Source organism: Streptomyces sp. ADMS, assembly GCF_033441795.1.
In the GTDB taxonomy this organism is placed as follows: Bacteria; Actinomycetota; Actinomycetes; order Streptomycetales; family Streptomycetaceae; genus Streptomyces.
In genome coordinates this window covers 1-49,620 of sequence record NZ_JAVFVX010000058.1, presented here as the reverse complement: position 1 = coordinate 49,620, position 49,620 = coordinate 1, and the positions used below count along the sequence as shown (strand labels likewise).

At 67.4% G+C, this 49,620-nt stretch carries 41 protein-coding genes and 2 pseudogenes; 23 read left to right on the top strand and 20 right to left on the bottom strand.

Going from position 1 to position 49,620, the window contains the following annotated elements:
• A partial coding sequence (locus RB628_RS24275; RefSeq protein ID WP_318322633.1) for a YibE/F family protein occupies positions 1 to 1,454 on the top strand: 1,454 nt, incomplete at its 5' end.
• 147 nt (positions 1,455 to 1,601) lie between these two features.
• On the opposite strand, the gene RB628_RS24270 is transcribed toward RB628_RS24275, so the two are convergent.
• From RB628_RS24270 to RB628_RS24255, 4 genes are all read right to left on the bottom strand, one after another.
• Positions 1,602 to 2,039: an SsgA family sporulation/cell division regulator gene (locus RB628_RS24270; protein ID WP_318322632.1), complete on the bottom strand. Its 438-nt coding sequence runs from the start codon at positions 2,037 to 2,039 to the stop codon at positions 1,602 to 1,604.
• A gap of 100 nt (positions 2,040 to 2,139) precedes the next feature.
• The gene (locus RB628_RS24265; RefSeq protein WP_318322631.1) at positions 2,140 to 3,024 is read right to left on the bottom strand and encodes an IclR family transcriptional regulator; all 885 of its coding nucleotides are present in this window, start codon (positions 3,022 to 3,024) and stop codon (positions 2,140 to 2,142) included.
• A gap of 233 nt (positions 3,025 to 3,257) precedes the next feature.
• A complete protein-coding gene (locus tag RB628_RS24260; protein WP_318322630.1) occupies positions 3,258 to 3,470 on the bottom strand; it encodes a DUF5326 family protein in 213 nt (70 codons plus the stop codon).
• A 171-nt stretch (positions 3,471 to 3,641) separates the two neighbouring features.
• On the bottom strand, positions 3,642 to 3,959 hold the full coding sequence (locus RB628_RS24255; RefSeq protein ID WP_318322629.1) for a cupin domain-containing protein: 318 nt from the start codon (positions 3,957 to 3,959) through the stop codon (positions 3,642 to 3,644).
• A 48-nt stretch (positions 3,960 to 4,007) separates the two neighbouring features.
• On the opposite strand from RB628_RS24255, the gene RB628_RS24250 reads away from it, so the two are divergent.
• The 5 genes and pseudogenes from RB628_RS24250 (at position 4,008) to RB628_RS24230 (ending at position 7,823) form a co-directional block, all read left to right on the top strand.
• Positions 4,008 to 4,385, top strand: a complete 378-nt coding sequence (locus tag RB628_RS24250; protein ID WP_318322628.1) for a phage holin family protein — start codon at positions 4,008 to 4,010, stop codon at positions 4,383 to 4,385.
• 9 nt (positions 4,386 to 4,394) lie between these two features.
• Complete coding sequence (locus RB628_RS24245) at positions 4,395 to 4,886, top strand: low molecular weight protein-tyrosine-phosphatase (protein ID WP_318322627.1); 492 nt, start codon at positions 4,395 to 4,397, stop codon at positions 4,884 to 4,886.
• Positions 4,883 to 6,052, top strand: a complete 1,170-nt coding sequence (locus RB628_RS24240) for a cystathionine gamma-lyase (protein ID WP_318322626.1) — start codon at positions 4,883 to 4,885, stop codon at positions 6,050 to 6,052. The genes RB628_RS24245 and RB628_RS24240 overlap by 4 nt, the downstream gene beginning before the upstream one ends.
• A 225-nt stretch (positions 6,053 to 6,277) precedes the next feature.
• Positions 6,278 to 7,184, top strand: a pseudogene (locus RB628_RS24235) (LysR family transcriptional regulator).
• A 156-nt stretch (positions 7,185 to 7,340) separates the two neighbouring features.
• Positions 7,341 to 7,823 carry an NUDIX hydrolase gene (locus RB628_RS24230; protein WP_318322625.1) on the top strand — a complete coding sequence of 161 codons (483 nt, stop codon included), beginning with the start codon at positions 7,341 to 7,343 and terminating at the stop codon, positions 7,821 to 7,823.
• A gap of 16 nt (positions 7,824 to 7,839) precedes the next feature.
• Here RB628_RS24230 and RB628_RS24225 read toward each other — a convergent pair whose 3' ends face one another.
• Both RB628_RS24225 and RB628_RS24220 read right to left on the bottom strand, forming a co-directional pair.
• Positions 7,840 to 9,555: a globin domain-containing protein gene (locus RB628_RS24225; RefSeq protein WP_412180715.1), complete on the bottom strand. Its 1,716-nt coding sequence runs from the start codon at positions 9,553 to 9,555 to the stop codon at positions 7,840 to 7,842.
• A 393-nt stretch (positions 9,556 to 9,948) separates the two neighbouring features.
• Complete coding sequence (locus RB628_RS24220; protein ID WP_318322623.1) at positions 9,949 to 10,581, bottom strand: HAD family hydrolase; 633 nt, start codon at positions 10,579 to 10,581, stop codon at positions 9,949 to 9,951.
• Positions 10,582 to 10,743: 162 nt separating this feature from the next.
• Between RB628_RS24220 and RB628_RS24215 the strand changes: the two genes are divergently transcribed.
• Together RB628_RS24215 and RB628_RS24210 are read left to right on the top strand one after the other, a co-directional pair.
• Positions 10,744 to 11,610: a GNAT family N-acetyltransferase gene (locus RB628_RS24215; protein ID WP_318322622.1), complete on the top strand. Its 867-nt coding sequence runs from the start codon at positions 10,744 to 10,746 to the stop codon at positions 11,608 to 11,610.
• A gap of 347 nt (positions 11,611 to 11,957) precedes the next feature.
• Positions 11,958 to 12,410, top strand: coding sequence for a GNAT family N-acetyltransferase (locus RB628_RS24210; RefSeq protein ID WP_318322621.1), 453 nt, complete (start codon positions 11,958 to 11,960; stop codon positions 12,408 to 12,410).
• A gap of 113 nt (positions 12,411 to 12,523) precedes the next feature.
• Here RB628_RS24210 and RB628_RS24205 read toward each other — a convergent pair whose 3' ends face one another.
• Together RB628_RS24205 and RB628_RS24200 are read right to left on the bottom strand one after the other, a co-directional pair.
• Positions 12,524 to 13,909: a serine hydrolase domain-containing protein gene (locus RB628_RS24205; RefSeq protein ID WP_318322620.1), complete on the bottom strand. Its 1,386-nt coding sequence runs from the start codon at positions 13,907 to 13,909 to the stop codon at positions 12,524 to 12,526.
• A gap of 196 nt (positions 13,910 to 14,105) precedes the next feature.
• Positions 14,106 to 14,258: pseudogene (locus RB628_RS24200) on the bottom strand (IS5/IS1182 family transposase); the annotation flags it as partial.
• 127 nt (positions 14,259 to 14,385) lie between these two features.
• Here RB628_RS24200 and RB628_RS24195 point away from each other — a divergent pair.
• Positions 14,386 to 15,228 carry a phosphotransferase gene (locus RB628_RS24195; RefSeq protein WP_318322619.1) on the top strand — a complete coding sequence of 281 codons (843 nt, stop codon included), beginning with the start codon at positions 14,386 to 14,388 and terminating at the stop codon, positions 15,226 to 15,228.
• Positions 15,229 to 15,396: 168 nt separating this feature from the next.
• Here RB628_RS24195 and RB628_RS24190 read toward each other — a convergent pair whose 3' ends face one another.
• The 5 genes from RB628_RS24190 to dnaB all read right to left on the bottom strand — a co-directional run bounded on the left by RB628_RS24190 (position 15,397) and on the right by dnaB (position 23,714).
• Positions 15,397 to 18,030, bottom strand: a complete 2,634-nt coding sequence (locus tag RB628_RS24190; RefSeq protein ID WP_318322618.1) for a TniQ family protein — start codon at positions 18,028 to 18,030, stop codon at positions 15,397 to 15,399.
• Positions 18,027 to 19,154: an ATP-binding protein gene (locus tag RB628_RS24185; RefSeq protein ID WP_318322617.1), complete on the bottom strand. Its 1,128-nt coding sequence runs from the start codon at positions 19,152 to 19,154 to the stop codon at positions 18,027 to 18,029. Before RB628_RS24185 ends, RB628_RS24190 begins: the two co-directional genes overlap by 4 nt.
• Positions 19,147 to 21,222 (bottom strand): helix-turn-helix domain-containing protein, encoded by a 2,076-nt coding sequence (locus tag RB628_RS24180; protein ID WP_318322616.1) that lies wholly within the window; start codon positions 21,220 to 21,222, stop codon positions 19,147 to 19,149. The genes RB628_RS24185 and RB628_RS24180 overlap by 8 nt, the downstream gene beginning before the upstream one ends.
• A gap of 65 nt (positions 21,223 to 21,287) precedes the next feature.
• Positions 21,288 to 22,016 carry a TnsA-like heteromeric transposase endonuclease subunit gene (locus tag RB628_RS24175; RefSeq protein ID WP_318322615.1) on the bottom strand — a complete coding sequence of 243 codons (729 nt, stop codon included), beginning with the start codon at positions 22,014 to 22,016 and terminating at the stop codon, positions 21,288 to 21,290.
• 222 nt (positions 22,017 to 22,238) lie between these two features.
• Entirely contained in the window at positions 22,239 to 23,714 is a 1,476-nt protein-coding gene (dnaB, locus tag RB628_RS24170; protein WP_318322614.1) for a replicative DNA helicase, read from the bottom strand.
• A gap of 459 nt (positions 23,715 to 24,173) precedes the next feature.
• On the opposite strand from dnaB, the gene RB628_RS24165 reads away from it, so the two are divergent.
• Positions 24,174 to 25,511 carry an MATE family efflux transporter gene (locus RB628_RS24165; RefSeq protein ID WP_318322613.1) on the top strand — a complete coding sequence of 446 codons (1,338 nt, stop codon included), beginning with the start codon at positions 24,174 to 24,176 and terminating at the stop codon, positions 25,509 to 25,511.
• Between the two features lie 229 nt (positions 25,512 to 25,740).
• On the opposite strand, the gene rplI is transcribed toward RB628_RS24165, so the two are convergent.
• The 4 genes from rplI to rpsF form a co-directional block, all read right to left on the bottom strand.
• Positions 25,741 to 26,187 (bottom strand): 50S ribosomal protein L9, encoded by a 447-nt coding sequence (rplI, locus tag RB628_RS24160; protein ID WP_318322612.1) that lies wholly within the window; start codon positions 26,185 to 26,187, stop codon positions 25,741 to 25,743.
• An 18-nt stretch (positions 26,188 to 26,205) separates the two neighbouring features.
• On the bottom strand, positions 26,206 to 26,442 hold the full coding sequence (rpsR, locus tag RB628_RS24155) for a 30S ribosomal protein S18 (RefSeq protein WP_003949403.1): 237 nt from the start codon (positions 26,440 to 26,442) through the stop codon (positions 26,206 to 26,208).
• A gap of 57 nt (positions 26,443 to 26,499) precedes the next feature.
• Positions 26,500 to 27,120 carry a single-stranded DNA-binding protein gene (locus tag RB628_RS24150; protein WP_318322611.1) on the bottom strand — a complete coding sequence of 207 codons (621 nt, stop codon included), beginning with the start codon at positions 27,118 to 27,120 and terminating at the stop codon, positions 26,500 to 26,502.
• A gap of 80 nt (positions 27,121 to 27,200) precedes the next feature.
• Entirely contained in the window at positions 27,201 to 27,491 is a 291-nt protein-coding gene (gene rpsF / locus RB628_RS24145) for a 30S ribosomal protein S6 (RefSeq protein ID WP_146481131.1), read from the bottom strand.
• 264 nt (positions 27,492 to 27,755) lie between these two features.
• Here rpsF and RB628_RS24140 point away from each other — a divergent pair, with 264 nt between their 5' ends.
• The 3 genes from RB628_RS24140 (at position 27,756) to RB628_RS24130 (ending at position 30,441) form a co-directional block, all read left to right on the top strand.
• Complete coding sequence (locus RB628_RS24140; RefSeq protein WP_318322610.1) at positions 27,756 to 28,070, top strand: hypothetical protein; 315 nt, start codon at positions 27,756 to 27,758, stop codon at positions 28,068 to 28,070.
• Between the two features lie 151 nt (positions 28,071 to 28,221).
• The gene (gene femX, locus RB628_RS24135; protein ID WP_318322609.1) at positions 28,222 to 29,343 is read left to right on the top strand and encodes a peptidoglycan bridge formation glycyltransferase FemX; all 1,122 of its coding nucleotides are present in this window, start codon (positions 28,222 to 28,224) and stop codon (positions 29,341 to 29,343) included.
• Positions 29,344 to 29,409: 66 nt separating this feature from the next.
• A complete protein-coding gene (locus tag RB628_RS24130) occupies positions 29,410 to 30,441 on the top strand; it encodes an alanine racemase (protein ID WP_318322608.1) in 1,032 nt (343 codons plus the stop codon).
• A gap of 80 nt (positions 30,442 to 30,521) precedes the next feature.
• On the opposite strand, the gene RB628_RS24125 is transcribed toward RB628_RS24130, so the two are convergent.
• Positions 30,522 to 32,030, bottom strand: coding sequence for a glycosyltransferase family 87 protein (locus tag RB628_RS24125; protein WP_318322607.1), 1,509 nt, complete (start codon positions 32,028 to 32,030; stop codon positions 30,522 to 30,524).
• A 150-nt stretch (positions 32,031 to 32,180) separates the two neighbouring features.
• Positions 32,181 to 34,907 carry a transglycosylase domain-containing protein gene (locus tag RB628_RS24120; protein WP_318322606.1) on the bottom strand — a complete coding sequence of 909 codons (2,727 nt, stop codon included), beginning with the start codon at positions 34,905 to 34,907 and terminating at the stop codon, positions 32,181 to 32,183.
• Between the two features lie 382 nt (positions 34,908 to 35,289).
• On the opposite strand from RB628_RS24120, the gene RB628_RS24115 reads away from it, so the two are divergent.
• From RB628_RS24115 to RB628_RS24100, 4 genes are all read left to right on the top strand, one after another.
• Positions 35,290 to 35,976, top strand: coding sequence for a PadR family transcriptional regulator (locus RB628_RS24115; protein ID WP_318322605.1), 687 nt, complete (start codon positions 35,290 to 35,292; stop codon positions 35,974 to 35,976).
• 42 nt (positions 35,977 to 36,018) lie between these two features.
• Positions 36,019 to 37,101, top strand: a complete 1,083-nt coding sequence (locus tag RB628_RS24110; protein WP_318322604.1) for an inositol-3-phosphate synthase — start codon at positions 36,019 to 36,021, stop codon at positions 37,099 to 37,101.
• Between the two features lie 106 nt (positions 37,102 to 37,207).
• On the top strand, positions 37,208 to 38,470 hold the full coding sequence (locus tag RB628_RS24105) for an MFS transporter (RefSeq protein ID WP_318322603.1): 1,263 nt from the start codon (positions 37,208 to 37,210) through the stop codon (positions 38,468 to 38,470).
• 115 nt (positions 38,471 to 38,585) lie between these two features.
• Positions 38,586 to 39,038 (top strand): hypothetical protein, encoded by a 453-nt coding sequence (locus RB628_RS24100; protein WP_318322602.1) that lies wholly within the window; start codon positions 38,586 to 38,588, stop codon positions 39,036 to 39,038.
• A 104-nt stretch (positions 39,039 to 39,142) separates the two neighbouring features.
• On the opposite strand, the gene RB628_RS24095 is transcribed toward RB628_RS24100, so the two are convergent.
• Positions 39,143 to 40,609: a CCA tRNA nucleotidyltransferase gene (locus RB628_RS24095; protein WP_318322601.1), complete on the bottom strand. Its 1,467-nt coding sequence runs from the start codon at positions 40,607 to 40,609 to the stop codon at positions 39,143 to 39,145.
• A gap of 219 nt (positions 40,610 to 40,828) precedes the next feature.
• On the opposite strand from RB628_RS24095, the gene RB628_RS24090 reads away from it, so the two are divergent.
• The 6 genes from RB628_RS24090 to RB628_RS24065 all read left to right on the top strand — a co-directional run.
• Entirely contained in the window at positions 40,829 to 43,204 is a 2,376-nt protein-coding gene (locus tag RB628_RS24090; RefSeq protein WP_318322600.1) for a DUF6049 family protein, read from the top strand.
• 47 nt (positions 43,205 to 43,251) lie between these two features.
• Positions 43,252 to 45,513 (top strand): murein biosynthesis integral membrane protein MurJ, encoded by a 2,262-nt coding sequence (gene murJ, locus RB628_RS24085; RefSeq protein ID WP_318322599.1) that lies wholly within the window; start codon positions 43,252 to 43,254, stop codon positions 45,511 to 45,513.
• A 118-nt stretch (positions 45,514 to 45,631) separates the two neighbouring features.
• A complete protein-coding gene (locus RB628_RS24080; protein WP_318322598.1) occupies positions 45,632 to 47,329 on the top strand; it encodes a protein kinase family protein in 1,698 nt (565 codons plus the stop codon).
• Between the two features lie 33 nt (positions 47,330 to 47,362).
• Positions 47,363 to 48,073 (top strand): RNA polymerase sigma factor SigM, encoded by a 711-nt coding sequence (gene sigM, locus RB628_RS24075; RefSeq protein WP_318322597.1) that lies wholly within the window; start codon positions 47,363 to 47,365, stop codon positions 48,071 to 48,073.
• 188 nt (positions 48,074 to 48,261) lie between these two features.
• Positions 48,262 to 48,942 (top strand): hypothetical protein, encoded by a 681-nt coding sequence (locus RB628_RS24070; RefSeq protein WP_318322596.1) that lies wholly within the window; start codon positions 48,262 to 48,264, stop codon positions 48,940 to 48,942.
• Positions 48,943 to 49,111: 169 nt separating this feature from the next.
• Positions 49,112 to 49,620, top strand: a 509-nt coding sequence (locus RB628_RS24065; protein WP_318322595.1) for an NAD(P)/FAD-dependent oxidoreductase, incomplete at its 3' end; no start/stop codon positions are given.

Genomic DNA, 49,620 nt, shown 5'->3' with positions numbered 1-49,620 from the left:
GTTCTGGCGGCGAGTACGGCCACGGACCAGGTGACGGGCAGGGCGGCGGGCACGGACCCAATGACGCCCATGGACCCGACGACAACCCCGGTAACTCGCACGGCCACAGTCACAGTCATGGCCCGGCCGCCCCTGTCTCCATCCACCTTCGCAAGATCATCGGGGCGATTCTGATCCCCTTCGCCACGGCGGTCGTGATCGGGCTGGCAGTGCTGTGGCCCGGGGGTGCCCCGGGCCACGAACGCACCGGCGTCGGCTTCGACCGGCAGACGCAGGAAGCCACGGTCACCAAGGTCATCGCGGTGGACTGCGAGTCCGTCAACGCCTCGGGGGGCACCCCGACCGGCGACACGTCCACCGCCGAGGGCTCCTCGGCACAGCAGCAGGCGACCGGCGACTGCAAGAGAGCGACGATCCGGGTCGACACCGGCGGCGACAAGGGCCGTACGTTCACGGAGATCGTCCAGCCCGATCAGTCACGGCAGTTGCACGAGGGCGAGAAGGTCGTGGTGGCCTACGAGCCCTCCGCGCCGAGGGACCTCCAGTACTCGGTCACCGACGTGAACCGCAGGTTCCCCATGGCCCTGCTGGCCGGCATCTTCGCACTCGCCGTCGTGGCCGTCGGACGTATGCGCGGTGTGATGGCGCTGGTCGCACTGGCCGTCAGCTTCATGATCCTGACCTTCTTCATCCTGCCGGCGATCCTCCAGGGCTCGAATCCGCTGGTCGTGGCGGTGGTCGGAGCCAGCGCCATCATGCTGATCGCCCTCTACATGTGCCACGGCCTCTCTGCCCGTACGTCTGTGGCGGTGCTCGGCACGCTGATCTCCCTGGTGCTGATCGGCGTCCTCGGCTCGCTGTTCATCGGCTGGGCCGCGCTGACCGGCAACACGGACGACAACACAGGCCTCATCCATGGCCTGTATCCGTCCATCGACATGAGCGGCCTGCTGCTCGCAGGCGTCATCATCGGCTCGCTCGGCGTCCTCGACGACGTGACGGTGACGCAGACATCGGCAGTCTGGGAACTCCACGAGGCCAACCCGACGATGGGTTGGCGCGGGCTGTACCGGGCCGGCATCCGCATCGGCCGCGACCACATCGCGTCCGTCGTCAACACCCTCGTCCTCGCCTACGCCGGCGCCGCGTTGCCGCTGCTGCTGCTCTTCTCGATCGCGCAGAGCAGCGTCGGGACGGTCGCCAACAGCGAACTCGTCGCGGAGGAGATCGTACGGACCCTGGTCGGCTCGATCGGCCTGGTCGCGTCCGTGCCCGTGACCACGCTCCTGGCGGCCCTGATGGTCTCGGCCGACCGCCCGGGCATGGAACCGCTGACCGTAGGAGCGGCAGCAGGAGCAGGGCCCACATCAGGCACTGGCGCGAAAACAGGGGCAGGGCCGACGGCCCAGCCGGCCCCGGCCCGCGCCGGGAAGGGCCGTCGCCGCAAGCACTGACGGAAGTTCAGCGCCGGCTCCGCATCTGCACACGCAGGACGGATGTGCGCGAGGTTGCGGCTGCAAGCGAGGTACGGCTGTGTGCTTCTCCTCCCGCCAAGGAGGAGAAGCGTTACACCAACGCCTGGAGTTCCGTCGCGAATGCGTTCAGCCGGCGCTCTGTTCCTCCGCCAGAATGCGGTCCAGCGCCTCGTCGAGGTGGGCGTCGAAGTCGGCGAGGGAACGCTCCTGCCCCAGCGGTACAAGCTTGTCCGTGCGGTCGAGAAACGCCACCAACGGCGCCGCACCAGAGCGGAACAACGCCTGGTCGCCACCGACCTGAAGCCGGATCAGTACCTCGCCCAGGACATCGGTGTCTGCGGGTGAGATCCGCACATCCCCTTCCCCGCACGGCCGCCCTACACCGTCGATCAGCAGCTCGCGGCCGAAGGCCCAGGTCACAGGGGCGTCACCGGGCAAATGGAAGGTCAGCCGGACGGCATAGGGATCAAAGGTCTCGTAGCGCAGCTCCACCGGAATGCGGAAGGAGAGCTCCTCCGAGACAAGAAAGCTCATCATGACTTCTGCCTGCACCGACTCGCGCATCGCCTAACCCCGTCAGTTGCCGTGGACTGGCCTGGAATCATCCCTCTGATACTGCTCGCATCTTGCTTAAAGTACACGTTGAATCACAAGGAGTGAGTTTTCAGATACTGATAGAGATCGCGAGCGAGCCAAGCAGTCTTCCGACCTCTGTTTGCAGTTGCTGTGCCGCAACTAGCAGTCGATCGGCCTGGTGGGAAGGAAGAGAAATGGCCAATGTGGCAGCCGTGGAGCCGAGCGTGATCGGAATCGCCGCACAGACGGTGCCCAGCGCGTACTCCTGCCGCTCCACGACCAGTTCCATTCGCCTCATCCGGTCGAGGCGGCGCAGCAGCGCATGACTGTCACGCACCGTGTAGGGGGTGACCGTCTGTACGGGGTGACGGTCGAGATGGTCGCGCCGGCCCTCCTCGTCCAACTGTGAGAGCAGACACTGTCCGATGGCGTGCGCGTGCCCGGTCTCACGGAAATCCGCCCATTCCTCGACCGCCGGGTTGCCAGGCGTGTCGGAGACGCACATGACCTCGATCTCGCCGTCGCGATACACCGCGTAGTACACGGGTACGCCGATGGTGTCCCGCCAGTGTGCGAGTGCGTCCACCACCGTGCTGCGACGTTTTTGCCGCGCTCCGCTGCTACCCAGTTGCTCGGCCGCCTCCCCGAGGAAGAACAGCCCTTTCTCGCGCCGCAGATAGCCCTCGAAGACGAGCGTCCGCAGCAGGTGGTAGGCGGTCGGAAGGGCGAGCCCGGTCTCGCGAGCCAACTGCTTGGCGGGAGCACCGTGCTCGTGAGCGGCAACGGACTCCAGCAGACGCATCGCCCTCTGTACGGAACCGATGAGGGTCGCCGTGGGGTGCGGTTCGGCGGGCGGCACGTGGGCGGGTCTCTCGGTGGGCCGGACGCGAACCCCCGGGGAGGGCGGGGTCCGCTGCTCGGGCCCACGTTGTACGGGTGGAGCCTGTGGCTCCGCGGGTGCGGTGTCGACCATGGCGAGGGTCTCTCTCGAAGGCGGGGGGCTGCCCGTGCGGAGAGACACGGGAGGAGGGGGACGCCGTCCGCGGGGGCCGTCCCCGCGTCGAATTCCGGACTCTAACCGCCTGTCACCGCGCACAGACGGCCCGTACGGAAAACTTCCCTCCCCCGAGGGAACCGGTAGTTCCTGTTACCGGCGCCCGCGCCGTCCCGCCCACCGGTTCCCGTGCCCCGGTCGCCCCTCGGCGCTCACCAGTCGCTGCGCGACGCCGAACCCGTCATGAACTTCCGTACGACGTAGATGAGTCCGCCGACCAGGGCGACGAAGACCAGCGCCTTGAAGAGCAGGCCGATGACGAAGCCGACGACGGTCGCTATCAGCCCGCCGAACACGACGAGGGCGATGACCGGCACCGCGACCCACTTCACCCACCACGGCATTCCCGCGAAGATCTCTCGCATCGCCCATTCCTTACTTCTCCGCCCGTCGCATCCGCCAGGGCCCTGTGCCCTCGCTCGTGCCGGGACATTCGATGTTCCGCCTTCGATGCTAGGGCCGGAGGGAGGCCTGGCGGGGCCTCGCAGCCCTTGTCCTCCCCTGATCGATCCCTTAGGGAACCCCGAGACAGCGGGTCAGCTCTCGGGTGGAGAGAAGACCACCATGACCCGCAGATCCTCGCTGATGTGGTGGAACTTGTGGGCCACTCCGGCCGGCACGTACACGACGCTGCCGCGCGCCACCTGCGTTGTCTCCATGCCGACCGTGATCGCGGCGCGCCCGCTCACCACGAAGTACACCTCGTCCTGGCTGTGCGGCTGCTGCGGGTCGTGCTCGCCGGCGTTCAGCGCGTACAGGCCGACCGACATGTTCCGTTCGCGCAGAAACTGCAGGTAGGCACCGTCGTTGGCGGCACGTTCCGCCTCCAGTTCATCCAACCGGAATGCCTTCATCGCCCTCGCCCACGCTCGTAACCGATCTCGTCTGCCACGATCAGACACATGAAGAATTTCGTAGTCAAGACGATCGCCAACGCGGGCGCTCTCGGCGTGGCCGTGTGGGTGCTGGACAAGATCACCCTGACCGGTGACAGCACGGGCAAGAAGATCGGCACCCTGCTTGTCGTCGCGCTGCTGTTCGGCCTGGTGAACTTCCTGGTCAAGCCGCTGGTGCAGGTGCTCACCTTTCCGCTGTTCATCCTCACGCTGGGCCTGATCACCCTGGTGGTCAACGCCCTGATGCTGCTGCTCACCTCCTGGCTGGCCGACAAGTTCGACCTGAGCTTCCATGTCGACGGCTTCTGGACGGCCGTTCTGGGCGGCCTGATCATCTCGGTCGTCTCCTGGGCGCTGCACATCGTCCTGCCCGACGAGGACTGAGGACGCCCGATGCGCTACCGCGTCTGTTTCGTCTGCACCGGCAACATATGCCGCTCTCCGATGGCGGAGTCCGTCTTCCGCGCGCGCGTGGAGGAGACCGGGCTGGCCGGCCTGATCGAGGTCGACAGTGCCGGGACGGGCGGCTGGCACGAGGGCGACGGCGCCGACCCGCGCACCGTCTCCGTGCTGGAGGCAGCCGGCTACGACAGCGATCATGCGGCCCGCCGGTTCCGGGCCGCGTGGTTCGCCCGCCTCGACCTCGTGATCGCCCTCGACGCAGGCCACCTGAAGGCCCTGCGCCGCCTGGCGCCCACCGAGGAGGACGCACAGAAGGTGCGTCTGCTGCGCTCCTACGATCCGGCCGCGGGCGCTGAGCTCGACGTCCCGGACCCGTACTACGGAGGTATGAGCGGCTTCGAGGAGTGCCTTGAGATGGTGGAGGCGGCGAACGTGGGCCTGCTCGCCGCGGTACAGGCGGAAACGGAAGGACGGGCGGCATGAGTGACTCGGCTGCGTACGAGGCTTCGGGCGTACACGCGAACTCGGGCATGGGCGACGGCACGCGGGCGGTACGGGCGGGGCTGCCCGAGCCGGTCAAGCACGAACCGGCCCTCCCCGGTCCGGTGTTCGCGGCGCACTACCACCTGCCGGGCCTCCCCACCGGTCCGTACACCTACGGGCGCGACGAGAACCCCACCTGGACCCTGCTGGAGCGCGCCATCGGCGAACTGGAGGCGCCTGAGCAGGACGGCGTGGAGACGCTTGTCTTCGCCTCCGGCATGGCCGCCGTCTCTGCGGTGCTCTTCTCCCAGCTGCGCACCGGGGACACCGTCGTCATGCCCGGCGACGGTTACCAGGCGCTGCCCCTGGTGCGGGCCCAACTGGAGGCGTACGGCATCGAGGTACGCACCGCTCCGACTGGCGGAGACGCTCAGCTCGCCGTCCTCGACGGCGCGCGTCTGCTGTGGATGGAGACACCCTCGAACCCGGGCCTCGACGTGTGTGACGTACGACGGCTCGCCGAGGCGGCACACATGCGTGGCTGTCTCGTGGCCGTCGACAACACCCTGGCGACACCGCTCGGCCAGCGCCCGCTGGAGCTCGGTGCCGACTTCTCCGTGGCCAGCGGAACCAAGCAGCTCACCGGGCACGGCGATGTGCTGCTCGGTTACGTCACTGGTGCGGACGTCTCCGCGATGGCCGCAGTGCGGCGGTGGCGCAAGATCGCGGGGGCGATTCCCGGGCCCATGGAGGCCTGGCTCGCGCACCGGTCGATCGCCACGCTCCCCTTGCGTGTCGACCGGCAGGACACGAGCGCACTGATTCTCGCGGAGGCCCTGCGCAAGCGGCCCGAGGTGAGCGGGTTGCGTTATCCGGGGCTGCCCGAGGACCCCTCGTACAAGGTCGCTTCGCAGCAGATGCGGCGCTATGGATGTGTGGTTTCCTTCGCGCTGCCCACGCGTGCGCGTGCCGACCGTTTTCTCGGCGCGCTGCGGCTCGTGGACGACGCGACGAGCTTCGGCGGGGTGCGGTCCACGGCTGAGCGGCGCGGCCGGTGGGGCGGGGACGCTGTGCCGGAGGGCTTCATTCGCTTCTCGGTAGGCGCCGAAGACCCGGGGGACCTGGTGGCCGATGTGCTGCGGGCACTCGATGAGTCGGCGGACTGACCGGTCGACGCGGGAGCGGTGAGTCGCCCCGCTCCCCACAACGGCGGTCCGAGCCTCCCCCCTCGTGGCTCGGGCCGCCCCGGTTCCGCGCGAAGAACCGCCCGACCAAGGTTAGTTGACTCTCTGTCAGTGTCCAATCACCGTAGCGACAGAGGTCTATCGACTTATTTATAGTTGAGCACGGCCTGAGGACCGGAGGAAGGACAGAGCAGGGGAGGGTGTGCCATGGATCTGGCCTTACTGCGCACCTTCGTGACCGTCCACCGAGCCGGCTCCTTCACTCGTGCCGCCGCTCTGCTCGGCCTCTCGCAGCCTGCCGTCACCTCTCAGATCCCGCACCCTGGAGAGGCACCTGGGGCGCCCTCTGTTCCTGCGTCAGGCCCGTGGCGTGACCCCCACGACCATTGGCGACGAGCTCGCACACAAGACCGCGCCGCATCTCGACGCGCTCGTGGAGATCACGGAGACCGGCCTCGACGAGGACTCCTCCATACGCACGCTGCACCTTGCCGGGCCGCCGGAGTTCACCGCGGAACGCGCACTCCCCGCGCCCACTGAACTGACCGGAGACGATGGCCAGGCCTTCGCACTGCGTGTCTCTTTCGGCAACGCCGAGGAAGCCCTGGAAGGGCTGTCCGCCGGGCATCACGATCTGGCCATCAGTACGGCCCGTCCGCGCGGGTCCCTCCTCACGGCGACGGCACTCTGCGACGAGGAACACGTCCTGGTCGCCGCTCCGCGCTGGGCCACCCACTTCGGCCCCGGGAAACTGCGCCACAAGGGAGCGTCCGTCCTGGAGAACCTCCCCGTGGTGGAGGTCCACGAGTCGCTGCCCCTTGTCGCCCGCTACTGGGCCTCCGTCTTCGACTCCCGCCCGGCCGCCTCGGGCACCGTCATCGTGCCCGACCTGCGCGCGGTACTGGCCTGCGCGGCCGCGGGTGCGGGGCTGGCGGTACTGCCCCGGTATCTGTGCGCGCCCGCCCTGGAACGTGGAGAGGTGATCACTCTGCTCGATCCGGCGGTGCCCCCGTTGCGGACGTACTTCCTGGTGGTCCGCACCGGCACCCTGGCGATGCCGCACATCGCGCGAGCGCACGAGTGGCTCTTGCGCGCAGCCGAGAACTGGGACTGAGCCCCCCACAAACTCTGCAATCTTCTGCGAACCTCTGCGATGTTTCACGTGAAACAGGCATTTCAGCTCATGCGGTCCAAGGCTTTCGCTTCGTCGGGAGCGCCTCGCGGGGGGCCGAAATGTTTCACGTGGAACCAGCCGGGCCACATTTCTCCCATGACCGTCCGACCCGTGGTCAAGCGCACCGCACGCGCCATCCTGCTCGATGGCAACGACCTGATCCTCATCAAGCGGACCAAGCCGGGGGTCGATCCCTACTGGCTCACCCCGGGTGGGGGGGTCGAACCGGACGACACGACCGTCGTCGACGCCCTGCACCGTGAAGTACACGAAGAGCTGGGCGCCAAGATCACCGACGTGGTGCCCTGCTTCGTGGACACCGTCGAGCACATCGGCGCGGACGGCGGTGCAACAGGCGTGAAGGTGCAGCACTTTTTCGTCTGCCGTCTGGAGTCCATGAACCCCTCGCTGCGACACGGTCCCGAAGTCGACCAGCCCTGGGGCGAGTACGAGATCGTCCGTATCCCCTTCACCCGGGTCGGGATCGCCTCCGTTCACCTCGTACCGCTGTCCCTGCGCCACTACCTGGACGGGAACATCGAGGGCGTACGAGCGATGCACGCGCCCGACCTGGGCTGACAGCGCGCAGGCCGGATCAGCTCCCGCTGACGACCAGTTCCTCCACCGAGTCGTGGCGGATCCGCTCAGCGGGAAACCCGGCGCGCCGCAGCGCGTCCACCCCGCTGCGGATCATGCCGGGCGGGCCCGACAGATAGGCGTCGTACTCGTACCACGGCCCGTACTCCCGTACGGCGTCGGGGAGCTGGACATGCGCCTGCTGGTCGATGACAGCACGCACTGCGAGCCAGGGGTGGCTCTGCTGGAGTCGCAGCATGGTGTCGATGTCGTACAGGTCGACATCTGTACGGGCGCCGTAGAACACCTCGACCCGCCGCCGGTCACCGTGTTCGGCGACATCCTCGACCAGTGCCTTTATGGGGGCGATACCGGTTCCCCCGCCCAGGCAGAGGAGGCCGCTGTCGGTGGTGTGGTCGACCGTCATCGTGCCGGCGGGCGGGCCCAGCCGGACGATGTCGCCGGGCCGGGCACGGTGGACCAGGGCATTGGAGACCCAGCCTGCGGGCACCGCCTTCACGTGGAACGACAACAGCCCGTCGGAGCGGGGTGCCGAGGCGAAGGAGTAGTGCCGCCAGATGCGCGGCCACCATGGCGTCTCCAGACTCGTGTACTGCCCGGCCAGGAACGGGTAAGGCTGGTCGGGCCGGACGGTGATGACGGCGATGTCCGGGGTCCTGAGGTCGTGCGCAACCACCTCCCCGTGCCACCAGGCCGGGGCGCGCAGTTCGTCGACGGACGCCGCGTCGATCATCACCTGCGACATCGTCGTGTACGCCCGTACCCAGGCCGCCTCGGTCTCCTGGTCCCAGATCGCGCCGGCGTACCGGCTCAGCGAGCCGATGAGGCACTCGCCGACGGCCGGGTAGTGCTCGGGCCGCGTGCCGTACTTGCGGTGGCCACGGCCGAGGTTCTTCAGATACGCGACGAGGACCTCGGTGTTGTCGATGTGCTCGGCGGCGGTGAGCAGAGCCTTGAGGAGCCGGTCCCGCTGGGTATCCATCGCGGCCGGGAACAGTGAACGCAGTTCGGGATGACGAACGAAGAGGAGCGCGTAGAAGTACGAGGTGGCCTTGTCGGCGACAGGACCTACCTCGACCATGGTCCGCCGGATGAGCACTGCGTCCCGGGATGCCTCCTGGAAGGGCTCGGAGGGCGGGGCGGACCGTTGCACGGGCACGCGCGAGTCTGAGTGCGGCGCCGCAAGTGTGCGGGGAGCATTGGCGGTGGTGGCCGCGATCGGTGGCGGCGGAGGAGCGGTTTCTGCGAGGGGAGCGGGCTCGGGTGCGGGAGCCGACATATCGGAAACACGGGCCCCCGGAGCGAATGGTGGAGGCTTCGGGGCACCGCTTGCCGAAGGCGCGGGAGCGAAAGGCGCGGGAAGCGGCGACGCGGGAGCGGGGGGCAGGGGAGGCAAGGACGCGGGAAGCGGAGGGGGCGCCGGTGGCTCAGACCTCAACGGCGCGGGTATTCGTTCTTGTTCCGGCGGCGGCTCGGTCACAGCCGGACGGGCACCGTTGTCCGGCGAGGAGTTCGCGGCGCCGCCCGCAGCGGGCCGGCCCACAGGACGCAGCGCGGCCAGTCGGCTGCCTTCCGTCGCCCCCTGCCCGCCGCCCGGAGGCGCCTCCGGCTGCTTGCGCGGCTTGAACCAGCCGCCCCCGCCGCTGCCGCCGGAAGTGCCGTTGTCGGCCGACGCGGTGGTCGGAGCGTCCATGGTCTGCCTCGCCTCGAACATCTTTCGGTCGGTCTGCGCGCTTCCTTGGCCGGAATATGCCCGCGTTCCCTCGCTGACTGCTTACATTTCCCCGTTCGGCCCTTGTCCAATGCGGCCATATTCAACCCGGATGACGACCCTGTACGGACAAGTAGGGCCAGAGTGTGACATTGACCGCAGTACCCTCACCGCAGCGTCCCACCGTGGACGGACACCTCCACCGTGTAACCGGAAATGCGAGTCTTCGATCTTTCCATCCCGTTAGGCTGCATTGCCCTGCTCTTGCCGCAAGTGCGGGATACGCACCCCGGCGCCGACAAGAACCGGAGTCGACCATACCGGCCGTCGCCGCGCATACAAGTGCCGCCCTTCTTCACCGCGAAAGAGCAAGGGGCGAACCATCAATTCCTTCAATTACCGGGCGCCACGCACCAATTCATAGGCATCCCACAAATCCCGCCCCGCGTAGGTGTGGGTCGCGAGGTCCGCCAGATGACGGTCAGCGTTGACAGCGACAGAGACCGGTACTACCCCGAAGAGCTCCGCGTCGGAGAGCGAATCGCCGTACGCGACACAGTCGGCGCGGGTCAGGCCGAACTGCCCGCAGAGTTGGTCCGCAATCTCCACCTTGGCCGCGGGTGTCAGGATTCCGGTGGGGTCCAGCGGCTCCGCGAAAGGCACCGAGGGAAAGCGCGAGCCGTGCGCCGCGTGCGCACCCCACACCGTCAGCCGTTCGACGAAAAACGAGGGCGAGAGGGAGACGACGGCGCAGTACTCCCCTCGGTCCCTGATTTCCGCCCAGGTCTCCCTGATCCTCCGTAGCCAGGGCGCTCCCGTGAAGGCCGCGTCGACATGAGCCTCGGTCAGCTCCGCCCAGAGGAGGTGCACGCGCCTGGCATACTCGGCGGGTTCGACACGTCTGGTCACGAAGTCCCGCTCCAACTCGGCTATCTCGCGGTCGAGCCCCAGTTGCCGGGATATCTCGACTGGGGCAGCCGAGCCGTGCAGCAGCGTTCCATCGAGATCGAAGAGATGCAGTCGCGTCACGTGTGCCGAGACTAGGGCCTGTCCCCCGATGGCCGATGCCCGGCGTTTCACGTGAAACATCTGCCCACGCGCTGTACGGACGAGCACGACCTGCCCAAAAGAGCAGGCGTCCGACCGCAATCAGGTGGACGTCAGGGGCGCCGGTCGGACAACCTGACCTGCGTGCCGACTCCTTCACCCGCTGATCTGCCCATCCGCCGTCTGACACATCGCGATCTCACCGCCTGCGCCGACTTGTCCGAAGACCGGGGTTGGCCCCGCGAGGAGCACAAGTGGGGTCTTCTGCTGACGGCCGGGAACGGGTACGGCATCGACGATCCGGGCGGCGGTCTGGTCACCGCATGTGTCGTCACCGAATACGGACCATACGGAAACCCCGAGTTGGGTGCCATCGGCATGGTGTTGGTCGCCGAGCGGCATGCCCGTCAGGGCGTTGGGCGGCGACTGATGCAACACGTGGTCGCCGCAATGGCCACCACACCGTTGACACTGCACGCGACCCCGAACGGCCGCCCTCTCTACGAAGAACTCGGTTTCAAGGTCACCGGCGAGGCCGAGATGGTGAGCGGGCGCTTCACACCCCAAGGGCCGGGGCCCGAGGTCACCACGCGCGCCGCCACGGCCGCGGATCTCGCCGGCATCATCCGACTCGACGAGGAGGTGTTCGGTGCCGACCGCACTCACATCATCACCCGGTTGCCCGCCTTCGCCGACCATCTGCGCGTCGCCGAGGAGAGCGGCCGGATCATCGGATACGCGGCGGCCTGGCCCAACATGGACACCCATGTCGTCGGTCCGCTGATCGCCCGCGACACGGAGTCGGCGAAGGCACTCCTCGCCTCCCTCGCCGCCCACACAGACCGCCCGCTGCGTACGGACATCGACGTACGCCACAAGGAACTGCTGGCGTGGGTGAAGCAGCGCGGGCTGGCACCACTGAGCCTCAACGCGGTGATGACACACGGGATCTCCGAGTTGCCGGGTGACTGGACGCGGCGGTTCGCACCGCTGACAGTGGCCGCATGCTGAGGGCCTGCGGTGCGAGTTGTACACATCGGCTGTGAGCGGGCACGGCGGCGGCCTGACCGCCCGGCCGGCCCGGGGCATCGCTCACTGCCCGCTGCCCGGCATACCTCCGGTGACCTTGGCTCCGAGGACTGAGACACCAGCCGCGCCGACCGTGACACCGGGCGCACAGGCCGACACGAGAAGGCCCTCGAGGGCACCACGCGCTCAGGCCTCCCCGAAGAGGCGAGAGGCACGTCCCACCACCTACACCGCGCTTCGAGAGGCCCACGACAAGGCGGCCAGGAACCCGGCGGTGGCCGCCGGTTCGGGTCGTGGAGTCGGGGAGCCTGCCCGCATAGGCTGCGGGCATGGGAGATCTTGAGGTGCGGCCCGCGACGACGGAGGACGTTTCAGCGATCGTGGGCCTGCTCGCCGACGACCCGCTGGGCGTGCAGCGCGAAACACCGGACGACCTGACACCGTACTTGACCGCGCTGAACCGCCTGGCCGCCGACCCGAACCAGCACCTGGTCGTCGCGGTCCGCGAGGGTCACGTGGTCGGCACGCTCCAGCTCACGATCGTTCCCGGCCTGTCCCGCAGGGGCGCGACCCGGTCGATCATCGAAGGCGTACGCGTCCACGCCGACGAACGCGGCAGCGGCCTGGGCACGCAACTCATCGAGTGGGCGATCGACGCGTCACGCCGCGAGCACTGCCACCTGGTTCAGCTGACCTCGGACGTGACCCGTACAGACGCCCGCCGTTTCTACCAGCGGCTCGGTTTCACGCCTTCGCATGTGGGCTTCAAGCTCGAGCTCTGAACAACCCGGTGGCCGATCCCGTCAGTCGGCGATGCGGTCGCGCACCAGTCCGCTTTTCACAGAAGAAGCGTCATGTTTCACGTGAAACATGACGCTTCCCCTCGGGCTGCCGCCTATCCGATCCCGCGCCACCCTTCCGGATCCACCCCACCCGGCACAGAAGCCTCCTCGTCGTACGGCTGACGCACGAAGACGAACGACCCGAGGTCCAGGTGGTCCACCGCTCCGTTCGGCCGCCGTACGGCCCGCAGAAGCTCTCCGGCGAAGTAACCGTCGAGGCCCGTCCAGGTGCCGTCACCGTTAGCCCTGAAGCGCGAACGGCGTCCGCCGCCGGTCAAGGGGCCCAGTGAGATGCCCCCATCGGCCGACAGCCGCAGCGCGTAAGGCGCGGTCCCCCAATACCACTGCCCCGTCAACTCCAGTACGGACCTGTCGACGTCGGGCAGCGGGCGCCACGGCTCGGGGATCCGCGGCTCTGCCTCCGCGACGATCCTTACGAGGTCGGCGGCAACCGCCGACACCGGCGGGCCGGAGGTGCAGTTGGCAAGGACGACAGCCGCGAGGTCATCCGCCCCGCTGATGGTGAGGCTCGCCAGGAAACCGGGCAGCGATCCGCCGTGTCCCACCAGCATCCGCCCATCCCGGTACTGCACCTGCATACCGAGGCCGTACGCCGAACCTGCGGCCAGATCTTCCGGCTCGGGCGGAGCAGCCGGCGTACTCATCTCCGCGACGGATGCCGCGCTCAGCACCCGGTCGTCTCCCCTGGCGAGGAAAACGGCGAAGCGCGCCAAATCTCCTGAGGTGGACCAGAGTTGACCGGCCGGCGCCATCCGCCCGAGGTCCTCGGTCGGCTCCGGCAGCAGAACGTCGGCCCAGGGATGGACCGCCCAGCCGCCCGCGTGCGGTGCCTGCGGCTTCCCGCTGGTCCGCTCCAGACCCAGGGGGTCGAGCACCTCACTCCGCAGCACGTCCTCCCACGAAGCACCGCGCAACTCCTCGACCAGCGCACCGAGGACGCTGTAGCCAGGATTCGAATAGTGGTGACGCCGACCCACGGGATGCAGGAACGGCCGTTCCCCGAGCACGTCGGCCAACTCGGGCCGCAGCGTTCCAGGTGTCCGCTCCCACCAGGGCGCGGGTGACTCGGCCGCCAGCCCGCCGGTGTGCGCAAGCAGTTCGGCGATGGTTGCCTCCCCCGCACCGGTACCCGACAGATGCTTCTCCAGCGGATCGACGAGATCGAGAAGCCCTTCGTCGCGCAGCCGCATCACCAGTACGGCGGTGAAGGTCTTGGTGATCGAGCCGATCCGGTACTGGACGTTCGCATCGGGCGCATGGCCGTCCACCGAGCTCCTCGCCCCCGTCCACACCGTCTCCCCGCCCCGAACCACCGCCGCGACCAACGACGGCGCCCGCCCTTCGCTCTGGGCAACAGCGATCCGATGCAGCAACGCCCGCCGCGTACCGGGAAGAAGCTCATCCTGAGGTGTCGTCATAAGGCAAGTTCATCGGTCGTCCTGCGCTGCGTCGAGCGCATTTCCCCTCTGCCATGGACCTGTAGGTTCCCATTACCTGATTCAGCGTCAGCTCTTGTGACCTGCGGCTTTGCGCACCGCTCCAACATCGTGTCAGTGCCGGATTCCCATGGTGCGTGTCATTTTCCTCGGCGCACGAACCCAAAGGCGTCTGCGTGCGGGCGCCGGGCGCATGTTGGTGAGCGCGGACGATGGTGGAGTCGACCGAGATGTCCCAGTCGATCTCATCTGCCGCGTCGGCACCGGCCTGGGCCCGCTGGAGCAGAAGCTCCCACGTTCCGTCCGCGGACAAAAAATCCCACGGCCTGTGCAGGTCCTGCTTTGCGATGCTTATCGCCGGGTCCGGGTCTGGGCTCCGAATGATGTTCACGAAGACGTCGGGGGCGTCGCTGTTGTCCCCAGACGTGTATGCGTACTCAACGATGAGGGAGAACGGTATGGAGCCGTTAGAACTCCGCCGAGCAGTTGCGGCAGGACGGGCAACCGCTTCGGAGCTGGGCCTTCAGGTCGACGATGCCATCGTCATCCACAACTCGGACCGCGTCGCGCTGCGACTGGTCCCTTGCGATGTTCTCGCTCGGGTCGCCCCTTCGGGGCATCTGGCTGGTTCCGAGTTCGAAGTGGAGGTTGCTCACCGTCTCGCCGACGTCGACGCACCGGTGGCTGAGCTCGATCCTCGGGTCGAGCCCCGGGTCTATGTGCGTGACGCCTTCGCCATCTCGCTCTGGACCTACTACGAACCTGTGGGATCAGAGATCGCGCCGACCGACTATGCAGACGTGCTCAGGCGGCACCATGCCACCCTGCGCCAGATCGATCTGGACGCACCGCATTTCACCGATCGAGTCGCCGCGGCGCTGAGAGAGGTGAACGACCGGGAGCAGTCCCCCGAGCTACCTGATTCTGACCGGGAACTCCTCAGCAACACACTCAGTGGGCTGAGCGCCGCGATCAGCATCGACAAGACCGGCGACCAGCTGTTGCACGGCGAGCCGCATCCGGGCAACCTCCTCAACACGAGGAGAGGGCCGCTTTTCGTAGACCTCGCCACGTGCTGCCGTGGGCCGGTCGAGTTCGACCTCGCCCATGCCCCCGAAGAAGTGGGAGAGCACTATGCGGGGGCTGACCACGACCTGATTCAGCGGTGCCGAGCCCTGAACTGGGCGATGTTCTCGGCCTGGCGCTGGCGCCGAGACGACCAAATGCCCGACCGGGGCCACTGGAGAGTGGAGGGACTCAACCGGGTTCGTGCTGCACTCGATCGCTGCGCACTGGGCTGAACTGGAGGAAAAGGGCTGCTGGGTCCCGATCCGCAGCACCGTGTGCGGCGAACCGGCACGGTGCTGCGGATGAACTCGGCCAGCTTGAGAGGACATCTCCGCCTCTCGCCCCGTGCCCACGTCAACGCCCCGGACACGGACCGGTCACATGATCGGCCGGGCAAGTCCTCATTCTGTCGCCGCATGGATCGCTGCGACTACGGCTTCGCCGATCGGGGTCAATTTCATTGGCGACGCCGTGGTTGCGCGGATGAGGAGTGGGTGTCCGATCTCGCGACGCAGTCTTCCGACTCTCGTGATCAGGGCCGTGTGATGGGTTCCGAGTGCTTCGGCGGCTTCCTTGAGTGTGCGATAGCGCGACACGGCAGCGAACTCGCGAAGGCGGTCCCATGCGCCGGACCCCGTGAAGGCAGGACGGAGGATCTCCGGTGCCTTGCTGGCCTGAGCTGCCAGCTGCGCGAGTTCGGGACGGGTGTGCCCGTTCACCTTGGTCACGGGGATTCCGTGCAGCTTGGCCCATCGAGTCATGGTCGTGGGGCTGAGACCCTTCTCGCGGCCGAGCTCTGCCAGGGGCCGGCCGTGGACCAAGTACTGCTCGCGGAGCCATGCGCCGTCGACGTAGCCCTTGCGCGGTCCCGTCGCGTTGGGCTCGCGGACCTCGATGCCGTACTGCTCGGCGAGACGCCTCGTAACGTTGCGGCTGACGCCAGCGAGGTCCGCGATCTGGCGGAGGCCGAGACGTTCCGTGCAGTAGAGCCGCCGGAACTCGTCCGGCGGGAAGGCTTGTTTCGCGATTCGCATGGCCTCGCCGTCGTTCCGCCGGCGACTTCGTGGCCTCGGCTGGGCCGGTGCGGGAGATCGGTGCAGCAGAACTCGGACAGCTGCATGCGACGTGCCGAGTTCGCGGGCAGCCTGCTCCGTCGTCATGGACTGCGAACGGATCATGTGGTGAAGACGGCTGATGTCGATCTTCTCCAGGTCATGACCTGCCGTTTCCAGGCCATCGGCAATCACCGTCGGCGGTTCCCAGGACAAGGGTTCACCCTCGATGCCGTTCTGTGCGAGGAAGTCGGCTCCAGCGCCGTGCAGGCCGTCTCCGACTTCAGGTGTCAGGAACGCGGCGAAGTAGTTCACGTGCGGGCGGTCCATCGCGCGGGTGATCGCGAAGTGGGCGGGGGCGAGGTGGGCTGGAAGTCCGCTCATCTGCTCGAAGAGTGTGCTTCGCGCGACGGTGAGACGGCGTCCCTGGCCGGGTTGGACGCCGGCATCGTCGCAGATCTGACGCCATCGGGCCTCAGGAAGTAGATCGGTGTAGTCCAGCATGCGGCGGCGCTGGTAATCGATGGGCACTTCGTGTGCGTCAAGGTAGTCCGCCAGCCGCACCAGTGCCGTGTTGACGACCGACCAGAGCCCCTGTGCATGCAAGAGCTGCAGGATTTTCGAGGTCATCTGCCGGGTGGTCACTCCGCCGAGACGCCGTGTGATCACTCTGAGGTCGTCCCGTGTGCCCACCAAAGCCAGGGAAGCGGACAGGCAAGGACGGAATGTCCGGGTGTATGCGCCTTGCGGCGGCGACAACAGGACGGACCAACCAGGCCAGAAGCACGAGGGAATCTTATGAACGCGCTGGTCCGCCAGGCCTCCGCGAGGGGACGGCCTGGAGGGGAGGAAAGCCGGAAGCCGGTAGCGAAGCTGATCACTCGGTCGCAGCATCGGTTCCTGAGCTGTCAGCTGGACGGCGTTCAGCAGCGGAGTGATGCCGTGCATCCTGTGGAAGCCCGTCAGACGCTTGAGCGTCTCTGAAGGGTCTACGGCGGCGACGAGGCGCCGAAGCTCGCGGCCGGCTGCATGGAAATCAGACTGCCCGAGGACTTGGAGGGCGGCGGCAATCCCGGTGGCCTGGACGGGTGCGGTCAGACTGCGCCTGGCAGGAACGGCGCCCGCGAGCTCGGGAAGGGACCCCTTCACTCCTTCATAGATCTCGCGCGTGTCGCGCGGCAGGACGATGGCCAGACCACTGCCCGCAGCGTCGGCCAGGAGCCGGGAGGAAAGGGCACGAAGATCAGCCAGAGCTTCCAATGCGGAGATTCTCTGTGGAGTGCTCGCATAGATGCCGAACTCTGCTGAATCGTTCTCCGCGATCTTCGTCAGCAGCTTCTGTGCCGTCAGCAGCGTGTGCCCGGGCCCAAGCTCGATGCTTGCGACCTCGGAGAGTCGGTAGCCGCAGCGTTGGTGACTTCTGCCGGGTTCTCCGCGCTTGCCCGGGAAGGCGCATATTCCCGGATTCGGGACATAGCGCTGCTGATGCAGCCGTTTCCAAGGCATTTGACCGCACTGGGAGCACGCGTCGGCGAGGAAGCGGCTGTGATCGAGGCAGGCGAACATCCAGCCCAGCCGCCAGCTCAGCTTCCACCGGCCCTTCGTCTCGGCCAGGCAGTCAGGGCAGAAGCGTGATCCGGCCTGGCGTCCCCAGTGGTGCCATCGGCTGACCTGTCTCGTTTCCCGTTTGATCTTGAGTGCTCGGCCGTCGAAGTGCGCGAGCGTCATCGCGTGCAGAACCTGGGAGTTCACGCCGGTGGCGTCAGAGATGTCGGCGGCTTCGTTGTCACGGAGCAGGATCGCCCAGCGGGCTGGGATGTCACGGTGGCAGTCGCCGGCGTCGACCCGCCGGGCCAGGCCAAGTGCTGGCAGCAGGTCACTCAGGGGTGTCCGCAAGCGGTGTGCGGTCACCTCGAACCACGAGTCCAGCGCCTCACCCGGCAACGGCGGAACCGTGATCGGCAGTGATCGGAGCGTGCTCACGCTGCCTTCTTCTTGGGCTTGCTGACCAGCCGCCCTGCGGCCAAGGCCTGTCGAAGTTCTTCGCGTCCTTTCTCGGAGGCGGCGTCGTTCTTGACCTTCGACAGCAGTTCGAGGTCGATCCGCTCGGCCCCGGTGCGTACGGCTCTCTGACAGGCACGGTTGACCAGTGTCATGAGGGAGCCGATGTGTCCGGTGCTGCGGGCGAAGAGTTCGTCGGACAGATCGTCCGCGATCATGCCGGGGTACTTGTCCGCCAGGACGACCCGTTCCTCGATGGCGAGGAGGGTGTTGCGCCAGTCTGTGCGTCCTTCCTCAGTGTCGATGGTGAAGGGCTTCATGCCCAGCCGGGTGGTGCGGCGTCCTGTCTGGGCGAGTACGGCGTCTTCGTAGCTGTCGCCCTCGTCGAACAGGCCTCGTGCCTGCAGGCCGACGCCGATCATGAGCAGGGTGACGGGGAACTCGTTGGCGATGTACTTGAAGTGGTTGCTCACCTCGATGCCGGTCCGGTTCCTCCAGCGCAGGAAGTGCAGGTCATCGACGATCAAGAGCGTTGTTTCGCAGGAGAGGACGCAGTCGAGTGCGCGGAAGCCGAAGTCGGTGGCGGTGCCCCGGAAGCGTCCGGGGTGAGCGAAGAACTCCAGGATCGCCCGGTTGAAGTCGCGCATGCTGGTGTTGCTGGTCAGGCCCACTCGACAGACCGGCCACCGCTCATGCCCCTGATCGGTGTACTCGCCCTCCTCCTCGATCACACGCCGGTGGAGCAGTTTGGCGAAGGCGAGGGCGGACGTGGTCTTGCCCAGGCCGGGGAAGGCGTCAATGGCGATGCTGCCTTTGACCTTGTCACCATCCTGCTCGTTGCTGTCGATGATGTCCCACAGGTCCTCGTGCAGGGCTTCCATCTGGGGGGTGCGCAGGGGCCCGAGGTTCGCGTGCCATTTGCGGCGGTGCCGGTCGTAGTCAGCGCGGGCCTTCTCTCCCAGAAGAGACAACTGACGGCGTGTGAGGTGCTCCGGGCGAGGCCGCGACGAAGCGTCCATCAGGCGCCGGAAGCCTTCCTTGCGAGACAGCGTCAGGTGATCGAGTTTGGCGTGAAGGTCGTCCTCGGAACGCTTCCGGTCAGTCATCGATGTCCTTCAAGGCGGTTGCGTAGAAGTCGATTTCCTCGTCCAGCTCTTCGAGGCTGTCCCCGTCGTCATCGCCCTCTTCCACCACTGGGGCGGCCTCGGCTGCCGGCGGCTCGGCCTGTGCGGGCAGAGACAGCACACGGGCGACCGACGGCAGCGAACTGACGGCGTCGGCGTGCGCCTCGGGGAGGTCCAGAGCGGCCTGTTCGCGGGAGAGCCGCAAGGCCATCCGTCGTTCGACCAGGGAAATGCCCAGGCCGAGGTTCCACCGTTTCAGCAGCAGGGCGATGGCGAGCCGGTCGTCGGGGTAGGTGTACTCCTTCGCCGCCAGGCGCCGGGCGAACTGGAGCGCTTCCTCGCTCAGCGGCATGTCCAGGCTGGGCGCATGCTCCCACTCAAGGGTGTGCCAGACGCGTTCGTGGTCCCGGAAGTGGATCCGAGTGGCATCGTCGGGATCAGCGAAGAACTCCAGCCGCCGCTTATCCAGGTCGATGTCGGAGCCGGCCATGTCGCGCAGCCCATCGAGACAGGGACCGTTGTAGCGACGGCTGTTGATCTCGACGCCGTAGTGCTGGACGGTGCGCATCGTGACATCGAGGAACTCGAAGGCCAGGTGCGGGTCCCGGGGCACCTCGATGTAGCCCGCCCGCGCGAGACCGTGCTCGAACATCCTCGCCGGAGACAGTTCCACCTTCGGCAGGTGTGGGTCGAGCAGTCCCTCATGTGGCGTGCGGTGATAGTCCACCGCTACCCACTCCCGGATGATCGCCTCAAGTTCGTGGTGGAAGAAGAAGGCGTCCTTCTCCGGATTCAAGCCACGCGAGTGGATGTTGGGTCCCTTGTAGCCCGGCAGCCGCTGCAGCAGGTCTTCCCGCAGGGTCCGGAAGAACCGCTCCACCGGACCCTTGTCCCGGCCCGTGCGCAGCCTCGCCGGCTGCACCGAGATCCCCATCCTGCGACAGACGCTGGTCAGATGCGCCGACAGATAGATCTTGCCGTGATCGACAATCAACGTCTCCGGAACCACCTTCGGCCCCCAGACCCCGGTGACGGGCCCATGCACGGCCTCAGCCTCCACCAGCACCCCGCGCGGAATGCCGTGCTCGGGCCAGGCCGCTTCCCTAGGCCAACTCTCCGGCACCGGCTGGGGACGGTATGCCTGGTAGAGCACGGCCGCCGCGTCGATGGCCTTCGTCGACACTGGAGTCACCCGCAGACCGATGATGCAGCGGGTGTACCAGTCCATGGCGACGGTCAGCTCCGCCTGCATCCACCGCAGCGTCACTGGGTCGAGCGCGAACACGTCCAGCCGCGTGGTGTCCATCAGAACGTACTCGCCCGGCCGCGTGGGCCTCAGTTTCCCGTAGACGCCCCTTGGGCGGTCGGCGATGTCGCGGTTGCGCTGCGTACTCAGCCGGAACGTCGGATGACGTCGCTCCAGTTCTTGCATCCACCGGTAGGCCGTTGTCTGCGGTGGCACCGGCACCTTGACCAGCTTGAATTTAGTTTTGACGCGGGCCTCGACTTCTTCGAGCACCACCTTCACTGAGGGCCGCGACTCTTCCTCGTACTCGCTCAGCACCTCTTCCGCGGCCTCGACCCAGCGCGGATCAGCATTGCTCAGCCCACCGTCCGCCCGAGCCGCCCTCGGCACGAGACCAGCCTCGCCGTGCTCGCGGAATTCCTGTGCCCACCGGCGCGTCGACCGGGCGGACACCCCCAGTTCCGCTGCCTTGGCCTCATACCTGGCATGCAGCGGCAGGCCAGGAGCGTACTGAGGCCGTGGCTCGCCAGGCCGCGGGAGGTCCTCGCTGCCGGAGCGGTAGCCCGTCAGCATCTCCCGGACATGCTCGGCCCGCTCCAGGACTTCCTTCTTCTCCTCCTTGGTCAGCCGGTTCAGCACCACGGCCGCGACGTCCTCGTCATCGGCAGACGACCGCCCCGATCCGTCGTGGATCAACTCGGCGCGATCCGAAGTCAGCAACTCACGCAGCGACATCCGGGCCAGCCGGTCGCGTCCGTCCTTGAGGATGACCTCCATGCCCGTAGCCATGCTGGCGAACTCCACGACTTCGACCGTCTCGCCGTCCAGCCGGAAGTGCGTCCCGACGCCCAGTTTCGCCCCCGCCCCACTCATGCGCCCCTCCGCAGCACGTGCCCCGCGCTCAGCGGCCGGTCCAGCGCGGTCATCACATGCCCGGACCACAGCAGGTGCAGTACCGCCGACTTCACCAGCGGCCGGGGACGCTCGGGCAGCAGCCGGAAGGCATCGCCCAGCAACATCCCGTCCAGATCCACGGCCTGCAAGGCCGCCACCAGGTCAGGGTCGAAGAGCCAGGCGCGGCGGTAGCCGGCCAGGAACCGGACGTTTTCCAATACGTGCGGATCCGGCTCGCTCCACACCTCGTACCGCCACCCGCGCGACATAACCGCCTCCCGCGTCCAGGTGAACGTGAAGGCGACCTCCGGCTTCTGAAGCCGATGGCGCGGCTTGACGTCCACGACCAGCGGGCCGTCGTCCGTCAGGAGCAGATAGTCCGGGATGTGCTTGCGGACCTCGCCGTCCAGCTCGGCCTTGAGCAGGAAGGGCTGGGCGACGATGTGCCGCACCTCCTGAGCGAAGTCGGCGAACAGCAGCCTGCCCAGCTCCAGCCTCGACTCGTAGATCACGTGATCGCCCACGGTGGCCGACCAATACGTGCCGGAATAGTGCTGCTGCCCCTTGTACCAGCGGAAGGTCCGCCACGGCCGGGCCTCTCGAAGCAGCCCGAGCGGCACCGACGGCCAGTGCAGGTCCTCCACCACGGCCTCGTCACCGCGCCGGACACTCAGTCGTACCGGCGCGGCCACCGCTGTACCCATCGGACCACCTACCCCGCGTTTCCCGAGGCGGCCCGTCAGCCGCCAAACGCTGGGGTCCTGCCCCGGCAAGGCGTGATGACGACTACTGGAGACGTCCTGTACACGAAGAGGGGAACTACTCGTTCACGGAGCATGATTTCCATCCCCGTGTCCTATTGGCCACGCAGTGGCCATCGCTGATGGAAAGTGGCCACGGAATCTGGAAACCTACAGGACCCGGGCTCACGTCTGGGCCATGTCCACGAACCGCGAGTAGTGCCCCTGGAAGGCGACCGTGATCGTCGCCGTCGGGCCGTTTCGGTGCTTGCCGACGATGATGTCCGCCTCGCCCGCGCGCGGTGACTCCTTCTCGTACGCGTCTTCGCGGTGCAGCAGGATCACCATGTCCGCGTCCTGCTCGATCGAGCCGGACTCACGCAGGTCGGAGACCATGGGCTTCTTGTCCGTACGCTGCTCGGGACCTCGGTTCAGCTGCGACAGCGCGATTACCGGCAACTCCAGCTCCTTGGCCAGGAGCTTCAGGTTTCGCGACATGTCGGAGACCTCCTGCTGACGGCTCTCGGACCGCTTGCCGCCGGACTGCATCAGCTGAAGGTAGTCGATGACCACGAGCTTGAGGTCCGCGCGCTGCTTGAGGCGGCGGCACTTGGCACGGATCTCCATCATCGACAGGTTCGGGGAGTCGTCGATGTACAGCGGCGCGGCCGAGACGTCCGGCATGCGGCGAGCGAGCCGAGTCCAGTCCTCGTCGGTCATCGTGCCGGAGCGCATGTGGTGAAGGGCCACGCGTGCCTCGGCGGACAGTAGTCGCATGGCGATCTCGTTGCGGCCCATCTCGAGGGAGAAGATCACGCTCGGCATGTTGTGCTTGATCGAGCACGCACGAGCGAAGTCCAGCGCCAGCGTCGACTTACCCATGGCAGGGCGGGCCGCGATGATGATCATCTGACCGGGGTGCAGACCGTTGGTGAGCTGGTCGAGGTCGGTGAACCCGGTCGGCACACCGGTCATCTCCCCCGAACGGGAGCCGATCGCCTCGATCTCGTCGAGCGCGCCCTCCATGATGTCGCCGAGCGGCAGATAGTCCTCGGTGGTGCGCTGCTCGGTGACCGCGTAGATCTCGGCCTGGGCGCTGTTGACGATCTCGTCCACGTCCCCGTCGGCCGCGTATCCCATCTGGGTGATACGGGTTCCGGCCTCGACCAGACGCCGCAGGACCGCACGCTCGTGCACGATCTCCGCGTAGTACTCGGCGTTCGCCGCCGTCGGCACCGTCTGTACCAGCGCGTGCAGATAAGGTGCGCCACCGACCTTGGTGATCTCGCCTCGTCTGGTGAGCTCGGCCGCGACCGTGATGGGGTCGGCCGGCTCGCCCTTCGCGTAGAGATCAAGGATCGCCCCGTAGATGATCTCGTGCGCGGGCCGGTAGAAGTCGTGGCCCTTGAGTACCTCGACGACGTCGGCGATCGCGTCCTTGGACAGGAGCATGCCGCCGAGGACAGACTGTTCAGCGTCGAGGTCCTGCGGCGGTACCCGCTCGAAGGACGTGCCCTCGCTCTCCCACGCACCGTTTTCGCGGCCTCGGTCGTGCTGTTCGTCGCGGCTTCGGCCTCCTTCGCGGCGCTGTCGGGAGGGGGGCAGTCGATCACTGGGACCGCTGTCGGCCCACGGATCGTCCAAGGGCTCGGAAATACTCACCGAGCGACCTCCTCCCGTCCGCCGAGCGGACCTCGCCGTGCCCCTCTGTTCTACGGCACGGCACTGACAAATAAGAGGCCCAACTCCGGTTCCGGCGCGTCGGTTTTGTGACGTTTCCGAGGCCTGGAGAAGGAGCGGGCGCCGGACCACCGTAGGCCCGTCGGCACCGTCAGCCAATCTGGTTATCCACAGGCCATGTGGACGACGGCCCCGATGCTGTGGAGAACTCCGCAAAACCTGTGCACGAGCCGGTGGACAGCCCTGTGAACAAGCTTTCGCGACTTCTGGTGGACCGGCTCCGACCAGCACGTTTACCATCCACCGGCTGTGCAGAAGAAAAACTTTCCCCATCGGGCCAAGATCTCCGCGAGCGGCATGCGACGACGCACACCTCAAGAGGAGCAGTAATAGTCATAATGCCATTGCATCTCTTACCTGTGGAAGATTAGATTGGTGGTCATGACACAGGCTCCCGCTGACCGCAGGGCGACCCGGCGCCGACACGACCGAGAGATCGTCGCACTGGCTGTCCCTGCTTTCGGCGCCCTCGTCGCCGAGCCCCTCTTCGTCATGGTCGACAGCGCGATCATCGGTCACCTGGGCACAGCTCAACTGGCCGGACTCGGCATCGCCTCCGTCCTCCTCACCACTGCCGTCAGCGTTTTCGTCTTCCTCGCGTACGCCACCACGGCCGCCGTCGCCCGACGCGTCGGCGCGGGCGATCTCCAAGCCGCCATACGCCAGGGCATGGACGGCATTTGGCTCGCCCTCCTGCTCGGCACCGCGGTCATTGCCGTCGTCCTGCCCTTGGCACCCGCACTCGTGGATCTCCTTGGCGCCTCGGACACCGCCGCTCCGTATGCGGTCACCTATCTGCGGATCTCGGCGCTCGGCATCCCGGCCATGCTTGTCGTCCTCGCCTCCACCGGCGTTCTGCGTGGCCTTCAGGACACCAGAACCCCGCTGTATGTAGCGATCGCGGGATTCGTCGCCAACGGCGCCCTGAACGCGGGCCTCGTCTACGGCGCGGACCTCGGCATCGCCGGTTCCGCCTGGGGCACCGTCATCGCCCAGTGGGGCATGGCGGCGGCCTTCCTCAGGGTCGTCCTCCGCGGCGCGCGTCGGCACGGCGCCTCCCTGCTCCCCGACACCGCGGGGATTCGGGCCTCCGCTCAGGCAGGCGCGCCGCTTCTGGTGCGCACCCTTTCCCTGAGGGCGATTTTGATGATCGCCACGGCCGTCGCCGCACGGCTCGGGGACGCTGACGTCGCCGCACACCAGATCATCCTGTCCTTGTGGAGCCTGCTCGCCTTCGCGCTCGACGCGATCGCCATCGCAGGGCAGGCCATCATTGGGCGCTACCTAGGCGCGAACGACACTCGGGGCGCCCGTGAGGCCTGCCGCCGCATGGTCGAGTGGGGCATCGCAGCCGGAATCGCGCTCGGCCTGCTGGTGATCATCAGCAGGCCGCTGTTCCTGCCTCTGTTCACCAGTGACTCCGTGGTCAAAGACACCGCGTTGCCGGCCCTGCTCATGGTCGCGTTGTCACAGCCGATCTGCGGAATCGTCTTCGTCCTCGACGGCGTACTGATGGGCGCGGGCGACGGCCCCTACCTGGCAGGGGCGATGCTGATCACACTGGCCGCCTTCGCACCGGTCGCCCTGCTCGTGCCGACCTTCGGCGGCGGCCTGACCAGCCTCTGGGGAGCGATGACGCTCATGATGACCGTCCGTATGCTCACTCTGTGGTTGCGAGCCCGCTCGGGCCGGTGGATCGTCACGGGCGCCACCCGCTGAAACTTACGGGGAGTGCCGAACGCCGGACCGCGCTCTCCTCCGCCCCGCACCACCCTGTTTCACGTGAAACATCGACCAGATTCCGGCCGTTTCACGTGAAACATCGGTGGACTCGGCTCCTCGTGTCCCCGGGGCAATCCCGGTGCGCCACGTGCCCGAGTCCGCTCACGCAGAAGGGCCGCACCCCGGGGAGGGTGCGGCCCCACAACTGCTTCAGCGAGCGCAGCGCTTAGGCGGCGACGACCTCGATGTTGACCTTGGCGGCAACCTCGGGGTGCAGACGCACGGACGTCTCGTGGGCACCGAGCGTCTTGATCGGCGAGCCCAGCTCGATGCGGCGCTTGTCGACCTCGGGGCCACCGGAAGCCTTGATCGCCGTGGCGATGTCGGCCGGGGTGACGGAACCGAAGAGACGACCGGCGTCACCCGAGCGGACTGCCAGACGGACCTTCACGCCTTCGAGGCGGGCCTTGATGTCGTTGGCCTGCTCGATGGTCTGGATCTCGTGGATCTTGCGAGCGCGACGAATCTGCTCGACGTCCTTCTCGCCACCCTTGGTCCAGCGGATCGCGAAGTTCCGCGGGATCAGGTAGTTGCGAGCGTAACCGTCCTTGACGTCGACGACGTCGCCCGCGGTACCGAGGCCGGAGACCTCGTGGGTGAGGATGATCTTCATTAGTCGGTCACCCTTCCCTTATCGCGCAGTGGAGGTGTAGGGCAGCAGCGCCATCTCACGGCTGTTCTTGACGGCCGTGGCGACGTCACGCTGGTGCTGCGTGCAGTTGCCGGTCACGCGGCGGGCACGGATCTTGCCGCGGTCGGAAATGAACTTCCGCAGCATGTTCGTGTCCTTGTAGTCCACGTACGTGACCTTGTCCTTGCAGAAAGCGCAGACCTTCTTCTTAGGCTTGCGCACAGGCGGCTTCGCCATGGTGTTTCTCCTGTGTGATCAAGAAGTGTGGGTACGGCCCACCTCCGGCCCGAAGGCCTAGAAGGGGGGCTCGTCCGAGTAGCCGCCGCCGGAACCGCCGGAGCCGCCGGAGCCGCCGGAGTTTCCACCCCAGCCGCTGCCACCGCTGCCGCTGCCGCTGCCGCCCTGGTTGCCACCGGCGGGAGCGCCGGTCGCCCAGGGGTCGTCGGCCGGAGCGCCGCCGCCCTGCGGAGCGCCACCGGAGTTTCCACCCCAGCCGCCGCCCTGCTGGCCGCCACCGCCACCGCCGCCGTAACCGCCCTGGCCGCCCCGGCCGGCGGTCTTGGTGACCTTGGCCGTGGCATTGCGCAGGCTGGCGCCGACTTCCTCAACGTCCAGCTCGTAGACCGTGCGCTTGACACCCTCACGGTCCTCGTAGGACCGCTGCTTCAGCCGGCCCTGCACGATGACGCGCATGCCTCGCTGGAGCGACTCCGCGACGTTCTCCGCCGCCTGACGCCAGACCGAGCAGGTCAGGAACAGGCTCTCGCCGTCCTTCCACTCATTCGTCTGACGGTCGAAGGTGCGGGGGGTGGACGCGACACGGAACTTCGCGACCGCCGCACCGGAGGGGGTGAAGCGCAGCTCGGGGTCGTCGACAAGATTGCCGACGACCGTGATGACGGTCTCGCCTGCCATAGGGGAACCTCTCGGCGGGTTTGCTGCTGGCTGCTTTTGGTGCTGCTACTCGAAATCCCGAGATTGGCTGAGCGGGAGGCTCAGTGGGTCTCGGGGCGGAGGACCTTGGTCCGGAGGACCGACTCGTTCAGGTTCATCTGGCGGTCGAGCTCCTTGACGACCGCAGGCTCGGCCTGCAGGTCGATGACCGAGTAGATGCCCTCGGGCTTCTTCTTGATCTCGTACGAGAGACGACGACGGCCCCAGGTGTCGACCTTCTCCACCTTTCCGTTGCCCTCACGGACGACGGAGAGGAAGTTCTCGATCAGAGGGGCGACAGCGCGCTCCTCCAGCTCGGGGTCGAGGATGACCATCACTTCGTAGTGACGCATGTGGAACCCACCTCCTTTGGACTCAGCGGCCACGGTCGTTCCGTGGCAGGAGGGTTGTTATGCGTACGCAACGGTATACACGGCCACTGACAATCGGAGGTCCCCGAGAGGATTCCTCGCCATGGCCTGGGCAGACACCGGTGCAGACGGTACAGAGTACCCGCACAGCGGCTTCGGGTTGAAATCAGGCCCCGGCTGCCGTCAATCTGTACACATCGGGTGTGTATGGCGCTACGATGCGCCGCCTTCCGCAGGAGGTGCCACATGGCACAGGCATTGCGACCCAACACCGCCGGATCCCTCTTGGCCACCGACGGTAAGCCTCATCCGCTCCAGGACAGCCTGCTCGCCGTGACACTGGTGCTCGGGATGACGGCCTTCATCACGGCGATGTTCCACAGCCTGCATCTGCTCAGCTCCTGGACCGGCCTGGTGGGGATCCTCACCGGTGCGTACGGACAGTTCGTCTCGGAGACGACCCGCGAACGCTTCGGGCTGATCCTGGGCCTCGGTGCCGCAGCCGTCGGTTTCTTCCTCGGCATGGCCCACGGTGGCCTCTTCGGCGGCGTGATCGGCTGACGCGGACCGCACCCTGGTGCCCCGGCCGGTGCAGGGCCGGGGCACAGGTACCGTACGGCCAGACGAGGCGCTCGCAGGGCGCAGTAGGCTTCGGCGCGAGAGCCGGAGCCCCTGTACCCATGGGGACACCCCAGCCCGAGGAGCGCCCCGAATGAGCCTGACCCTGAGGACGATCAGCCGAGAGCAGCATCTGGCGTACATCCAGAGCCTGCCGTCGGCGAGCCACATGCAGGTTCCGGCCTGGGCAGACGTCAAGGCGGAGTGGCGCTCCGAGAGCCTCGGGTGGTTCGACGACCGGACGGGCGAGATGGTCGGCGCGGGCCTCGTGCTGTACCGCCAACTGCCCAAGATCAAGCGGTATCTCGCCTATCTGCCCGAGGGTCCGGTCATCAACTGGTTCGCGCCGAATCTCGACGACTGGATCCAGCCGATGCTGGCGCACCTCAAGCAGCAGGGCGCCTTCTCCGTGAAGATGGGCCCTCCGGTGATCATCCGGCGCTGGGAGGCGACGTCCATCAAGGCGGGCATCCAGAGCCCGGACGTGAAGCGGCTGCGCGACATCGAGGCCGATTTCATCGAGCCGCGTGCCTTCGAGGTCGCCGACAAGCTGCGTCGTATGGGCTGGCAACAGGGCGAGGACGGCGGGGCCGGTTTCGGCGACGTACAGCCTCGTTACGTCTACCAGGTGCCGCTCGCGAACCGCTCGCTGGAAGAGGTCCACAAGAACTTCAACCAGTTGTGGCGCCGCAACATCAAGAAGGCCGAGAAGGCCGGCGTCGAGGTCGTCCAGGGTGGCTATCACGACCTGGAGGAGTGGCAGCGGCTGTACGAGATCACGGCGGTGCGTGACCACTTCAGGCCCCGCCCGCTGTCGTACTTCCAGCGCATGTGGACAGCCCTCAACACCGAGGACCCCAACCGCATGCGGCTCTACTTCGCCCGCCACAACGGAGTGAACCTGTCGGCGGCGACGATGCTGATCGTCGGCGGCCACGTCTGGTACTCCTACGGCGCTTCGGACAACATCGGTCGTGAGGTCCGCCCCTCGAACGCCATGCAGTGGCGGATGCTGCGCGACGCCTACGCGCTGGGGGCCACCGCCTACGACCTGCGCGGCATCTCCGACTCGCTGGACGAGACGGACCACCTCTTCGGCCTGATCCAGTTCAAGGTCGGCACCGGTGGGCAGGCTGCCGAATACCTCGGTGAGTGGGACTTCCCGCTCAACAAGCTGCTCCACAAGGCGCTCGACATCTACATGTCGCGCCGCTGATGTCCCCCAATTTCCGTTCGCACCTCTGATACACCGCAGCCACGAGAAAGGTTCCAGGTCCCGGCCATGGCGCTCACGCTCTACGTCGACACCGCGCGCTGGCGTGCGCACCACAAGCACGTGTCCGAGCAGTTCCCGGGGCTCGTCCCGGTCTGCAAGGGCAACGGCTACGGCTTCGGACACGAGCGGCTCGCAGAGGAGGCCACTCGGCTGGGCTCGGACATCCTGGCCGTCGGCACGACGTACGAGGCCGCCCGGACCAAGGACTGGTTCAGCGGTGACCTGCTGGTACTGACGCCCTTCAGACGGGGCGAGGAGCCGGTGCCGCTGCCCGATCGCGTCATCCGCTCGGTGTCGTCGGTGGACGGGGTGCACGGCCTCGTCGGCGCCCGTGTGGTCATCGAGGTCATGTCCTCCATGAGACGCCACGGAGTGACCGAGCAGGAACTCCCTCAGTTGCACGCCGCCATAGAGGACGTACGCCTCGAAGGCTTCGCGATCCACCTGCCGCTGGACCGCACCGATGGTTCGGACGCCGTGGAGGAGGTCATCGGCTGGATGGACCAACTGCGCGCGGCGCGGCTGCCCCTGCACACCATGTTCGTCAGCCACCTCAAGGCAGAGGACCTGGCGCGGCTTCAGCAGCAGTTCCCGCAGACCCGCTTCCGCGCCCGTATCGGCACCCGGCTGTGGCTGGGGGACCACGAGGCCACGCAGTACCGCGGCGCGGTCCTGGACGTCACACACGTCGCCAAGGGCGACCGCTTCGGCTATCGGCAGCAGAAGGCGGCCTCGGACGGCTATCTGGTGGTCGTGGCGGGCGGTACGTCGCACGGAGTGGGCCTGGAGGCCCCCAAGGCGCTGCACGGTGTCATGCCGCGCGCCAAGGGCGTCGCCCGGGCCGGGCTCGCCACCGTCAACCGGAACCTCTCGCCGTTCGTCTGGGGGGGCAAGCAACGCTGGTTCGCCGAGCCGCCCCACATGCAGGTCTCCATTCTCTTCGTGCCGTCGGACGCTCCGGAGCCGAAGGTCGGCGAAGAGCTGGTGGCTCACCTGCGGCACACCACCACACAGTTCGACCGGATCGTCGACCACTGACACAGCTGAAGCAGTGCGAAGGGGCCGTACGCGGATTGCGTGTACGGCCCCTTCGCACGACCCTCACGAGCAGTGTTCGCTCAGAGCGAACGGCCATCGTCCTCCCGCACTCGCTCACTGCCCCATTCCACCTGCGGCCCGTCGAAGTGGGCGGCGTGCCGCGGCGGATGGGCCGCGGAACCGAGTACGAAGACGTCCTCAGCACCGCCGAGTACACCCCCGGACGGGTCGTCGCCACCGGCCCGGCGCACCACGTCCCGCTCCGGCATGAGAATGTCCCGGACGATCACGGCACACAGGTACAGCGTGCCCACCAGGTGAGCGGCGATGGCGAATTGGTAGCCCTCGGTGGGCAGGCCCTTGTGAGCGTCACCGCTGGTCGTGTAGGCGAGGTACATCCAGATCCCCAGGAAGTACGCGACCTCGCACGCCTGCCAGATCAGGAAGTCCCGCCATTTCGGGCGGGCCAGTACGGCGAGGGGGACCAGCCACAGGACGTACTGGGGTGAGTAGACCTTGTTGGTGAGGATGAAGGCCGCGACGATCAGGAAGGCCAACTGGGCGAAGCGCGGACGTCGCGGGGCGGTCAGCGCGAGTGCCGCGATACCCCCGGCAGAGGCCAGCACCAGGAGCATCGCGAGGGTGTTGACGGTTTCGGTGGTGAGCGGCTTGTCCGAGTGGTGGGCGAGGATCAGCCAGAAGGAACCGAAGTCGACGCCCCGCTCCTGGCTGAACGTGTAGAACTTCGACCAGCCCTCGAAGGCGAAGACCATCACCGGAAGGTTCACGGCTACCCAGGCGACAACGGCGCCGCCCAGTGCCTTGCCGAAGGACCGCCACCTGCCTGCGCGCCAGCACAGCACGAACAAAGGGCCCAGCAGCAGGAAGGGATAGAGCTTGGCGGCCGTGGCGAGCCCCAGCAGGACTCCGAAGGCGAGGGGCCGGTTGCGGGACCACATGAGCATCGCCGCGGCCGTGAGAGCGACTGCCAGCAGGTCCCAGTTGATGGTGGCCGTGAGCGCGAAGGCGGGTGCCAGAGCGACCAGCAGACCGTCCCAGGGGCGACGCGCGTGTGTACGCGACACGCATACGACGATGATCGCCGCGCACACCATCAGCATTCCGGCGTTGACGAACCAGTACCACTGCTCCTGGTGCTGGATGGTGCCACTGCCGGGCGTGAGCCAGGCGGCCACCTCCATGAACACGCCGGTCAGCACCGGGTACTCGAGGTACTCCATGTCGCCGGAGATCTTGTCGAAGTACGGCACGAGTCCGTCGGCGAATCCGCGACCCTGGTAGAGGTGCGGAATGTCGGAGTAACAGGCGTGCGTGTACTGCGTGCTTGCCCCGAAGAACCAGCCGCCGTTGTAGCAGGGGGCTTTCTGGACCAGCCCGAGGGCGAACATGCCGATCGCCACGAGCGCGACCACCCGTACCGGAGTCCACCAGGACGTTCCCAGCAGGGCACGCCGTCCGATGGGGCCGCCAATCAGCTCACTGCCGGCCACGGCGATCTCGTCGTCCTTGGTCGGCCGTACCGGATCCGGCTCGCGCACGCTCACTTGCGTCGTCTCTGCACTGGACATGGGCCACATCCTGCCGTACGCGCCTAGGAATACGCCGAGGGCCGCCGCACCTGGTCGGTACGACGGCCCCATGTTTCACGTGAAACAGCCTGAATCGGATCGGTGTTTCACGTGAAACACCCTCGTCGATCTACTCGGCCAACCGTTGGGTCAGCCGAAGATGCCTCCGCTGCCGTTGCCGTTCGCGTTGCCGTTGGTTTCCTCGTCACTCTCCGAGGGAGTTGGACTGGATGTCACTCCGCCGTCCGTAGTGCCTCCGTCCGTGCCTCCCGTGTCGGTCCCCCCGGTGTCTTCGCACGTGACGTCGAAGGTGCCGCAGGTTTCGCTCGGTGAGGGCGAGGGAGAGGGCTCGACCTCTTCCTCGGAGGGTGTCAGGCTCGGTGTCGGCGACGCTTCCTCGGTCTCGGTGACAGTGGGAGTCGGGCTCGGCAGGGGATCCTCGTCGACGACCTCGCCATAGGGCTCCGGAGTCGGGAAGTTCTTCACCGGCGCACCCTTGAGCGCCTGTTCCATGTAGTCCTGCCAGATCTCGGCCGGGAACGAGGCGCCGTGGATCTTCTCCTGGCCGCCCGTACCGTACATCTCCAGGAACTCGCGGTTCTTGTTGGTCTCGTCGTCGTCCATCCGGAACATGCTGATCGCCGTGGACAGTTGCGGGGTGTAGCCGACGAACCAGGCCGACTTGTTGCCGTCGGTGGTACCTGTCTTGCCGGCCACCTCACGGCCGGTCAGCTGGGCCGCCGTACCTGTTCCGTCGTCGACCACGGTCTTGAGGACGTTGGTGACGTTGTCGGCGACCTGGGCAGTGAACGCCTGCTTCGCCTTGGCGATCTTCCTGTGATCGAAGACCGTGCCGTCCTTGCTGGTGACCTTCTCGACCGAGTACGGGTTGTTCTGCTTGCCGCTCGCCGCGAAGGTCGCGTAACTGCCGGCCACTCGGATCGCACTCGGGTCCGAGGTACCGAGCGAGAACGACGGGAAGTTGGCGCTGGCCAGGCTGCTGTCGAGGAGGCCCGCATCGGTGGCGGACTCCCGGACCTTGTCCAGGCCAACGTCCATACCGAGCTGGACGTAGGCGGAGTTGGAGGAGACCCGCATCGCCTCACGCAGGTCGATGCGGAAGCTGGGCGCGTTGTACGACTCGTCGCCGTCGTTGCGCTGCAGCCACTCCTTGTCGTCCTTGTCCTTCCAGATCGTGTTGTCGTAGTTCTCGATCTTGAGCTTGTTCTTGCCGCTGTAGATGCTCTCCGGAGAGACCTGGGTCCGCTCGTCCTGTGCCTGCGTCGGCCCCAGCTCCGGATCCCGGACGCCCCACTTCATCGCGGCGGCGAGTACGTACGCCTTGAACGTCGAACCCACCTGGGCGCCCGTCGTGTCGGCGTTGTTCGTGAAGTGCTTGGTCGCGTCCTCACCGCCGTAGATGGCCTTGATCGCACCCGTCGTCGGGTCGACGGAAGCGCCACCGAACTGGACGTACCTGTCGGTCTCCGGGCGCTCGTCGGGCTTGATGTTCGCCTTCTGAACCTTCGTGACCGCCTTCTCCAACGCCGCGACCTTCTTCTTGTCGAAGGTCGTGTAGACCGAGTAGCCGCCCTGCTGCAGTTGGTCGGCGGTGATCCCGGTCTTGTCGGTGTTGTTGATGAGGTAGCCCTTGGCGAGGTCGACGAGGTAGCCGATCTGGCCGCTCAGCGCGGTGTTGGAACGCGGGTTCTGGATTTTCGGGAAGGCCGTGATCTTGGCTCGCTCGGCCGCCGTCATGCGCCCGTCCTTGACCTCCTCGTCGAGGATCCACGTCCACCGCTCCACGGCCCGCTTGGTGTTGGCTTCTCGGGTGGCGTTCACGGAGTCGACAGCCACGTTGCCGGCCGGGTCGTAGTACGTGGCGCCCTTCAGCACCGCGGCCAGGAAGGCGCACTCGCTGGGGGTCAGGTCCTCGGCGTCCTTGTTGAAGTACGCACGGGCAGCCGCCTGGAGTCCGTAGGAGTCACGGCCGTAGTAGGCGGTGTTCAGGTAACCGGCCATGATCTCCTCCTTCTTGACGTTCGTGCCGACCTTGATGGAGATGAACAGCTCCTTGAACTTCCGCGTGAGCGTCTGCGACTGGTCGTCCAGGCGGGCGTTCTTCACGTACTGCTGGGTGATCGTCGAACCACCCTGTGTCTGACCGCCCTTGGCCATGTTGAACAGGGCTCGGGCAATGCCCATCGGGTCGATACCGCTGTCGGTCTCGAACGTCTTGTTCTCGGCCGACATCACGGCGTACCGCATCGATGCCGGGATCTTCTCGTAGCCGATGATCTGGCGGTTCGTCTCACCACCGGTCGCCACCATCTGGCTGCCGTCGGCCCAGTAGTAGACGTTGTTCTGGGCATTGGCGGCCTTCGCGACATCCGGCACGCCCACCAAGGCGTAGCCGATGCCGGCCACCGCCACCAGGCTGCCGACGAAGCCGATGAACAGTCCCGTCACCTGCCGCCACGACGGCATCCAGCGCGCCGCTCCGTACTTGCCCGCGCGTGGATAGTCGATGAAGCGCTTCTCGGGAGGGGGGCCGGCCGCACGGCCTCTGCCGCGCCCGGGCCCGTTCGGGCCGCTGGGACCGCCGCGGCGTCCGCCGCCCTCGGCCCCTCTGCGACGTCCACCAGTACTTCTCTGGGAGGCGCGCCGGGCTTCGGCGCGGCCTCCGGCCTGGCGCTCTTCGCCTTCCGCTCCATAGGGACCCAACCCGTAGGAACCCGATCCGTAGGAGTCGGAAGGAGACTCGGTGGCGCCTCGCGGTGCCGCACGGCGGCCGGAGGACGAGCCGGACTGGCCGCGTCGGGGCGCGGCACGTCCGCCTCCCTGCGGCTGCGGCGGTTTGCGACGGTGCTCGCTCATCGAACGACTACTCCTTGGGCAGGCGCACCCGCGCGCCTGGAAACGGCGGCTGGATTCCGGTCCCCCCAAAGTACGGATGCGGCCGTGTTCGCATTCACCCGTACCGCACCAAGCACTACGACGTCCCCAAACGTCACTCGGTTCCCGGTGGACTGCATGGCGCACAGACTACGCACCGTCAAAACCCGCCTAGGCCCGAAGTTCACCCCAAATCAGGCAACTTGCTTTCTACGAATCGGTGATGTGATCCCCTTCACGACCTCTCCTCTTGTCGCATCCGCAGAGCCGATCTATCGTCTAGATGTATCGAGTCGATACATCAGCTCGGCATAAACAGTGCCGGAGACCGTCACGGTGGGACCGTGGGAGAAAGGAGGCGACGATGAGCCGGCGTGCCGGAATTCTCGAGTTCGCCGTCCTCGGCCTGCTCCGCGAGTCCCCGATGCACGGCTATGAGCTGCGCAAACGACTCAATACGTCACTGGGTGTGTTCCGCGCCTTCAGCTACGGCACGCTGTACCCCTGCCTCAAGACGCTGGTCGCGAGCGGCTGGTTGATCGAGGAGTCCGGGAGTACGCCCGAGGACGCGCTCGCCGCGCCGCTCACGGGGCGCCGCGCCAAGATCGTCTATCGGTTGACGGCGGAAGGTAAGGAGCACTTCGAGGAACTGCTCTCACAGACGGGCCCGGACGCGTACGAGGACGAGCACTTCGCCGCTCGTTTCGCCTTCTTCGGGCAGACGTCCCGCGATGTACGCATGCGCGTGCTCGAGGGCCGCCGCGGCCGGCTGGAGGAGCGTCTGGAGAAGATGCGCGCCTCTCTGGCGCGTACACGGGAGCGCCTCGACGACTACACCCTTGAGCTCCAGCGCCACGGAATGGAGTCCGTGGAGCGCGAAGTGCGCTGGCTGAACGAGCTCATCGAGAGCGAGCGGGCCGGGCGGGACCTCAAAGGTGCCGTTTCCGGGGAACCCGACTCGCAGGACACCACATCTGGAGCGTCGGGCGGCCTGCCCCGGTCCCGGGAGGACGACTCCCGGACCGGTCCGTCCGACGACACCGCCACGTGAGGGCCGCTCAGGTCCTCACTCTTACACACAGGGAGCAGCCGAATGGGTTCGGTTCGCGTAGCCGTGGTCGGCGTGGGCAACTGCGCCGCGTCGCTGGTACAGGGAGTCGAGTACTACAAGGACGCCGATCCGGCGTCCAGGGTCCCGGGCCTCATGCATGTGCAGTTCGGGGAGTACCACGTCCGTGACGTGGAGTTCGTAGCCGCGTTCGACGTCGATGCGAAGAAGGTCGGGCTCGACCTCGCGGACGCCATCGGCGCCTCCGAGAACAACACCATCAAGATCTGCGACGTCCCCTCCACGGGTGTGACGGTCCAGCGCGGCCACACCCTCGACGGGCTCGGCAAGTACTACCGCGAGACCATCGAGGAGTCCGACCAGGACCCGGTCGACATCGTCCAGGTCCTCAGGGACAAGCAGGTCGACGTTCTTGTCTGCTACCTCCCCGTGGGCTCCGAGGCCGCGGCGAAGTTCTACGCCCAGTGCGCCATCGACGCCAAGGTCGCCTTCGTCAACGCCCTCCCGGTCTTCATCGCCGGCACCAAGGAGTGGGCGGACAAGTTCACCGAGGCGGGCGTCCCGATCGTCGGCGACGACATCAAGTCGCAGGTCGGCGCCACGATCACGCACCGTGTGATGGCGAAGCTGTTCGAGGACCGGGGCGTGGTTCTGGACCGCACGATGCAGCTGAACGTCGGCGGCAACATGGACTTCAAGAACATGCTCGAGCGTGAGCGCCTGGAGTCCAAGAAGATCTCCAAGACGCAGGCCGTCACCTCCCAGATCCGCGACCGCGAACTGGGCGCCGACAACGTCCACATCGGCCCGTCGGACTACGTGGCCTGGCTCGACGACCGCAAGTGGGCGTACGTCCGCCTGGAGGGCCGCGCGTTCGGCGACGTTCCGCTGAACCTGGAGTACAAGCTGGAGGTCTGGGACTCCCCGAACTCCGCCGGCGTCATCATCGATGCCGTGCGCGCCGCGAAGATCGCCAAGGACCGCGGCATCGGTGGCCCGATCCTCTCCGCGTCGAGCTACTTCATGAAGTCCCCGCCGGTCCAGTACTTCGACGACGAGGCACGGGACAACGTCGAGAAGTTCATCAAGGGCGAAGTCGAGCGCTGAGAGGAGTCCAGCGCCGGTCAAGCCCCAACAGGCTTGTCGCTCCTGCCCGTCGAGGGTCCCCGGGTCATCCGCCCGGGGACCCTCCTCGTATGTGAGGCTGTGCCCCATGGCTGTCGTGCGTGACCTGCGCGTACTTCTGCGTCTGAGGAACTTCCGGCGCCTGCTCGCCGTGCGACTGCTCTCGCAGGGCGCCGACGGCGTCTTTCAGGTCGCACTCGCCACGTACGTCGTCTTCTCACCGGAGAAGCAGACCTCGCCGGCTGCCATCGCCTCCGCGATGGCGGTTCTGCTTCTGCCGTACTCCCTGGTCGGCCCTTTCGCGGGCGTCCTCCTGGACCGCTGGCGCCGCCGCCAGGTCTTCCTGTACGGCAATCTGCTGCGCGCCCTGCTGGCGTGCGTGACAGCCGTCCTGATGCTGAGCCATGTCCCCGACTGGCTCTTCTACATCTCCGCCCTCTGCGTCACCGCCGTCAACCGTTTCGTTCTTGCCGGTCTCTCGGCGTCCCTGCCGCGGGTGGTCGACGACGACCGTCTGGTGATCGCCAACTCGCTCTCCCCGACAGCCGGCACCCTCGCCGCCACGGCGGGCGGCGGACTCGCCTTCGTCGTGCGACTGGCGGCCTCCGACTCCGACGCCGCGGTGGTCCTCCTGGGCGCGGCCCTGTACCTCTGTTCGTCGCTCGCCTCCCTGCGCCTCGACCGGGAACTGCTGGGACCCGACCCCGAGTTGGTGCAGCCCCGGCTGGCGGCAGCCCTCACCGGCACCGCGCGCGGCCTGGCGGCAGGCGTACGGCATCTGGCCGAGCCGGGGCGCCGGGAGGCGGCCTGGTCGCTGGCCGCGATGACGCTGATGCGGTTCTGCTACGGCGCCCTGACGGTCATGGTGCTGATGCTCTGCCGGTACGCCTGGTCGGACGGCTCCGACGACGGGCTGGCCCTGCTGGGTCTCGCCGTGGGGATCTCCGGGGCGGGCTTCTTCGTTGCGGCCGTGATGACACCGGCGGCGGCCGGACGACTCGGGCCCGGCGGCTGGATCGTGGCGTGCGCCGGAGCGGCGGCGATCCTGGTGCCCGGGCTCGGACTGGCGTTCACCGCATTACCCATGCTGATCGCCGCGTTCGTCCTGGGCCTCGTCACCCAGGGCTCGAAGATCGCCACGGACACGATCGTCCAGTCCTCGGTCGACGACGGTTTCCGCGGCCGGATCTTCTCCGTCTACGACGTCCTGTTCAACGTCGCTTTCGTCGGCGCGGCCGGGGTGGCGGCCCTGATGCTGCCCTCCGACGGCCGCTCTGTCCCTCTCTTGGTCACAATCGCCGTTATCTACGGGGCAATTGCTGGAGCTATGGCACGCTTTGAACGCCGCTAAGTGTCACATGAAGGCCACAGAGACCCTCCGAAGTACAGAGTTGTCAGTGGGTCCCGGTAACTTACGTGCGTCTTACTTCGCACCAAGCGCACCCATAGCCAAGGGGGACCCCCGAGTGACCACTCCACCGCCGCAGGACCCGAACCCGACCACCCCTGCACCCGTCCCGTCGGCGGTGCCCCAGCAGCCGTACCCGCCGCACCAGGGTGCCCCGCTCCAGGGAGCTCCGGTCCCGCCGCCCGCGCCGACCAACCGCTTCAGCAAGAAGCTGCTGCGCATAGGCGTGTTCATCGCCATTGCGATAGCCATCGGCCTGGGCAAGTGGTACTTCAGCCAGAGTGACGCCGAGACAACGTCCGTGGGCGCCTGCATGCACAACGATGGTTCGAACACGAGCCCCGACCTCAACGAGGTCGACTGCACCTCCAGCGACGCTCAGTACAAGGTCGTCGAGAAGTTCGACAACTCCAGCGACGCCAGCAAGTGCGAGGCCATCACGGAGGCGACGATCTCCTACTACCAGCAGGGCAGCAGCCACGACGTCGTGCTCTGCCTCAAGGAAGTCTGAGCAGGACACAGCACGCACACGGAGGGCGGTGTTTCACGTGAAACACCGCCCTCCGTGTGTAACGGCGTGATGTTTCACGTGAAACATCACGCCGTTACACGGCTTCAGCCCTGGTCGGCCCACCACTCCCTGAGCGCCGCCACCGCAGCCTCCTGTTCCATCGGCCCGTTCTCCAGGCGCAGTTCCAGCAGGAACTTGTACGCCTGCCCGATCGCCGGGCCGGGTCCGACGCCCAGGATCTCCATGATCTCGTTGCCGTCGAGGTCGGGACGGATCGCGTCCAGCTCCTCCTGCTCCTGAAGCTGAGCGATGCGCTCCTCCAGGCCGTCGTACGCACGGGAGAGCGCGGCGGCCCTGCGCTTGTTGCGGGTCGTGCAGTCCGAGCGGGTCAGCTTGTGGAGGTGACCGAGGAGCGGACCCGCGTCCCGGACATAGCGCCGGACCGCCGAATCCGTCCACTCGCCGGTGCCGTATCCATGGAAGCGCAGGTGGAGTTCAACCAGACGTGAGACCTCCTTCACCAGCTCGTTGGAGTACTTGAGCGCCGTCATCCGCTTCTTGGTCATCTTCGCCCCGACCACCTCGTGGTGGTGGAACGAGACCCGCCCGTCCTCTTCGAAGCGGCGGGTACGCGGCTTGCCGATGTCGTGCAGCAGCGCGGCGAGCCGGAGAACGAGGTCGGGACCGTCCTGCTCCAGCTCGATCGCCTGCTCCAGGACGATCAGTGTGTGCTCATAGACGTCCTTGTGCCGGTGGTGCTCGTCGCGCTCCAGACGCAGGGTCGGCAGCTCGGGCAGTACGCGGTCGGCCAGGCCGGCGTCCACCAGCAGCGTCAGGCCCTTACGCGGGTGCGCGGACAGGATCAGCTTGTTCAGCTCGTCCCGTACCCGCTCGGCCGAGACGATCTCGATGCGCCCGGCCATCTCGGTCATGGCGGCGACGACCTCGGGGGCCACCTCGAAGTCGAGCTGGGCAGCGAACCGCGCGGCCCGCATCATTCGCAGCGGGTCGTCCGAGAAGGACTCCTCAGGCGTGCCCGGAGTGCGCAGCACCCGCTTTGCCAGGTCCTCCCGTCCGCCGTGCGGGTCGATGAACACCTTCTCCGGGAGCGCAACGGCCATCGCGTTCACCGTGAAGTCACGCCGGACGAGGTCCTCCTCGATGGAGTCGCCGTACGACACATCGGGCTTGCGCGAAGTCTGGTCGTACGCCTCCGACCGGTAGGTCGTCACCTCGATCTGAAAGCGTCGATCAGCGTCTCCGACGCGGGCGTCCTTCTGCGCCCCCACCGTGCCGAAGGCGATCCCGACCTCCCACACGGCGTCCGCCCAGGGTCGGACGATCTTCAGAACGTCCTCGGGTCGGGCATCGGTCGTGAAGTCCAGGTCGTTGCCGAGCCGGCCCAGCAGCGCGTCCCGGACAGAACCGCCGACCAGGGCGAGGGAGAACCCGGCCTCCTGGAAGCGGCGGGCAAGATCGTCGGCCACCGGGGCCACCCGCAGCAGCTCACTCACCGCGCGGTGCTGCACCTGGCTCAGGGCACTGGAATTGTCTTCGTTGGCGTTCGGCACAACAGAAAAGGGTACGTGGCGCGGGCGACGGCCCGCTCCTCCATAAAACGTCCACGCGCGCCGCCGGGGACTCCTCCGTCAATATACACACATAGAGGACAGTCGGACCGTGTTCCACGATCTTGTGGAGCAGTCCGCGGCACTTCCCCTCAGCGCGCATCGTTACCATGCGTGGACGCACATTTCGACGACCACTGACGACTAGGGACGGGCGAACGCGTGGCCGAGGCGGCAGACTTCCCGGGGCTGACCCCCCCTCCCGCACGCCGGTGGTTCCGGCGAGCCGGAGTGCTGCTCACGGGGGCACCCCTGCTGGCCGGTCTGCTCCAACTACCCGCCGGACAGCCCGCGTACGCCGCCGGGTCGGACCCGGTGGTCGTCTCCGTCAACTCGCTCACCCCGAGCGCCCCCACGGACGGGGACACGCTGACGGTGTCCGGCACGGTGACCAACAAGGGCAAGCGGGCGGTCACGGACGCTCATGTGGACCTGCGCGTGGGGCAACTGCTGACCACCCGCTCGGGGATCGACGACGTCGCCGCGCGCACCGACTACGCACCAGGCGCTGACGGGACGGAGGTCGGCGGCCAGTACGTCGAGAAGTTCTCGAAGCTCACACCGGGCGTTGCCCAGCCGTTCATGATCTCCGTACCGGTCGACAAGCTGGACCTCGGCCAGGACGGCGTCTACCAGATCGGCGTCTCACTGTCGGGCGAGACCTCCGCGGAACCGTACGAGCAGGTGCTGGGAATCCAGCGGACGTTTTTGCCGTGGCAGCCCGAGGAGGCGGACACGCGGACGCGGACGACATATCTGTGGCCGCTGATCTCCACGGTCCGCATGACGGCCGAGACCGGCCCGGGCGAGCAGCAGACGCCGGTCTTCCTCAACGACGACCTCGCCTCGGAGATCGCCCCGGGCGGACGTCTGCAGCAGATCCTGTCCCTGGGCAAGGACCTCGACGTCACCTGGGTGATCGACCCCGACCTGCTGGCCTCCGTCGACGCCATGATCGACAGCTACGGCGTCCAGGGCTCCGACGGCACCAGCACTCCCGGCACCGGGCAGGCTGTCGCCAAGCAGTGGCTCGCCGAACTCCAGGACGCGGTCGAGGGCAAAGAAATCGTCGCCCTCCCGTTCGCCGACCCCGACCTCGCTTCCATCGCGCACAACGGCAAGAACGTCACCGGAACCCTGAGCCACCTCAAGAGCGCCACGGACGTCGCCGCCCGAACTGTGGAGACGATCCTCCACGTCACCCCGAGCACCGACTTCGCCTGGCCGGTGAACGGCGCCATCGACCCGTCGATCGTCAAGATCGCCACGTCGGCGGGCGCCGACAAGGTGATCGCGCGCAGCGACAGCCTCAAGGAAACCGGCGACCTGCCGTACACGCCCTCCGCGGCCCGCCCCATCGGCGGCGGGACCACGGCGGTGGTAGCCGACACGCGGCTGTCCACAGCCTTCCAGGGCGACATGACGATCGCCGCCAAATCCACGCTCGCGGTGCAGAAGTTCCTCGCACAGAGCCTGACGGGCACTCTCCAGACCGACAAGCAGCGCACCGTTGTCGTCGCCCCGCAGCGCATGCCGTCCGCGAGCCAGGCCCAGACGATGGCGGAGGCGATCACCGCTCTCCAGAACGCCAACTGGTCGCAGGGGCAGGAACTCACCGCGACCGCCGACACCAAGCCGGACCCGGGCGCCACCACCAAGGTGCCCTCGGCCTCCTCGTACCCCGCCTCACTGCGCAGGCACCAGTTGCCGCAGTCAGCCTTCGCCCAGATCGCGACCACGCAGGACAAGCTCGACAACTTCAAGGTCATTCTTACCGACCAGACCCGCGTGGAGACCCCCTTCGGGCGGGCCATCAACCGTGAGATGGCAACGTCGTGGCGCGGCCGGTCCAGCGCGGCGGACAGCTTCCGCAGAGGCGTGGAGTCGTACCTCGACGAACTGACCGACCAGGTCAAACTGATCGAGAAGTCCGAGACAAAGCTCTCCGGGGGCAGCGCCACGATCCCGGTGACCGTCCAGAACAACCTCGTCCAGCCTGTGGACGACCTCGTGCTGCGGGTCACTTCGACGAACCCGACCCGTCTCAAGATCGGTGACGAGGACTACCAGGAACAGCCCGTCGCGGTCTCCGGCGGGCACAGCCAGTCGGTGAAGTTCACCACGTCGTCCAACGCCAACGGCCCGGTGACCGTGATCGCCCAGCTGTACACGAAGGACGGTCAGAAGTACGGACCGGCTGTTTCCTTCGACGTGAGGGTCACCGAGTTCACGGCCATGGTGATGCTGGTCATCGGCGGCGGTTTCCTGCTGCTGGTGCTCGCCGGCCTGCGCATGTACACCCAGCGCAAGCGCGCGGCCGCGCGGCGGTCCGAGGAGTCCGGCAACGGCCACGAGGACGGAGACACGGACGAGAGCGACGGCACGGGGGAGAACCACGGCGGCCCCGACCACCGTCCTCAGGGGGAGTCGGACCCCGCGTTCCGGACAGGCGCCCCGGAGCAGCCGAGTGACCCGACGCCGGACACCGCACCGGAAAGCAATGACCCGTCCGGGACGGGTGAGAGAGTGGACCGTTGAGCGATGTCGTGGCCGGTCGGCCGGTGGACGATGAGGTGGGGTAAACCATGAACGCGCCGTACGACGGTGACCGCGATCAGGGCGCGGGCAACTCGGACTGTCCCGAGGGCCCGCCGCCCGGGCACGGCCAGGTGCCGGCGCAGCCCCCCGCGGACCTGTACCTCCAGGACGCCTACACCCAGGACCCGTACCGGGCGCAGGACCTCTCCGCCCAGGACCCGGTGGCCGAGGCGCTCTACGACCGCGCCGCGCACCCCCCGCCGCCCCCCGGGACGTATCAGCCGCAGCCGCCGCTCTACGGACAGCCCGCCAAGTCGCCGTACGCCCCCGACCCGCAGGTGTGGGCCCAGACCCCGGCCCCCGAGCCGGACGGAGCCACGCAGTACCTGCCGTACGGAGATGATCCCCGCACCACCCAGTACGTGGGCGTCGACGCCCTGGTCTCCCAGGCCGGGGAACAACGCCACGAGCCGGACGCCTTCGCTCACCTCTTCCGGGACCAGCAGCAGGGCGGCGGACAGGCGCCGGGGGAACCTCCGGTCGTCCCCGGCCCGTCCCCGTCGCCCTCCCCGGGCCAGGTTCCCGTCCCGCAGGCCCAGGTCCCGGCGTCCGACGCCACGATGCAGCTCACCCCGACAGCCGCCCCCGCCGCGGCACCGGCGGCTCCCAAGAAAGGGGGCGGTCGTGCCTCGGGCCTGCTGAAGTCGAGCGCCGTCATGGCGGCGGGCACGATGGTCTCCCGCCTCACCGGCTTCATCCGCTCGGCACTCATCGTGTCGGCGCTGGGCGTCGGCCTGCTGGGCGACACCTTCCAGGTCGCCTACCAGCTGCCGACGATGATCTACATCCTGACCGTCGGCGGCGGTCTCAACTCCGTCTTCGTGCCCCAACTCGTACGCGCGATGAAGGAGGACGAGGACGGAGGCGAGTCCTACGCCAACCGGCTGCTCACCCTGGTCGTGGTGGCACTCGGCGCGCTGACCGTGCTCGCGCTCGTCGGCGCTCCCGTTCTGATCCGCCTGTTGTCCGCCCCCGTCGCCGACGACCCGGCAGCCAACGAAGTCGCCGTCACCTTCGTCCGCTACTTCCTGCCCTCGATCTTCTTCATGGGCGTCCACGTGGTGATGGGACAGATCCTCAACGCACGCGGGAAGTTCGGCGCGATGATGTGGACCCCGGTCCTGAACAACATCGTCATCATCGTGACGCTGGGCATGTTCATCTGGGTCTACGGCACAGCCGCGGACTCCGGCATGAAGGTCACGACCATCCCGCCGGAAGGACAGCGGCTCCTCGGCATCGGCATCCTGCTCGGCCTCGTCGTCCAGGCTCTGGCGATGATCCCGTACCTGCGTGAAACGGGCTTCCGGCCGCGCCTGCGCTTCGACTGGAAGGGTCACGGCCTCGGCAAGGCCGCGACCCTCGCCAAGTGGACGTTCCTCTTCGTACTCGCCAACCAGGCCGGCGCGATCGTCGTCTCCCAGCTGTCCACCGCCGCGGGCAAGGACTCGCCGGTCGACGGCACAGGCTTCGCCGCCTACGCCAACGCCCAGCTCATCTGGGGCCTGCCCCAGGCCATCATCACGGTCTCCCTGATGGCCGCCCTGCTGCCGAGGCTGGCCCGCTCCGCCCACGAGGGCGACGCCGGCGCGGTCCGCGACGACATCTCCCAGGGCCTGCGCACCACCGCCGTCGCGATCGTGCCCATCGCCTTCGGCTTCGTGGCCCTCGGCATCCCGATGTGCACCCTGATCTTCGGCTCCTCCGGTACCACGGAGGCCACCAACATGGGCTTCATGCTGATGGCCTTCGCCCTCGGCCTGATCCCCTACTCCGTGCAGTACGTCGTCCTCCGCGCCTTCTACGCGTACGAAGACACCCGCACGCCCTTCTACAACACGGTGATCGTGGCCGCCGTCAACGCGACGGCCTCCGCCCTCTGCTTCTTCGTGCTGCCTGCCCGCTGGGCGGTGGTCGGCATGGCCGCCTCGTACGGCCTCGCGTACGCGATCGGTGTCGGCGTCGCCTGGAACCGGCTGCGCAAGCGGCTGGGCGGCGACCTCGACGGTACCCGCGTCCTGCGCACGTACGCGCGGCTGGGCATCGCATCGGTACCGGCGGCGCTGCTCAGCGGAGCGGCCTGCTACGGCATCGGACACACTGTGGGCCAGGGCGTCGGCGGCTCGTTCGCCGCCCTGCTCGGCGGGGGTGCCATCCTGCTCGTCGTTTTCTACGTCGCCGCCCGCCGTATGCGTATTGAAGAACTCAACTCGCTGGTGGGTATGGTGCGCGGGCGACTGGGACGGTAAGTCGAGGGCAAGCGCACAACCATCCGCCGCCACCGCGTGTCGTGCACAGCGGCGGACTGTGGGCACAATTGGGTTTGGCGTCGGAGAACTCGCAACGGATGGGGAGGCAGGAGCGACGGTGGCGGAACGGAGCACGGCTGCTGTCGACGTGGCAGACAACAGCGGCGACGAGCCGCTGACCGCGCAGGCGGACGAGTCCACGGCTGACGGCGTGGCCCAGAACCGGGAGCGGGACACGGACAACGACGAGGCACAGGGGAGCGGCGGGACCAAGAGTCCCGGAAAGGCCTCACCGCCCGAACTGCACAGCGGCCACAAACTCGCCAGGCGCTACCGCCTGGAAGAGTGCGTCACCCGTCTGGACGGATTCAGCAGCTGGCGCGCGGTCGACGAGAAACTACGTCGCGCCGTCGGCGTGCACATCCTGCCCGCGGACCACTCACGGGCGCGTTCCGTGCTGGCCGCGGCCCGCTCCTCGGCGCTGCTCGGCGACCCTCGCTTCGTGCAGGTCCTCGACGCCGTCGAGGAGAACGACCTCGTGTACGTCGTCCACGAGTGGCTGCCCGACGCCACGGAGCTGACCGCGCTCCTGGCCGCCGGTCCGCTGGAGGCGCACGACGCGTACCAGATGGTCAGCCAGATCGCCTCCGCCATGGCGGCCGCCCACCGGGAGGGCCTCGCGCATCTGCGCCTGACCCCGGGCACCATTCTGCGGAGTTCGTCCGGCCAGTGGCGCGTGCGGGGCCTCGCGGTCAACGCCGCGCTGCGCGGCATCACTTCCGACACCCCGCAACGCTCCGACACGGAGGCGATCGGCGCTCTGCTGTACGCCGCCCTCACCCAGCGCTGGCCTTACGAGAACGACGCGTACGGCCTGTCGGGGCTGCCCAAGGGCGTCGGTCTCATCGCGCCCGACCAGGTGCGGGCCGGAGTTCACCGCGGCCTGTCGGAGCTCGCGATGCGCGCACTCGTCAACGACGGCGCCACCGCCTCACGGCACGAGTCCGCGTGCACGACACCCGAGGAACTGGTCAAGGCGATCGGCGAGATGCCGCGTATCCGCCCACCGGAGCCGGCGTTCACGGCCCCGCCCGAGTACCAGCGCACGACGTACCAACAGGGCTCGTATGGCCGCCAGGCGCCCCGCCCGGGCCTCTCGCAGCCCCTGCCCACCCCGCCGCCTCCGCTGCAGAGCCGTACCGGCAAGGCGCTCAAGCTGGCCGTCTCCGCCCTCCTGATCGCTGCCCTTGGCCTCGGCAGCTGGCAGCTCGCAGACGCGCTCATGGACCAGGGCAACAAGTCCGAGGACACCGACCAGACGCAGACAACGGACGGTGGAGACAAGAGTCCGGCGAAACCTGTCAGCGAGCCGATCGCTATCGAAGGTGCCCGTGACTTCGACCCGCTCGGCTCGGACGGGTCCGAGAACCCGGACGAGATAGACAAGATTCACGACACCGCTGCGGGCACGTACTGGCAGACGAGCTTCTACACAAGTTCCGACTTCGGACGGTTGAAGTCGGGCGTTGGCGTCGTCCTCGACCTCGGCAAGGTCCAGCAGGTCGGAACAGTGACCGTCACCTTCGTCGGCGACACCTCCGTCGAACTACGCGCTGCCTCGGGAGACGCCGGTACGGAGCCAACGTCCCTCGACGGTTACAACAAGGTGGCCGAAGGCTCCGGCGCGAGTGTGACACTCAAGCCCGGCGAGTCCCTCAAGTCTCGCTATCTTCTGGTCTGGCTGACCGATCTGCCTAAGCAGGTCGACGACGGCAAGTTCCGCGGCAGGATCGTGGACGTCAAGGTGAGTAGCTGAGAAGTGAAGGGGAGGGGAGGGGAGGGAGGTCCGATGGCAGATGGCAGCGCATACGGTGACACAAGCGACCAGGACCTTCTCGCCCGCCATGTCGACGGCGACCCCGACGCCTTCGGTGAGATCGTGCGCCGGCATCGGGACCGCCTCTGGGCGGTGGCCCTGCGGACGCTGGGGGACCGCGAGGAGGCCGCTGACGCCGTCCAGGACGCCCTGGTCTCCGCCTACCGGGCCGCCCACACTTTCCGGGGCCAGTCGGCCGTCACGACCTGGCTGCACCGCATCACCGTGAACGCCTGCCTGGACCGCGTCCGCAAAGCGGCTTCCCGCAAGACGTCACCGGTCGACGACAACGAACGGCTGGAGCAACTGCTCGAACCGCACGAGTCTGCGTCGGCCCCTGCCGAGCGCAATGATCTGCACCGCCAGCTCATCGAGGCGCTCGGCACCCTGCCACCCGACCAGCGCGCGGCCCTCGTCCTCGTGGACATGCAGGGCTACCCGGTCGCGGAGGCAGCCCGTGTCCTCGACGTGCCTACTGGGACCGTGAAGAGCCGCTGTGCCCGAGGCAGAGCCAGACTGTTGCCGTTGCTCACCCATCTGCGGCCGGACACCGCCGGTGGCGGAAAGGAACCGGGTGACGGACGGAACCGGGCGCAGGGGACATCCGTCCCACCCGCAGCGGGACCAACGGATGCAGGGCCAAGCGATTCAGCTGCTGTGAAGGGCGGAGGTGGGCGAGCGTGACATCCACGACCGACATGGCCGGACACCCGGACGTCTCGGAGATCTCCGACCTCACTGAAGGCCTTCTCACACCCTCGCGGACCACAGACGTACAGCGGCATCTGGACGGGTGTGTCCTCTGCGCCGACGTATACGCCTCGCTGGAGGAGATCCGCGGCCTCCTAGGTGCGATGCCGAGCCCTGTGCGCATGCCCGCCGACATCGCCACCCGTCTCGAAGCCGCACTCGCCGCCGAGGCTCCGTTGAATGCCACGGCTCCTCCTGTCGACGCGCATGTTTCACGTGAAACATCGACTCCCGCCGACCGGCCCACGGACCGTCCCACCGGGAGCGCTCAGGCGGCTACCGGGCCGGGACGCAGGGGCAGCGCACGACGCAGTCGGCGCCGAACCATCGTCTTGAGCACCGTATTCACCGCTGCCGCCCTGGGGCTCGGCTCTGTGCTGGTGTCGTCGCTGGGCGACGACACCAAACAGTCCGAAGCCGCGAGCATGTTCTCAGGGCAGAAGGTCGAGAGTCAGGTCGCGGAACTCCTCAAGGGCCAGAACGTCGAGAAGAGCCCTGAAAGCGTTGAGCCGTCGGTCGGCGTGCAAGTCAATCCCAGTAAGTCGGCGTTCGGCGACCGCAGGGAGCTACTGATCCAGCCGACCTCGATCCCCGAGTGCATCATCAAGGGCATCGGCCGCACCGACACGTCAGTCCTTGGCATCAAACAAGGCACCTATGACGGCACGGACGCGTACCTAGTGGTGCTGCCCGCAGCGGGCGACATCACCCAAGTCACCGCCTACGTCGTCGACTCGGCTTGCACGAAGCAGCGGTCAGCCCCGGGAAAAGTTCTGCTGACGCAGTCCTACGCGCGTCGCTGAGCGCGGGCGCTTCGGCTTCTCCCTCCGTCGTGTCCCGTCACGAGTGGCGCCCCTGTGTGCCCCGACACAGCGGGAATGCGGGCCCCGTAGGATCCGTTGGGTGGGGTGAGAGTTCTGAGAGAGGCTCCCACCAGTCGTACGAAGCCGTCCAGAAACGAGGAAACACGCCGTGAGCGACGTCCGTAACGTGATCATCATCGGCTCAGGGCCCGCCGGCTACACGGCGGCGCTCTATACCGCACGCGCGTCGCTGAAGCCGCTGGTCTTCGAGGGGGCCGTCACCGCCGGCGGTGCGCTCATGAACACCACCGAGGTGGAGAACTTCCCCGGCTTCCAGGACGGCATCATGGGCCCCGAGCTCATGGACAACATGCGCGCCCAGTCCGAACGCTTCGGTGCAGAGCTCGTCGCGGACGACATCATCGCCGTCGACCTGACGGGTGACATCAAGACCGTGACGGACACCGCGGGCACCGTGCACAAGGCGAGAGCCGTCATCATCGCCACCGGCTCGCAGCACCGCAAGCTCGGCCTGCCGAACGAGGACGCCCTGTCCGGCCGCGGCGTCTCCTGGTGTGCAACGTGCGACGGCTTCTTCTTCAAGGACCAGGACATCGCCGTGATCGGCGGCGGCGACACGGCGATGGAGGAGGCCACCTTCCTCTCCCGCTTCGCCAA

Coding starts and splice junctions, on each gene's coding strand:
- RB628_RS24270 (WP_318322632.1), bottom strand. CDS start 2,039: ATGCGCGAGTCGGTGCAGGCAGAAGTCATGATGAGCTTTCTTGTCTCG.
- RB628_RS24265 (WP_318322631.1), bottom strand. CDS start 3,024: ATGGTCGACACCGCACCCGCGGAGCCACAGGCTCCACCCGTACAACGT.
- RB628_RS24260 (WP_318322630.1), bottom strand. CDS start 3,470: ATGCGAGAGATCTTCGCGGGAATGCCGTGGTGGGTGAAGTGGGTCGCG.
- RB628_RS24255 (WP_318322629.1), bottom strand. CDS start 3,959: ATGAAGGCATTCCGGTTGGATGAACTGGAGGCGGAACGTGCCGCCAAC.
- RB628_RS24250 (WP_318322628.1), top strand. CDS start 4,008: ATGAAGAATTTCGTAGTCAAGACGATCGCCAACGCGGGCGCTCTCGGC.
- RB628_RS24245 (WP_318322627.1), top strand. CDS start 4,395: ATGCGCTACCGCGTCTGTTTCGTCTGCACCGGCAACATATGCCGCTCT.
- RB628_RS24240 (WP_318322626.1), top strand. CDS start 4,883: ATGAGTGACTCGGCTGCGTACGAGGCTTCGGGCGTACACGCGAACTCG.
- RB628_RS24230 (WP_318322625.1), top strand. CDS start 7,341: ATGACCGTCCGACCCGTGGTCAAGCGCACCGCACGCGCCATCCTGCTC.
- RB628_RS24225 (WP_412180715.1), bottom strand. CDS start 9,555: ATGTTCGAGGCGAGGCAGACCATGGACGCTCCGACCACCGCGTCGGCC.
- RB628_RS24210 (WP_318322621.1), top strand. CDS start 11,958: ATGGGAGATCTTGAGGTGCGGCCCGCGACGACGGAGGACGTTTCAGCG.
- RB628_RS24205 (WP_318322620.1), bottom strand. CDS start 13,909: ATGACGACACCTCAGGATGAGCTTCTTCCCGGTACGCGGCGGGCGTTG.
- RB628_RS24195 (WP_318322619.1), top strand. CDS start 14,386: ATGGAGCCGTTAGAACTCCGCCGAGCAGTTGCGGCAGGACGGGCAACC.
- RB628_RS24185 (WP_318322617.1), bottom strand. CDS start 19,154: ATGACTGACCGGAAGCGTTCCGAGGACGACCTTCACGCCAAACTCGAT.
- RB628_RS24175 (WP_318322615.1), bottom strand. CDS start 22,016: ATGGGTACAGCGGTGGCCGCGCCGGTACGACTGAGTGTCCGGCGCGGT.
- RB628_RS24165 (WP_318322613.1), top strand. CDS start 24,174: ATGACACAGGCTCCCGCTGACCGCAGGGCGACCCGGCGCCGACACGAC.
- rplI (WP_318322612.1), bottom strand. CDS start 26,187: ATGAAGATCATCCTCACCCACGAGGTCTCCGGCCTCGGTACCGCGGGC.
- rpsR (WP_003949403.1), bottom strand. CDS start 26,442: ATGGCGAAGCCGCCTGTGCGCAAGCCTAAGAAGAAGGTCTGCGCTTTC.
- RB628_RS24150 (WP_318322611.1), bottom strand. CDS start 27,120: ATGGCAGGCGAGACCGTCATCACGGTCGTCGGCAATCTTGTCGACGAC.
- rpsF (WP_146481131.1), bottom strand. CDS start 27,491: ATGCGTCACTACGAAGTGATGGTCATCCTCGACCCCGAGCTGGAGGAG.
- RB628_RS24140 (WP_318322610.1), top strand. CDS start 27,756: ATGGCACAGGCATTGCGACCCAACACCGCCGGATCCCTCTTGGCCACC.
- femX (WP_318322609.1), top strand. CDS start 28,222: ATGAGCCTGACCCTGAGGACGATCAGCCGAGAGCAGCATCTGGCGTAC.
- RB628_RS24130 (WP_318322608.1), top strand. CDS start 29,410: ATGGCGCTCACGCTCTACGTCGACACCGCGCGCTGGCGTGCGCACCAC.
- RB628_RS24125 (WP_318322607.1), bottom strand. CDS start 32,030: ATGTCCAGTGCAGAGACGACGCAAGTGAGCGTGCGCGAGCCGGATCCG.
- RB628_RS24120 (WP_318322606.1), bottom strand. CDS start 34,907: ATGAGCGAGCACCGTCGCAAACCGCCGCAGCCGCAGGGAGGCGGACGT.
- RB628_RS24115 (WP_318322605.1), top strand. CDS start 35,290: ATGAGCCGGCGTGCCGGAATTCTCGAGTTCGCCGTCCTCGGCCTGCTC.
- RB628_RS24110 (WP_318322604.1), top strand. CDS start 36,019: ATGGGTTCGGTTCGCGTAGCCGTGGTCGGCGTGGGCAACTGCGCCGCG.
- RB628_RS24105 (WP_318322603.1), top strand. CDS start 37,208: ATGGCTGTCGTGCGTGACCTGCGCGTACTTCTGCGTCTGAGGAACTTC.
- murJ (WP_318322599.1), top strand. CDS start 43,252: ATGAACGCGCCGTACGACGGTGACCGCGATCAGGGCGCGGGCAACTCG.
- sigM (WP_318322597.1), top strand. CDS start 47,363: ATGGCAGATGGCAGCGCATACGGTGACACAAGCGACCAGGACCTTCTC.
- RB628_RS24070 (WP_318322596.1), top strand. CDS start 48,262: ATGCCCGCCGACATCGCCACCCGTCTCGAAGCCGCACTCGCCGCCGAG.